General features: G+C 67.3%; 36 protein-coding genes (1 of these 36 cut by a window edge). 15 read left to right on the top strand and 21 right to left on the bottom strand.

What is annotated here, in order from left to right; translation table 11 throughout:
• The 3 genes from ASF65_RS15040 to ASF65_RS21525 all read right to left on the bottom strand — a co-directional run.
• Positions 1–661, bottom strand: the 5' portion of a protein-coding gene (locus tag ASF65_RS15040) for a CheR family methyltransferase (protein ID WP_082505673.1). 2789 nt of this gene lie to the left of the window's left edge; 661 of the gene's 3450 nt are visible here — the first part of the coding sequence; its start codon is at positions 659–661; its stop codon lies beyond the left edge, outside the window.
• A 13-nt stretch (positions 662–674) separates the two neighbouring features.
• On the bottom strand, positions 675–1223 hold the full coding sequence (locus ASF65_RS15045; RefSeq protein WP_055890683.1) for a PAS domain-containing protein: 549 nt from the start codon (positions 1221–1223) through the stop codon (positions 675–677).
• Between the two features lie 233 nt (positions 1224–1456).
• Positions 1457–1621 (bottom strand): hypothetical protein, encoded by a 165-nt coding sequence (locus ASF65_RS21525; RefSeq protein ID WP_156369330.1) that lies wholly within the window; start codon positions 1619–1621, stop codon positions 1457–1459.
• A 115-nt stretch (positions 1622–1736) separates the two neighbouring features.
• Here ASF65_RS21525 and ASF65_RS15050 point away from each other — a divergent pair, with 115 nt between their 5' ends.
• Entirely contained in the window at positions 1737–1931 is a 195-nt protein-coding gene (locus ASF65_RS15050; RefSeq protein WP_055890686.1) for a hypothetical protein, read from the top strand.
• 45 nt (positions 1932–1976) lie between these two features.
• Here the strand turns inward: ASF65_RS15050 and ASF65_RS15055 are convergent, their stop codons facing one another.
• The 6 genes from ASF65_RS15055 to ASF65_RS15080 form a co-directional block, all read right to left on the bottom strand.
• Complete coding sequence (locus tag ASF65_RS15055; RefSeq protein WP_055890688.1) at positions 1977–3020, bottom strand: acyltransferase; 1044 nt, start codon at positions 3018–3020, stop codon at positions 1977–1979.
• Positions 3017–4240, bottom strand: coding sequence for an O-antigen ligase family protein (locus ASF65_RS15060; protein ID WP_156369331.1), 1224 nt, complete (start codon positions 4238–4240; stop codon positions 3017–3019). The genes ASF65_RS15055 and ASF65_RS15060 overlap by 4 nt, the downstream gene beginning before the upstream one ends.
• A 152-nt stretch (positions 4241–4392) precedes the next feature.
• Positions 4393–5421, bottom strand: a complete 1029-nt coding sequence (locus ASF65_RS15065; RefSeq protein ID WP_055890692.1) for a calcium-binding protein — start codon at positions 5419–5421, stop codon at positions 4393–4395.
• A gap of 212 nt (positions 5422–5633) precedes the next feature.
• The gene (locus ASF65_RS15070) at positions 5634–6158 is read right to left on the bottom strand and encodes an acyltransferase (protein WP_055890693.1); all 525 of its coding nucleotides are present in this window, start codon (positions 6156–6158) and stop codon (positions 5634–5636) included.
• A 262-nt stretch (positions 6159–6420) separates the two neighbouring features.
• Entirely contained in the window at positions 6421–9705 is a 3285-nt protein-coding gene (locus ASF65_RS15075; RefSeq protein WP_055890695.1) for an Ig-like domain-containing protein, read from the bottom strand.
• Between the two features lie 437 nt (positions 9706–10142).
• Positions 10143–11309, bottom strand: a complete 1167-nt coding sequence (locus ASF65_RS15080; RefSeq protein WP_055890698.1) for an alginate lyase family protein — start codon at positions 11307–11309, stop codon at positions 10143–10145.
• Between the two features lie 407 nt (positions 11310–11716).
• Here ASF65_RS15080 and ASF65_RS15085 point away from each other — a divergent pair, with 407 nt between their 5' ends.
• From ASF65_RS15085 to ASF65_RS15095, 3 genes are read left to right on the top strand one after another with little or no spacing between them, the layout of a single operon-like run.
• Positions 11717–13141, top strand: coding sequence for an oligosaccharide flippase family protein (locus ASF65_RS15085; protein ID WP_162239498.1), 1425 nt, complete (start codon positions 11717–11719; stop codon positions 13139–13141).
• 17 nt (positions 13142–13158) lie between these two features.
• Complete coding sequence (locus tag ASF65_RS15090; RefSeq protein WP_055890701.1) at positions 13159–14445, top strand: polysaccharide pyruvyl transferase family protein; 1287 nt, start codon at positions 13159–13161, stop codon at positions 14443–14445.
• Positions 14442–15668: a glycosyltransferase family 4 protein gene (locus ASF65_RS15095; protein WP_055890703.1), complete on the top strand. Its 1227-nt coding sequence runs from the start codon at positions 14442–14444 to the stop codon at positions 15666–15668. Before ASF65_RS15090 ends, ASF65_RS15095 begins: the two co-directional genes overlap by 4 nt.
• Positions 15669–15719: 51 nt before the next feature.
• Here ASF65_RS15095 and ASF65_RS15100 read toward each other — a convergent pair whose 3' ends face one another.
• Positions 15720–16928, bottom strand: coding sequence for a glycosyltransferase family 4 protein (locus ASF65_RS15100; RefSeq protein ID WP_055890705.1), 1209 nt, complete (start codon positions 16926–16928; stop codon positions 15720–15722).
• Between the two features lie 178 nt (positions 16929–17106).
• Positions 17107–18651 carry an O-antigen ligase family protein gene (locus ASF65_RS15105; protein WP_055890707.1) on the bottom strand — a complete coding sequence of 515 codons (1545 nt, stop codon included), beginning with the start codon at positions 18649–18651 and terminating at the stop codon, positions 17107–17109.
• A gap of 341 nt (positions 18652–18992) precedes the next feature.
• Between ASF65_RS15105 and ASF65_RS15110 the strand changes: the two genes are divergently transcribed.
• From ASF65_RS15110 to ASF65_RS15145, 8 genes are all read left to right on the top strand, one after another.
• A complete protein-coding gene (locus ASF65_RS15110) occupies positions 18993–19826 on the top strand; it encodes a hypothetical protein (protein WP_055890709.1) in 834 nt (277 codons plus the stop codon).
• A gap of 291 nt (positions 19827–20117) precedes the next feature.
• Entirely contained in the window at positions 20118–22394 is a 2277-nt protein-coding gene (locus ASF65_RS15115; RefSeq protein WP_244486727.1) for a polysaccharide biosynthesis tyrosine autokinase, read from the top strand.
• A gap of 3 nt (positions 22395–22397) precedes the next feature.
• A complete protein-coding gene (locus ASF65_RS15120) occupies positions 22398–23168 on the top strand; it encodes a hypothetical protein (RefSeq protein WP_156369332.1) in 771 nt (256 codons plus the stop codon).
• A gap of 162 nt (positions 23169–23330) precedes the next feature.
• Entirely contained in the window at positions 23331–25115 is a 1785-nt protein-coding gene (locus tag ASF65_RS15125; protein ID WP_055890713.1) for a type I secretion system permease/ATPase, read from the top strand.
• Positions 25112–26422 carry an HlyD family type I secretion periplasmic adaptor subunit gene (locus ASF65_RS15130; protein ID WP_055890716.1) on the top strand — a complete coding sequence of 437 codons (1311 nt, stop codon included), beginning with the start codon at positions 25112–25114 and terminating at the stop codon, positions 26420–26422. The genes ASF65_RS15125 and ASF65_RS15130 overlap by 4 nt, the downstream gene beginning before the upstream one ends.
• 214 nt (positions 26423–26636) lie before the next feature.
• Positions 26637–27842, top strand: a complete 1206-nt coding sequence (locus ASF65_RS15135; protein WP_244486729.1) for a polysaccharide biosynthesis/export family protein — start codon at positions 26637–26639, stop codon at positions 27840–27842.
• Between the two features lie 268 nt (positions 27843–28110).
• Positions 28111–28896 (top strand): metallophosphoesterase family protein, encoded by a 786-nt coding sequence (locus ASF65_RS15140; RefSeq protein WP_082505675.1) that lies wholly within the window; start codon positions 28111–28113, stop codon positions 28894–28896.
• Positions 28897–29485: 589 nt separating this feature from the next.
• Complete coding sequence (locus tag ASF65_RS15145) at positions 29486–30019, top strand: transglutaminase-like cysteine peptidase (protein WP_162239499.1); 534 nt, start codon at positions 29486–29488, stop codon at positions 30017–30019.
• Between the two features lie 223 nt (positions 30020–30242).
• On the opposite strand, the gene ASF65_RS15150 is transcribed toward ASF65_RS15145, so the two are convergent.
• A complete protein-coding gene (locus tag ASF65_RS15150; RefSeq protein WP_156369333.1) occupies positions 30243–31337 on the bottom strand; it encodes a calcium-binding protein in 1095 nt (364 codons plus the stop codon).
• Between the two features lie 440 nt (positions 31338–31777).
• Between ASF65_RS15150 and ASF65_RS15155 the strand changes: the two genes are divergently transcribed.
• The gene (locus ASF65_RS15155; RefSeq protein ID WP_244486731.1) at positions 31778–32593 is read left to right on the top strand and encodes an N-acetylmuramic acid 6-phosphate etherase; all 816 of its coding nucleotides are present in this window, start codon (positions 31778–31780) and stop codon (positions 32591–32593) included.
• Between the two features lie 5 nt (positions 32594–32598).
• Here the strand turns inward: ASF65_RS15155 and ASF65_RS15160 are convergent, their stop codons facing one another.
• Together ASF65_RS15160 and ASF65_RS15165 are read right to left on the bottom strand one after the other, a co-directional pair.
• Positions 32599–33888 carry a GNAT family N-acetyltransferase gene (locus ASF65_RS15160; RefSeq protein ID WP_055890725.1) on the bottom strand — a complete coding sequence of 430 codons (1290 nt, stop codon included), beginning with the start codon at positions 33886–33888 and terminating at the stop codon, positions 32599–32601.
• 136 nt (positions 33889–34024) lie between these two features.
• Positions 34025–34573, bottom strand: coding sequence for a DUF924 family protein (locus ASF65_RS15165; protein WP_055890726.1), 549 nt, complete (start codon positions 34571–34573; stop codon positions 34025–34027).
• Between the two features lie 29 nt (positions 34574–34602).
• On the opposite strand from ASF65_RS15165, the gene ASF65_RS15170 reads away from it, so the two are divergent.
• On the top strand, positions 34603–34890 hold the full coding sequence (locus ASF65_RS15170) for a sulfurtransferase TusA family protein (protein ID WP_244486732.1): 288 nt from the start codon (positions 34603–34605) through the stop codon (positions 34888–34890).
• Here ASF65_RS15170 and ASF65_RS15175 read toward each other — a convergent pair.
• Together ASF65_RS15175 and ASF65_RS15180 are read right to left on the bottom strand one after the other, a co-directional pair.
• The gene (locus tag ASF65_RS15175; RefSeq protein ID WP_055890729.1) at positions 34887–36014 is read right to left on the bottom strand and encodes a GTP-binding protein; all 1128 of its coding nucleotides are present in this window, start codon (positions 36012–36014) and stop codon (positions 34887–34889) included. The two genes, ASF65_RS15170 and ASF65_RS15175, sit on opposite strands and share 4 nt — an antisense overlap.
• On the bottom strand, positions 36011–37237 hold the full coding sequence (locus ASF65_RS15180) for a D-alanyl-D-alanine carboxypeptidase family protein (RefSeq protein ID WP_055890731.1): 1227 nt from the start codon (positions 37235–37237) through the stop codon (positions 36011–36013). Before ASF65_RS15180 ends, ASF65_RS15175 begins: the two co-directional genes overlap by 4 nt.
• A gap of 135 nt (positions 37238–37372) precedes the next feature.
• On the opposite strand from ASF65_RS15180, the gene ASF65_RS15185 reads away from it, so the two are divergent.
• Complete coding sequence (locus ASF65_RS15185) at positions 37373–38539, top strand: M20 aminoacylase family protein (RefSeq protein ID WP_055890732.1); 1167 nt, start codon at positions 37373–37375, stop codon at positions 38537–38539.
• 19 nt (positions 38540–38558) lie between these two features.
• Here the strand turns inward: ASF65_RS15185 and ASF65_RS15190 are convergent, their stop codons facing one another.
• The 5 genes from ASF65_RS15190 to ASF65_RS15210 form a co-directional block, all read right to left on the bottom strand.
• Positions 38559–38930 (bottom strand): helix-turn-helix domain-containing protein, encoded by a 372-nt coding sequence (locus tag ASF65_RS15190; protein ID WP_244486739.1) that lies wholly within the window; start codon positions 38928–38930, stop codon positions 38559–38561.
• A 165-nt stretch (positions 38931–39095) separates the two neighbouring features.
• Positions 39096–40436, bottom strand: coding sequence for an O-antigen ligase (locus ASF65_RS15195; protein WP_055890737.1), 1341 nt, complete (start codon positions 40434–40436; stop codon positions 39096–39098).
• A 69-nt stretch (positions 40437–40505) separates the two neighbouring features.
• Positions 40506–40724 (bottom strand): hypothetical protein, encoded by a 219-nt coding sequence (locus tag ASF65_RS15200; RefSeq protein WP_055890739.1) that lies wholly within the window; start codon positions 40722–40724, stop codon positions 40506–40508.
• A 73-nt stretch (positions 40725–40797) separates the two neighbouring features.
• Complete coding sequence (locus ASF65_RS15205; protein ID WP_055890741.1) at positions 40798–41052, bottom strand: hypothetical protein; 255 nt, start codon at positions 41050–41052, stop codon at positions 40798–40800.
• Positions 41053–41221: 169 nt separating this feature from the next.
• Positions 41222–44704, bottom strand: a complete 3483-nt coding sequence (locus ASF65_RS15210) for an indolepyruvate ferredoxin oxidoreductase family protein (protein WP_055890745.1) — start codon at positions 44702–44704, stop codon at positions 41222–41224.
• Positions 44705–44902: the final 198 nt, after the last annotated feature.

Consider the following 44902-nt stretch of genomic DNA (forward strand, 5'->3'; position numbering starts at 1 on the left):
GATCGGCGCCGAAGCCGGCCTCGGTTTCCGTCGTCTCGCTCTCGCGCCGGCGGAAGAACGAGGAGAGGCAGGCAAGGATCTCGCCCGGCGATTTGATGAAGTCGACGAGGCCCGTGCCGACCGCCGAGACCGGCATGCCGTCGTATTTCGCGGTCGAGGGATCCTGCACGACGCAGAGGCCGCCGTGCTCCTTGACGGCGCGCAGGCCCGTCGTGCCGTCCCCCCCGGTCCCCGACAGGATCACGCAGGCCGCGCGGGTCTGCTGGTCGCCGGCCAGCGAGACGAAGAAATCGTCGATCGGACGCCGCAGTCCCCGTGGCTGGGCGAACTCGGTCAGCTCCAGCACCCCGTCGCTGACGATGAGCCCGTGGCCGGGCGGGATGATGTAGACGGTTTCCGCCTGCAGACGCTCGCCGCCCTCGCTCTGCACGACGGTCAGCGGCGTGTGGCGGTCGAGAAGCTGGGCCAGCATGCTCTCATGATAGGGGTCGAGGTGCTGCACCACGACGAAGGCCATGCCGGTCGGCACCTTGGCCGCGCCCAGCATCTCGCGCAGCGCTTCGAGACCACCCGCCGACGCGCCCACCCCGATGATCGGCAGAAAGGGAATACCCTCCTGCCCCTCGTTGTCGGTCGTTATCCCGGACGATTGGCGATCCATGTCCTGCGACGCGTCATCCATCGAGTTCGGCGAGCCTCAGCTTGGCCTGGGCGACCGTGGCGGCCGTGTTGGCGATCGTCATCAAGGTGCCTTCGATGACGATTCCCGTGTCGGCAAGCTTCGGCTTCAGTTCGAGAAGCGTACGCGCGAGCTCGCGGTCGTAGGCGGCCAGAAGCTCCGGCTGCGAGCGGCTGACGTCGAACTGCGAGGCGAAAATGAAGTCGCAGCGGCCGGACTGATTGCGCAGCTTCGACATGAAAAGAAGATTGACGAAGGGATGGCCGTCCTTGTGGAAGTTCACGATCGGCGTGCGGACGGTGTCCTGCGTGTCGGAAGCGAGGAACATGCGGATGCGCTCGCGCGCCTCGCTGTTGTCGGCGTCCCGCTGGAGCATGCGGCAATTGCGCCCGACGACATCGGCCGCCGTATAGCCGGTCAGTTCCTCGAAGGCGTCGTTCACGCGCAGGAGCGGATTGTCTTCGCCGCAGGCCGCCAGCGCGATGGCCACGCTGGCCCGCTCGAAATAGGTTTCGAGCTGCGGCGGAATGGAGTGCGACTGCAAGTCAACGACCTTTCGGAACGGCGGCGCCTTCGCGCTGCCCTAGCATGGATGCGCACGGCAACCCATGCGGCCGAAGGCATCGCGCGCCAACACTTAAGGTCTTTCCCGATCGAATGCGAGAAGCGCCTCGGTCTCGAGGTCCGCCCGAAGCGTCTGACGACCACGATCGCAGCGCTCGCCACGGCCGTGCCGGTGCCCGCACCAAGGTTCCGACGCCCACTTTTTCCTTCGCTTCAGGCTGCTCCGTGGAGGCAGAGCACGAGAGCCGACAGCCAGACGATCGTCGACAGGATCATTCCGGTCGCGAGCCCGCGGGCCGGCGCGAGAGTGCCATGACGATCCTGCTGCCGGCGCCTGACCGTTCGAACCTGCTGGATGTGTCGGATTGCTCGAGCCATGCCATATTCCCTTCGCGAAAGGGAACGCAGCAACCCGCTCGCCGGGTTCAGGCCGAAATCCGTAGGCGGGATGATTTCCCGCCCGTCTCGAGTCGCCACACTGCCGAGGTGTTACATGGACCAGCACAGGGATGTCATCTGGAGCGAGGACGAGTGCGTCGCGAGGCTCCTCCAGCTTCTGCCGGACGAGGCGGCGAGAGAGGCGGTCCGGGCCCGCCGTGCCGACGTCGCGCAACTGTTCCGCGACGCCTATGCCGACGGCGTCGAGAACGGGATACTTGCAGCGCGCGCGGCCGATCCGCTCCTGTAGCGATCCGGCGGACCGGACCGCGGGAGACCCGCGAAGCCGCGCACGTCAGCGCAAGGGCTGGTCGGCACTCGCCAGGCCTCTGCGCCGGACCAGCGCATCGTTCAACGTCGATTTCAAACGCTGGCGAAGCGGGATGTCGTAGAAGCGGGTGATGATCGGCGTGACGCAGCAGAAGGCCGCGACCAGCCCGACCATGCCGATCCAGGGTGCGAGGCCGGCCTTGCCGGCAGCCAGACTGCCGATCGACAGAAGCGAGTAATGGAGCGCGTAGACGGGATAGGAGATCTCGCCGAGCCACCTGGCGCCGATGAAGGACCGGCTGTGGGCGCCGAGGATCACGAAGAGCGGCGTCAGGACGACCACGAAGACGAGGTCGTAGAGCGGGTGCTTGATCGGTGCGACGAGTGCCGCGAAGAGGAGGGCCGCCAGGAGATAGGGGTTGATCCGCCACTGCGGCAGGCGATCCAGGACGTCGTAGAGAAGCAGTCCCATCGAGAACGAGAAGACGACCCGCACGAGGCCGACCTGGAACGTGTCGATCGTTCCGCCCGCCCCGAACAGGCCGCCGTAAGCGATCGGCACAAGCATCGGGCCGGAGACGAGCAGGATGAGCATGAGCGCGCCTCTCGTCAGATGCCTCGCCCATTTCGCGTAGGCGAAGTTGGCGAGAAGCTCGAACATCAGCGACCAAGCGGGTACGTTCAGGAACATGTAGGCGCCGACGATGGGCGTCGGCAGAAGGAGGAGGTTCAGCGTGCCGCCGGATACGATCTCCTCGAGCGACGGGGCGCCCGGATCGTGCAGGACGAAGAGCGCCACGGCCCGCAGAAGCGCCAGGAGAAACCCGAGGAGCAGCACCGGATAAAGCCGCGCCACCCGCAGGATCGCGAATTGCGCGAAGGACATCCCGTCGACCAGCCGCTGGCGATAGGCGTGCGCGATCACGAAGCCGCTCAGCGCGAAGAAGAAGTCGACCGCGAGATAGCCGACCGGGGCCCTGAGGTAGGGAACGGTCGCGATATGATAAAGAACGACGGCGAGCGCGGCGATGCCGCGCATACCATCGAGAGCGACGTAGTGGCGGGTCATCGCGGCGCGGCTCCGGCGGCAACGATCCCCTCGGTCGCCCCGAAGCGCCGTCGGGGCTCCGTGTCCGCGCGGTTGCCGGCCGGGGCCGGCCCCGCCCTTCGACCCGCCTCGGCCGGAGCGCAGGCCGCGAAGATGCCGACGATCACGAGAAGGAAATGCGTCGGCGTGGCCAGCGCATTGTCGGTGATCGAGATGGCAAGAAACCCGATCAGCGCGAAGATCGGCGCGTTGTCGCCGCGTCCCCACTTCTGCTTCGCGTACCAGACCGTCGCCACAAGAAGGATGTAGAACACCCAGACCCCGACATGGCCAAGTTCCACGAGAAGCCGCAGATAGTCGTTGTGGGCAGCCATGGACTGGAACAGGATGTAAACCTCACGCGGGGTCGACCAGTACTGGTGACCGAAGCCGATCCCGAACTCGGGATACATCGACGACAGTTCCTCCAGCCATGGCCACATGATCTCGCGCCCGCTGAGGCCGCTGCCCGTGGCCCGCGCGGCGTAGCGCATGTAGGCGAGCGGTCCGATGACGCAGGCGGCCGCAACGCCGACGGCCAGTCCTGTGATCTTCTGGCTGATCGTCCGACGCCTGGAGAACAGGAAGGTCAGCGCGCAGACGCCGAGCGCGACCGCGAAGGCGACGCGGGCGCTGGTCAGGATCATGATCCCGGCGTTCATCAGGAGGAGGACGTAATATTTCTGCCGGCCGAGTTCTGTGAGGAGTAGCGAGGCCAGCATGCCAGACATCGCAAGCCCGCCGAGGAACGCCGCGTTCAGCGAACCGCCGAAGCGCGCCTGCCCCGTATTGAACTCGACCGAAAACGCCGACCGCAACCCGACGACCTGATAGGCGAACCCGATGACCGCGCAGGCCACGGCGAACCAGGCGGCGGAGATCAGGATCGTGTCGCGATCGGTGGCCGTCGGTCGGGCCGACAGGAGCAGATAGATCAGAATGTATTGGTTCAGAGCGTTGAGGAGATACGACCACTGGAAGTCGGGGTAGTCCGTCATCGCCCCGAGAAAAAAGATCATGACGGTGATGAACACGAGGTTCGCGAGCGCGAAAAGGTTCAACTCCCGCCCGACGAGGAACAGCCCGCCAGCCAGGAGGAACAGCGACTTCACCAGCGCGTTCGCCGCCTCGATCTTGAAGAGGTCACCGATGTTCAGGACGAAGGCCGCGTAGGCGGCCAGATACATCAGTCGAAATTGCATCGCTCGCAGGCCCTGATCGAAGTCGGTCGGACACTGCCCGATCGGTGCGCGCGTCACAAGGTCGGGTCGGGTCGACCACCCGAACCCGACCTGCGAAAACGGCCGCCGATGATGACTCGCCAGCGGCCGCCGGAATGATCGATATCTCGCGCTCAGCCGACGAGGATATGAGCGTTGTCGAGGAAATCGAGGTTCTTGCCAACATAGGCGATGTCCTGCGCCGCACCGCCGCCGGTGCCGTCCGCGTCGTAGGACAGGTAGCCGGTCGCCTTGTCGTAGATGACCTGGCCATGGTCGGCGTTCGCCGCGGTGCCCACGACGAAATCCGTCCCGGCGAGATGGCCGTCGACGGCCGTCAGGTTGGTGAAGACCGACTTGTTCAGCTTGATGAAGTCGTTGCCGTCGAAATCGAAGATCTGGTCGCGGTTCGACGCCCCGAAATGGCTGAAGGCGAAGGTGTCGGAACCGCCCTTGCCCCAGAGCTGGTCGTTGCCCGCGCCGCCGTCGATGACGTTGTCGCCCTTCGAGCCGGTGATCAGGTTGTTGAGGTCGTTGCCCGTCCCGTCGATATTGCCGGTCTTGAGGCGCAGGTTCTCGACGCCCGCGCTGCGGTTGAGGTCGACCGAGGCGCTGGTCCAGATCGTGTCGATGCCGGCGTCGGGACCGGCGACATACTCGTCGCTGCTGTCGAACGTGTAGGCGTCGTTGCCGCTCGACCCCTGATAGGTGTCGACACCGCCGCGCCCGTCGAGGAAGTCGTTGCCGCTGCTGCCGACGAACGTGTCCACGTTGTCGCTGCCGTAGATCACGAAGCGCTCGACATGGCTGGCGACGATCGTGCCACCCGCGCCCACGGCGAGGTTGGCGCCGGTGTCGGTCGCGGTCATCGTGATGGTCGCGGTGTTGGAGGCGAGCTCCAAGCTGTCGGTGCCCGCGCCACCATTGTAGATCGTGGTGCCGACGACCGCGTCGTTCGCCTTGACGATCAGGCGGTCGTTGCCGTCGCCGCCCGAGAAGGCGGACGAGGCGAAGGTTCCGCCGGTCGGGACGGTGCGGAAAATGTCGTTGCCGGCCAGTCCGGCCACGAGCGCGTTCGTGTAGCCGGAGGCAGACAGGGTATCGTCGCCCGTGGTCAGGGGCAGGTAGTCGTCGACGTTGCCGACAGTCACGATGTTCGCCATGGATCCCTCTCGAGGCTCGAGCCGACGGGGTTTTCAGCCGAGAGGGTTTATGCCCTTGCTCCGATCTATCGTCAATTCTTCGTTATCTAAAGGAATGCGAAGAGTGCCGGCTTGGTGAATCCGCGCGGAGCGATCGGCAAGCCTCGATCCAGCGGTCCGGCCAGCGCTCGGGGACATCGCCGGCCGATAAGCGGTGCGACGCTCCTCCCCCCTTACGACGAGGGCGCTCCCGCCTGGGCCCGGGCTTCCCGCACGCGGGCCTCCTCGGCCTCCCACAGCGCGTTACCGGTGGCATTCGCGCTCGGGAAACGACCGTAGGGCCCCACTTCGATGTCGCTGCGGATGATGCGGGCGGGATTGCCCGCGACGATCGAGCGGGGCGGGACGTCCTTCGTCACGACGCTGCCCGAACCGACGATGCTGCCGTCGCCGATCTGGATGCCCGGCATGATGATGCTGCGCGCTCCGATGAAGCAGTGCCGCCCGATCCGGGTGTGGAGGTAGAGACCGCGCGTCATGTCGTGAGTGAGGATCGAGACGTCGAAGGCGACGTAGCTCTTCTCGCCGACATGGACACCGCGCGGGAACGTCTTGTCGAAGCGGGCGCTGAGCGAGAAGTTGGCGGTGGGATGAATGTCCATCTGCCAGACCCGGCAGTAGATCCACCATTTAGTCTTCACGATGAGCTTGCGCACGCCGAGGAAGCGGTTGAGGCTGGGCAGCGTTCGTTTGGACATTGTCGGACCGTTCTCCAGCGTCGCGCTCGGATCGAAATTCGTCGCCGCGTTCCACAGGGGAAAGCGGGTACCCGGATCGAGCGTCCAGGCACGCGCCCTTGTGCACCGCGGTGCCGACGACGTTTAGCCAGATGCAGACGGCTTGAACAGGGCGTGCTTGCCGATGGGCGGGGCCGGACGCTTGCGGGCAGGCGCCCCGTCCGACGGAAAGGCGCCCGCCCGCGGGAAGCTCGGGCCGGACCTCCCGACCTCCGCCTCCTTCTCAGGCGAAGAGGACGTTGGTTTCGGTGAGCGCCGCGAGCTTCGTGTTGAGAAGCGTCACGCTCGAATGATCGTCGATCTGGATCATCACGTCGGCTCCGACCTGGTGGGCGTCCGCCAGAAGCTCGTTCAGGCTGTGCAAGCCGGTCGCCTCGAAGCGCAGGACATCGCCGCCGGCCGACAAGGCGCCGGCCTTGAAGTCCCGCACCACGTCGTCGCCGCCGTTCTGCCGGAAGACGAAGGTGTCCGAACCGCCGTTGCCGATCATCACCTCGTGCGCCGAGGTGCCGACGATCCGATCGTTGCCGCTGGTGCCGAGAACATGACGCTCCTCGAGCGCGGTAACGTTACCCGCCGCATCCTTTGCCGAAAAATCGAACGTGTGGATCTTGGAGGGGTCGACGGCGAGCTTGGCCGTCCAGGCGCTCGACGTCGCGTTCAACGTCGTGGTCGCCACGCCATCCCGCACGACGCTGATCTGGCCCGGCGTCTCGCTGATCGTGCCCCGCAACTGGACCTCGCCGCCAGCGGTCGCCGTGATCCGCGAGACCGCGAGATCCGGGCCCGTCATGTCCACGACGACGTCCTTCGACTTGGAGAGGACGCCGGTGTTTCCGGCGGCGTCGGTGGCGGTCGCGGTCAGTCGGTGCGCGCCCTCATCGAGACCGGAGGCGAGATAGGACCACTTGCCGTCGGCCCCGGTGACCGCCCCGCCGATCCGCACACCGTTGTCGAAGACGTCGACCTTCGACAGGGCTTCGGCCGTGCCCTTCAGGAGAGCGGCATCCTCGCGGACATAGAGCTTCGTGGCGTCGCCCTCGAAGACGGGCCGCGCCGGCCCCTTGGTGTCGACGGTCATGGCGACGCCCGCCGATGTCGCGCTCTTGTTGCCGGCGACATCCGTCTCGATCACGGAGAAGACGTGCTGGCCGTCGGTGAGCGTCTTGGTCGAGAAAGTCCACTGGCCCGAGGCGTCGGCCACCACCGTGCCGAGGACACGCGAGCCGTCGAGGATCTTGACCGACGAGCCGGCGTCCGCCCGGCCCGACAGGTCGGCCGTCTGGGCATTGGTCACGCCGTCGCCGGCGACGCCGCTGTCGGCATAGCGGAGCGTCGGCTGGTCGACCACGGGGGCCTTGGTGTCGATGGCGAGCTTGTCGCCGAGATTGCCGCCCGCGGTGGTCGCATCGATTGCGACCCCCGTCTTGACGGACCGGATCGCCGCATCGCCGAGAGAGATCTTCGAGACGGACAGGTCCGAGACGTCCTGACCGTCCGCCACCTTGTAGGTGAAGACGAGCGTGTCGCGTCCGTTTCCGTAAGCGTAGTTGGCGACCGCGCCGTTGCTGAGCGTGACGGCGAGGCCACCGCCCTTGACGTTGACCAGCTCGTCGAAGCGCACGGCGACCGTCACCGTTTCGCCCGCCTTGGCCGACCCGTCCGAATTGAGAAAGCTGAAGCCGAGCGGCGTTGGACCGGCCGTCGGGGCGGCAGGGGTCGTTGGAGCTGTGACGGGAGGAGCGGCCACCCCTGCCGAGCCGCCGGGCGCAGCCGCCGCAGGGCCGGCCGAAAGGTCCGGCGCAGGAGCCTTGCCGGCGCCGAGCGCCGCCGTCGTGTCCGACATGCGCCACTGGACGTTGGCAGCGGAGAAATCGCCGGGTTTCACACCCTGCAGCGTTGCGAGCGTCGTCCAGCCGCCGTGGCCATCCGAAGCCTGCACCAGCGTACCGGCGCCGGCGGCCGAGACGCGCAGGTGACCGTCCGCCAGAGGATCGCCGCTGCCCCAGCCGAGGCGTACGGCCAGAACCGAGACGTCGAGGATGTCGCCCTTCGCTCCGGCCTGGAAGTCGGTGATCGTGTCCCCGCCTTCCGACAGTTCGTGATAGGCGAAGCGGTCGCGGCCCTCCCCGCCCGTCAGCTGGTCCACTCCGGCGCCGCCCCAGACATAGTCGTTGCCCACGCCGCCGTTGATGACGTCGCTGCCCTTGCCGCCGAGCAGCATGTCGGCCTTGGCCGTGCCCGTCAGGACGTCGTCGACCGTGTTGACCGTGTCGCGGATGGCGGAGTTCACCATCGACACGACGTCGGACTTGAAATTGTATCCCTTGCCGATGCTCTCGAAGACGCTGTCGGTGACCGTGTTGTTCTGCGTCTTCCCGGAGATCATGAAGGCGTATTGCCCGATCTCGCGCGCCACGACGTTGGACACGTTTGCGTCCCGCCCGTCGCCCTTGCCGTATTCGAAGAACTGCAGGGCGTAGCTGTTGTTGACGCCGCCGCTGTCCTTCAGGCCGTTCCCGATTCCGCGGAAATCGGCGATCATGCGGGAATCGAAGGCGAGCACGTTCTCGTAGAGACCGCCGCGGGACTCGGAGTGGAAATCGAAGGCGGCGCGGTCGGCGTCGTAGGCGACGGCATCCTTGGCATGAAGCTGGATGTCGGCGCCGTAGCTCGTGGCGCTCGTTCCGTTGGCGGCGGTGCCGACGCCATGCACGAGGACGGCATGGCTCGAGTGCTCGACGAACAGGCCCTTGATGTCGGTCGAGAAGGAGGCCGAGGACTGCACGCCGGCATAGACGTTGTGCGCGGCCACGTCGCGAACGTCGGCATTGACGCCGTTGACGATCTTCAGCCCAACGCTGCCGTTGCGCAGATCGACGTCGGTCACCGTCGGCTCGACGAGGTTGCGCAGATGGATGAGGTCGGCCGCCCCCTTGGCGGTGGCGAAATCGCCGCGTCCGCCGCCGATCGCACCGTTCTTGATCGTGAATTCGGCCGTCGAGAAGGTCGAGGCCCGCACGTTGGTATGATAGAGGCCCTGGTCGACCAGCGCCCCCTTCAGGATGACCGTGTTGCCCTGGATCGCCACGACCTCGGCCGCCTGGCCGAGCCGCGTCGGCTGGCCGCCGTCGCTCGCGTCGATGTGGTCGCCGAGCAGCGCGTCGTCGGAGACGACCTTGACCCAGCTGCCCACCTTCAGGTCGACCGGGATCTTGTCGTAGGTGATCGTCGCGTTGCCGTTCTGCGAGCCGAGCGCCACCGACGACAGGGCGGAGGCCTTGGCGTCGACGTAGAGGATGCTGTTAGCGCCTCCGCCGACCAGGGTGCTGCCGTTCAGATCGATCGTGATGTTCTGCTTCTCGAGGAACATGACGATCTGCTTCGTGACCGCGATGGTCTCGTCCTTCGGCAGCACGAGGGTGCCGCCCGTGGCGGTCAGAGCCTTCAGTCCCGTCTCGATGTCGGCCTGCGTCGCCTTGGGCCGAAGCTGGATGATCTGCGACATAATCTTCCCCGAAGTCTTCGCGTCGCTCGCATGGGTCGGCGACGAACTGTAACTTCAAGGTACGAAAGAAAATTTCCTAATAACCTCACTCGAACGACTGTCTTTAATTCAAATTATATATTGCTCCGATCTTGGCATCCACTCATAGCCTCGACGAACCGCCGGAGCGGCTCGACGACCGCGCAATCCCCGGCAGGGCGTGCTGTCGCAAGGGTCTTCGGTGGTATCCGGTTGAATCGAAGAAAGAATTTTGACGGCTTCACATCCGGGCTGGATCCGCGAAAAGCGTGCCGCCTCGCCGGACTGCAAGCCTCGCACGGGCCCGACGTTGCTGTCGGTGCCCCGGATCGTTCTTCAAGTCGTCGTGAAGCGTCCCGACAGGATCGCTCCCGTGAGGCCGGCGCGTATCGGATCAGACGCGACGGCCTTGCCCGACCTTACGGCGGGCAGGCCTTCGCCAGGGGCGGGCCGACGCGCGCGGTGATGTTCAGCGCAATGAACTGCGAGGACACCGGCCCCGATCGCGCCGAGGCGCATTCCAACCGCTTCGAGAGCGCCGGATCGTCATGGCGGAAATGATCCCGGAGGAGTTCCACGAACGGCGGCAGGGCCTTCGGCATTTCCTGCGGCCGGGTCGTGTAGGGCTTGAGGATCGACGGGTCGTCCAGGGCGTCGAGCGTGAAACGCGTGACGTTCGCAAGCCGGCGGTCCTGTTCGCGTGTGAGAGGACGCCCGTTCGCCTCGACGATGCGCACGAGGATCGCCATCGGGTTGAGCGCGAAGATCTGGTAATGGAGCGCCTTGCCGCCCCGGCGCAATTCCTGCGGCATGGCACCGTCGGGCGTTGCGGTCTTGAGGGCGCGATCGAGCTGATACGCGGCAAGATCGACGCCGTCCGCCTCGCCGCGTGCGATCGCCAGCATGGACAGGGCGGCCGCGCCCCAGTGGGCGTGGTTCGTCGTGGGCTTGTCCCATCCCAGCGCGCGCGGCGACGGCGGCAGTTCGGGATAGCCGCCTTCGATCGCCTGCGAGAGACGGGCGAACCAGTCGACGACCGCCGCCCGGTCGCCGGTCTGCCAGGGGGCCATGTCGGCGGCCTGGAAGGCGTTCACCGCCGCGATCGCGGTCCAGCTCGTCAGAAGCGCTGCCTGCCGGCGCCCGTTCCGGTCGTTGTCGTCGAGCCCGTCGAGCATCGCGCCGGCTCTAGCCCAGGCGACCAGCGTGCGCTGCAGGCATTCGGCGGCCTCCGCGCGGCGCGCCGGTTCGTTTTCGTATCGCGTCAGCCACAGGAGGATCGACGTCTTGAACCGCTCGGTCGCGCCGATGCGGCGCGAATAGGCCGCCATCTTGCCGCGATCGACGACCGACTGGGTGGCGCCCGGTGCGTAGAAGGTGAACATGCCGGACATGTCGACGAGCGGCGGGACGATGTGGCGGCAGGACGCCTTCTGCGACGCCTGCGAGGGATCACCGATCCGGTCGGTCAGTTCGAAAGGGTAGCGCAGATCGGCGTTCGCCGCGCCGGCCTGGAGGACGACGGCCAGGCCGGCGGAGAACGCCAGGGCCCGCAGGGCGTGGTCGATCCGACCCAACTTCGGCTTCATGGCACGATCCTTCCTTGATCGAGAGCTCGACCGGATGCGGCCGGGACAGGTGGCGACCGCGTGCGCGAGCCCAGGCAATGGGCGACGGCCGGCACCGACAAGTCGATCGTCCGAGCCATCGGACTTAAGATCGACGGGTGATTTGCGCGGCCCCAATACAACCATGGCGTGCAGTTGACTCGTCCTCGCGATTTCGGTCTAAGCCGCTCCGCCCGGACCGACGCGACCTGCAAATGTGCAGTTCTCCCTGCTCGATCCTTGTGTCCGGAATGCGAATTACAGAAAATTTTGCAGTGCAGCGAGGAATTGTGCAATGATTCATCGCTATGTCGTGATCGGCGTCTTCGTCGGCCGTTCCAACGGGAACGACGATGCGGCACGGTTTCGTCAGGAATTCGCGGGGACACGTGACGTCAGTCAGAACTAGCCTGATCTGGTCCGCCGCGCGCAATTGGGGGACGCGGCTCGGATCGGTGATCGTCTTCATCGTGGTCGCGCGCGTCCTGCCTCCGAGCCAGCTCGGCCTCTTCGCGACCGCCGCGACCGTGATCGCCGTGGCGGAGCTCGTCGCCGAGAACGGCCTCGGGGAGGCGGTGGTCCAGGCGCCGGAACTCGACGATCGTCTCCTGTCGGCCGCGATGATCGTCAACGTCATCCTCGCCATGGTGGTGGCGGGCGCCCTCCTCGCTATCGGTCCATGGCTCGAGACCGCGCTGGAGGCCTCGGGGCTCGAGGCGATCCTCAGCGTCGTCGTTCTCGTCATCCTGTTCAACGCCTTCAGCTACGTGCCGCAGGCCTATCTCCGGCGCCGGTTCGAGTTTCGCTGGCTGGCCTTCCGGGCGCTCGTCGCGACCGTGGTCTCGGGCGGCGTCGGCATCACCATGGCCCTGACCGGCTTCGGCGTCTGGAGCCTCGTCGCGCAGGCGCTGCTCGCGGCCTTCCTCAATCTCGTCCTGGTCTGGCGCGCCAAGCCCTGGCACCTGCACCTCGTGAACCCCATGGCCGCCGCGCCGCTGTTCAGGGTCAGCGGCCACATCTTCGGCTCCAAGCTCGTCGACTTCGTGGCCAATCGGGGGATCGAGCTGGCCATCGCAGCGGGCGCGGGTCCCGCCGCCCTGGCGCTCTGGGTGATGGCCTCGCGCCCCTGGGCGGTGCTGATGCAGCTCGTCTCGGCTGTGACGATGGACGTGGCGCTTCCGAGCTTCGCGCGGCTCGCCTCCGACCGCGAGGCGCTCCTGCGCGCCTACTACACGTCGATCCAGACGACGGTCGCCATCGGCACCCCGATCTTCGTCCTCCTCGCGATGGTCGCGCCGGAGGTCATGAACGTCCTCTTCGGCGAGAACGGGCGCGACGGCGGCTACGTGCTGATGCTTCTGTCGCTGCTCGGCGCGATGCAACTCATGCAGTACTACAACGGGACGCTGCTCAACGCCGTCGGCCTGTCGCACAAGTCGTTCATGATCTCGATCGTGAAGGCGGCCGCGATCAGCATCGCCTTGGCGGTCACATTCGGCCAAAGCCTCTGGAACGTCGCTCTCGGCTTCACGATCGCGCAGTTCCTGATCACGCCGCTGAGCTTCGCGGTGGCCAGCCACGCGCTCGACTACTCGATCCGGCACCTCCTGAAGCTGATGGCGCCGTTCCTCATCGCCGAGGCCGTCGCCTGCGCGGCGATCCTCGCACTGCGCGAGATCGCGCTGCCGTTCGAAGCCGCGTTCCTGCGCGGCGCGTGCCTCGGACTGGCGGGCGGCGTCGTCTATCTCGTCGTCGCCTTCCTGATCGACCGCCGCACGACGCGGCGCATCCTGACCAACATCGTAAAGCGATAGGACTGAGGCCTTTATCCATGGCGGACGGTAACAAGAAGGCGCTCCGGGAACTGGCGCGCGAGGTCATCGTGGCGCCGCGGATGTTTCGCGAGTGGCGCAAGCTGACGAAGGCGCCCGTGCGCAAGGTGGCGCCCGGCGCCGCGACGCGCGTCGCGATCGTCCCTTGCGTCCCGCGCAATCCGTTCGGCTCGCGCGGCGACGAGGCGATGATCCAGGCCGTGATCGACGCCCTGCGCCAGAACGGCATCGCCGGGTCGATCGGCATCGTCACCGAGACCGACGCGCTCCCACCCCATATGGCGTCGCAGGGTCTCGTGGCCGAGCCCTGCTGGGGGGCGCCGTGGCGGCTCGCCAAGGTCTTCGATCGCATCAGGGACTACGACGCCGTCGTGGTCATCGGCGCCGACCTGATGGACGGCTATTATTCCAGCATCTCCTCGCTTCGCCTCTGGATGGTGGCCGATCTCTTCAGCCGCGTCCGGACCGCCGGCATCATCACCGGCTTCTCGTTCAACGCCGCGCCGCGCTGGCCGGTCCGTGCGTTCCTGAAGCTTCGGGGCCGCTCGCCGCTGGTGGTCAACCTGCGCGATCCCGTTTCGCTGAAGCGGTTCGAGGAGGCAGCCCCCGGCGTCGGCCGGCTCGTCGCCGACTGCGCGTTCCTCCTGAAGCCCGAAGCCGGAGCCGACACCGCCTCGACGATGGAGTGGATCGCCGCCCAGCGCGCCAGCACCAACGTCGTCGGTCTCAACGTCCACCCCATGCTGTCGCCTGACCGCGATCCGGCGGCGATCGAGCGGATCGTCCAGGCGACCGCCGAAGCGACCCGCACCCTGATCGACCGTCGCGGTGTTTCGGTCCTGCTGCTTCCGCACGACTTCCGTCCGGGCAACAACGGCGACGTCGCGATGCTGGAGCGCGTCGCCGCCGCGGTCGACCGCCCGGACCGGGTGCGGCTCCAGGCCGGCGAAATCTCGGCTGCCGAAATCAAGGGTCTTGCGGCCGAAACGGAACTCGTGATCTCGGCACGCATGCACTTGGCCATCGCAGCGCTCGGCGCCGGCGTGCCTGTCGTCGGCATCACCTACCAGGACAAGTTCGAAGGCCTTTTCGAGCACTTCTCGCTGCCCAAATCCTACCTGATCGATCGTACGAAGGCTGGGGACGCCGCCCTGATGACGCGCGTCTTCGACGACGCGTTCATGGCCCGCGGCGACCTTCGCGCTTCGGTCGAGGCCCATGTCGGCGACGTGAAGGCCAAGTCCCGCTCGACCTTCGACGCGCTCGGCTCGGCCATCGCCGGATGACCGGTTCCGCCCCGCCGTCGAACGCCGCCCGCAGAGCCGTCCTCGTCTGCGAGGAGGTGCCGGTCGCCGGCACCAACGGCGCGGGGAGCTACAATCTGACGGTCCTGCGCGCGCTGCGGGCGCTGGGCTGGCGGATCGATCTTCTGGTCACCGGCCGGCGCGTGCCGGAACGGATGCCGGAGACCGACTTCGGCGGACGGGTCGACTTCCTCCATGCGCGGCAGGTCGGACCGTTTCTGGTGCCGACCTCGCCGGGCGCCGTGGCGCGATCGGTCCATCGCTTCCTGAAGCGGGTCCGGCCCTCGGGGCAGGGCCCGGCACAGGGCCGACAGATCGCCATCGGCCGTTTCCTGAGCGACGCCGAAGTCCGCGCTGCCGGACGGCGCCTTGCGGCCACGCCGCCGGACGCGGTCTTCGCGGACACGATCTTTCGCAGCGGCGTTCTCGCCGCGATCCCGCCGGAGGTGCGCCATCGCATTCTGATCGGCCACGACGTCTTCCACCACCGCGTCGCCTCGCTGCGCGCCAACGGCTTCGAGGCGACGCCCGCGGTCGACCGCGCGATGGAGGAACGTCTCTACCGGCAGTTCACCGGCGTCGTCTCGATCAACGCCAGCGACGACCGCACCGCGCGCGAGATGGCGCCGGGCGCCCGGCACGCCACGGTTCTGCCGAGCGCCGGCGGCGCGCAGCTCGCCGCGGACGGGCGTCCGCATGCGGGCCACCGTCTCTTCTATCTCGGCAGCCTCGGCGCCCATAATGTCGACGGACTGGCCTGGTTTCTGGAACACGTCTGGCCCGCGATCCGCCTCCGCCTCCCCGACGCGACGCTGGACGTGGCGGGCGCGATCGCCGAGCGCTTCCCCGATCCGGTCGTGGGCGTCACATTCCACGGGCGCGTCCGGGATCTCGAGGCGCTCGCCTCGCGGTGCGCGGCCGCCGTCAATCCGGTGCGGATGGGCAGCGGCATCAAGATCAAGATGGTCGACTATTTCGGTCTCGGCCTGACCTGCGTCGCGACGCCGAAGGCCGCGGAAGGGTTCCCGCAGGATCCCGCACCACCGTTCGAGGTGGCCGGCGAGGACGCGTTCGGCGATGCGGTGGTCACCCACCTCACCGATATCGACGCGAGGGTGGCGATGGCGAGCCGGGTACCCGCCTACCTAACCTTGTTCTCGGATGCAGCCGCCGCCGAGCGGGTCTCGAGCCTTCTCGCGGACTGATCCCAGCGGCACGGTCCGGGCCGTGCCGCTCGCCTTCGCCTCCCCGGCCGGTCAGGCGCCGGCGAGCCCCTTGGTGCGCGCCGATGCCGCCAGGCGCGCATAGGCTGCGACGTAGCGCTCGGCCTCGCGGTCCCAGTCGAACTGGGCGTCCGCCAGTGCCTTGGCGCGCAAGCCCGCCGCGCGGCGAAGCTCCAGATCCTCGATCAGCGGGCGGGCGGCGGCGGCGAGCCCCGCCGGCGTCGCGTCGGCGGCGTAGCGGCCGGCATCGCCGAGCAGGCGCCGCGTCTCGGTGAGGTCGTAGGAGACCGACGGGATGCCGAGCGCGGAATACTCGAACACCTTGTTCATGCTGATCTTGTCGTTGTACTCGTTCACCGGGTCCGGAATGATGCCGATGTCGAAGGTCGACAGCGCCGAGAGGAGATCCTCGCCGCGCAGGTAACCGGTGAAGGTGATGTGCTCGGCGACGCCGAGTTCGCCCGCCAGTTGCCGCACCGACGCCAGCGCCGGACCGTCGCCCACGACCACGGCCCGGATGTCGCGCTGCCCATGATCGGCGACGAGGTGATGGACGCAGCGCACGAGATGGTCGACGCCGTCCTGGTCCGCGATGATCCCGACATAGCCGAGGACGGTGCCGGCGCCCGCGCGCAGCGCCTCGTTGGGCGCCACGCGGCGGATGCGCGCCTTGTCCGGCACGCTGTAGACCGTGACGACGTCCTCCGGCTTCTTGCCACCGCGCGAGATGGCGAGGCTCCGATAGGTCTCGTTGGCCGAGATCACGAGGTCGGCCGTGCGGAAGGTCGCCTTCTCCGCCATGAGGAGCAGGCTGTGGAAGAAGCCCTTACGCTCGAACTTGGCGACGAAAAGCTCCGGGCAGACGTCGTGATGGTCGAAGACGAACTTCTTGCCGAAGAGCTTGAAGGGCGCGGCGACGAGGAAGATGAGGTCCGGCGGATTGCACGCCTGGATCACGTCGAAGCTGCGGCGGCGGCTCACCTTCAGGAGGAGGCGCAACTCGTGGAACAGCGCTGCCGCATACTCATAGAGGAAGGCGAACTTGCCCGAGGCTTCCAGCGGCAGGTTGTGGCGGAAGATCTCGATGTCGTCGATCGTCTCGAAGGCGGCCGGGAACTGCTCGCTCTTCGGGCAGATCACCGAGACCGTCCAGCCGGCGTCGCGCAATGCGCATGCCTCCTGCCAGACGCGCCGGTCGAGCGGCACGGGAAGATTCTCGACGACGATTACGCAGGACGGCATCGCAGGCCCTCAAACTCTTCGGGAACGATCGGCCGTGCGGCACAAACGCCAGCGTCGGCAACTATCTCATAGAGGATGAAGCTTGTATCTTGCTGCAGCGCACCAATCAAGGTTGGGGTCGGGTGTGCTCGTGTCATCATGGCGTATGGTGAAGACGACGGCGGCGCGTTCGGCCCCGTCATCCCGGCCGTTCGCCCCTCGACGTCGGGCGCGAGGGTGCATCCGCGCGGCGGCCGAGACTGACGGTCGTCGCCGCCGCGAGATAGGTTGCGAAATAGGCGGCCATGCCGGGAATCTGCAGAGAGAAGTCGACCAGTCCGTGGAGACTGACGAGGACCAGCGCACCGAGGGCCATGAGCGGAACCACCCGCATCCGGCGGCGGCTGCGCAGGCCCCGGACGAGATTGCCGACGATGTGGGCATAGCCGAGGAGGACAGCGGGGATGAAGACGACCCCCAGTCCGACCAGCCCTTCGAGGTAGATGTTGTGGGCCCGCAGGAAGACGTCCCAGGGCGCGCCACAGCCCGGCGGCCGGTAGATCGGAAACACCGAGGCGAAGGTCGCGAACCCCGTTCCGAGCCGCCAGTTCTGCCCGAACGCGTCGAGGGCCGACCAGTAGAGGCAGAGGCGCACGTCGTCGATCCCGCGCGTCGCCATGCGCTGGATCGTCAGGCCGCCGAAGAGGCCGCCGACGACCAGCACCACGAGGGCGACGATGCCGTAGGCCACGAGCACGCGGCGCAGTGTCAGAGGCCGGCCACCTGCGGATCCGCCCGTAGCCCGGCTTCCGTCCAGCCAGAGAAAGGGCAGGACGAGGACGAAGGCGATCGATGTCGAGACGAGCGCGCCGCGCGATTTCGTCAGGAACAGCGCGAGAAGAACGACGAAGGCGGCGAAGAGCCAGGCCATCACGCGCCGCGAGCGCTCGGACGGCAGGCCCGGATCGGAGATCAGCGACCACAGGGAGAACCGTCCGCGCCGGTCGCGCGGCAGGGCAAGGACCGCGAGCGTCGCCAGAATGAGGCTCGCGACCCCAAGGAAGCTGCCGGCCGTGTTGCGATTGACGAAGACGCCGGTGAGACTGTCGAGATAGGCCGTCTTGGCGGTCAGGAGCAGGCTGTCCGGAAAGAACGCCACCTGGGCGATCCCGAACACGGCGAACGCGAGACCGAGGGCTCCTAGCCACGTCAGGAGCCTGAGGGCCCCATCGTCGCCCCGGAAGAGGCTGAGTCCGGCGCCATAGAAGACGAAGGGCAGGATCAGAAGGAAGATCGCATCCCGTGTCGCGGCCGGATCGACCGACACCGCGCCGCCGATCGGCCCGACGAGGCGGGCGACGGCCGACCAGAGCGGATTGGCGACCGGATTGCCCTCGAAGTTCCATGACTGGAAGAGGACATAGGCGACGAGGCCGCCGGCCATGAGGAGCGCCCAACGCAGGGACCACCGAATCCTGGCATCCGGGGGCGATGACAGGGCGCCGACGAACAGCGCGCCGCCCACGAGGACCAAGGTCACGAGGAGCGCCGAGTAGGACACGGCCCCGCGCGAGCCGACGCAGACCGCGAGCGCCGCGACGAGGAGTGCGCGACCGAGCAGCGTGAGACGCGACGGCCTGCGCTCCGAACCATCGACGCCGGCGGCATGACCCGCGCGGCGATGGCCGGGCGACTCCTCGGTCTTGATCTCCAGATGGACGCTCTCGAACCCCGTTGCGGTCATGGCAGATCGGCCGTTACCGCGAGGATCGCGCATTCGACGGGATGATCAGGCCACCGCTGGGGACGGCGCGCCTGCAAGGTCTCCGCACCCGATCGGGAACGCGCAGCGAACGACCATTCATGCATCCCCGTCCGCCTCGACAATCCGCCAGACCGCTCGCTGAGATGACGATCCGGCGTCGGCCGAATCGTCGGCAAGGCGGGCGCCGACCCAACTTGCCGTCAACGTTAACGAAATGCAGTTGCCGGGAGCGGCATCCGCGCTTTCTTATGATCATTGTTATATGCTAGTCAGGTCACGAGTAATAGATGACTTGTCCCGCGTCGAGGTCGAGGTTTGTGATGAAGGGGTTCTGGATCGGTGTGATGGGTCTGGCGCTGCTGGCGCCGGCAGGCAGCGCTCTTGCGCAGGATGGCGCCGCCGCGCCGGCCGGCGTGCAGATGCCTGCTCCATCCGAACAAGCGCCGGGCGCATCGACGATGCCGGATGCGCCGGCGTCCGGTGAAACCACCGCAGCGGGCCCGAATGCCACCGGCTGGGAGGGTCCCATCCCGGATGCGCCGATCGGCCTTCGCACCCGGCTGTCGGCGGACGCGGTGAACGCTTGGCTGGCCCAGCCGCGCACCGTCCTCGACCAGAACCCGGACGGCGGACGCAACATGGCGCAGTACGTGCGCTCGCTCGCCGGCAGCGACAATCGGACGGTCACGGCGATGGTCTCGCTGGTCAGCCGCCCGGACGTGAACAGCGGGCAGGTCGGCTCGGCCGCGGAAGGCCTGGCCAGCGCGATGCGCGACGCGGAAAACGCAGCTCCGAGTTATGCGGCGTACATCCAGTGGGCCGTCGCCCAGTCCGGCTCCCCTCAGCTGATCGCCGCGTTCCAGCGCGCGTCCGGCGCCGATGAGGATCGCACGGCCTCGATCGGGGCAGGCGGCGGTGGCGCTGGCGGCGGATCGCCCGGCAGCGGCTCGCTCTCGGGCGCCGGGGCGCCGGGCGTCTCGGGTCCCGTCGGCGGCAGCTCGACGGTTCCGACGTCGAGCGGTGGTCTGGCGTCGCGCGGTGGCAGCGGCAGCGTCGCCCTCAGCGAAGGAGATCGTCTCCTGGGCGGCACCTCGGGCCGCCTCGTCGTCTGCATCGTGGACGCGAGCACGACGGGTTGCCAGGACGTCTTTTGACCGAGCCTTGCAAGATCGGGGCGCAAGCGCCTTGATTTTGACGCGGAATGGCTGAATGCCCAGATCAGCCGACGGAAGCGGGACCATGCTGCTCCCGCTTCTTGCATGAATGGCCTGTCGAAGACCGCCGGTCCGATTGTGTCCGACTATGGGTCCGAGATCCGAAACCAGCCTCACCGAGCGTCGACCTCGGTCGACGACGGCGGGCCCGGACACCGGGCTGTGATCCCATCGCATCCGTCGGTGCAGGCTCTTGCCGGGCCTGCGCCGACGTAACTTTATCGAGGCGTCATGCTGCATTATCCCGAGATGGCCGCGCACGACACGGCAGCGTCCAAGGCCGGCAAGGGCAGCTCGGGCGAGTTCCTCAACGTCGAGCGCATCCTGGCCATGGTGCGCCGGCAGATCGGCATCGTGATCGCAGCGGTCGTGGTGGGGATTGCGGTCGGCCTCGTGTTCCTGATCACGGCCGTCCCGACCTACACGGCCTCGACCGACATCCTGATCGATAAGGGCCAGTCGAAGCTCGTCGACGAACTCGCCAGCGCCAGCGGCGTGTTCCAGGACGAGGCGGAAATGCTGAGCCAGGTCGAGCTCCTGAAGTCCCAGCAGATCGCCAGCGCCGTGGTCGACCAGCTTAAGCTCGACCAGAACGACGCCTTCCTCGCCGGCTCGCCCTCGCTGATCCGCAGCGCGCGCGCAGCCGTCGGCAAGCTGATCGCCGTGATGCGCCCGGAGCTTCCCGTCGAGGAAGCCGACATGGCGGCGCGGCGGCGCGAGGCGGCGATCGACATCCTTCAGGGCGGTCTGGACGTCCAGCGCGTCGGCCGGACCTACGTGCTGCGCCTGACCTACGAGTCCCCCGATCCGGCGCTCGCCGCCAATATCGCGACCGCGTTCGGCAGCGCCTATCTCGACGACCAGCTGCAGGCGAAATACACCGCCACGCGCCGCGCCAGCACCTGGTTGCAGGACCGCATCGCCGAGCTTCGCCAGCAGTCCTACGACGCCGACCTCGCCGTCCAGAAGTTCCGCAACGAGAACGGCCTGCTGCAGACGGGCACCGGCCTCGTCTCCCAGCAGCAGCTCAGCGAGATCAACACCCAGCTGACCGCGGCGCGCGCGCAGACGGCCCAATCCAAGGCACAACTCGACCAGATCGAGCAGATCATCAAGGATGGGCGCACCGACGCCCTCGTCAACGACGCGCTCGTCAGCACGACGATCAACACCCTGCGGGCCAAGTATCTCGACGCCGCGCGGCGCCAGAGCGAGATCGCCAGCAAGCTCGGGCCGGATCACATCCAGGCCGTGCGCCTGCGCGCCGAGATGCAGGAATACGAGCGGCTGATCTTCGGCGAGCTGCGCCGCATCGCGGAGAGCTATCGCAGCACCTACGCCGTGTCCCAGGAGCGCGAGCGCTCGCTGGAGGCGAGCCTGTCGGAGGTGACGGCCGTCAACGCCGACGACAACACGCTGCAGGTTCGCCTGCGCGAACTGGAGCGCGAGGCGGAAGCCTATCGCGCGCTCTACGACGACTTCCTGCAGCGCTACCAGCAGACGGTGCAGCAGCAGTCGTTCCCGATCACCGACGCGCGCGTCATCAGCACGGCGCAGGTCCCCGACAAGCCGAGCGCGCCGCGCACGCCGCTGGTTCTCGCCCTGTTCGCGGTGATGGGCGCGGCCGCCGGCGCCGGCATCGCGGGCTTCCGCGAGTATCGCGAGCGCTTCTTCCGCGTCGGCAGCCAGGTGCGCAGCGAACTCGACATGGAGTTTCTCGGCTTCCTGCCGATCCTCGACCCGGCGGATGCCAAGACCGGGGAGCAGAAGGCGACGCCGTCGCAGATCTGGGGGCCCGGCGCGCTGGCGACCCACGTGCGGCGCCATCCCATGTCGTCGTTCGCCGAAACCCTGCGCAACATCAAGGTGGCCGCCGATCTCGGCATGCCGGACATCCCGTGCAAGGTTATCGGCGTCGTGTCCTGCGTGCCTGGCGAAGGCAAGTCGTCGGTGGCGGCGAGCTTCGGCAATCTCCTCGCGCTCCAGGGCATGCGCACGCTCTTGATCGACGGCGACATCCGCAATCCGGGCCTGACGCGCAGCCTGCAACGCAAGCCCGAACTCGGCCTCGTCGAGGTGATGCTCGAACAGGCCGAGGTCGACGACGTCGTCCTTCGCGACGAACCGACGCCGCTTGCTCTCCTGCCGACCGTGATGCGCAGCCGCGTGACGAACACGAGCGACCTCCTGGCCTCGGCCAGCATGGGGCGGCTTCTCCAGCGCTTCCGCGGCCAGTTCGACTATATCGTGGTCGATCTCCCCCCCGTCGGCCCGGTGGTGGACGCCAAGGCCTTCGCGCAGCGCGTCGATGCCTTCGTGTTCGTGGTGGAGTGGGGCAAGACCTCGCGTCAGCTGGTGCGCAGCGCGATCGCCAGCAATCCGGTGTTCCAGACCAAGTCTCTCGGCGTCATCCTGAACAAGGCCGATTCGAAGAAGATGCGGCTCTACCGCTCCTACGGATCGCCCGAGTACTACGCGTCCCGCTACGAGTCCTATTACCGGGACTGACCCATGCAGCGACGTCGAGCCGATCCGTTGGCATGCCTGGCGGCTTTGGCGGTCATCGTTGCCAGCGGCTACGCGCTCGTCGGCGCCGTCGCGGCGGAGCCCTGGGTGCGGTACGCGCTGCGGCTGGAAACCGCGACCGAACCCGTCGCGCTCTCCGACACCCTAAGGATGAGGCTGGCCGACGAACTCGCCCGCGGGACCGGCGCGTCCTGCGACTTCGACCTGCCGGAGGGGCACGTCACCGTGGCGATGGACCTCCTGCGCAGGAGTCTCGCCGACGGGCCGGACGCGCGCGCCGAGGCCGAGCGCGTCGCCCGCAAGACCGTCGGCAACGCGCTCGGCTGCAACGCCGCCGACGGAAACCTCTGGTATCTCCTCGCCCTGCTCGAGGATCGGGCGGGAGCGGACCGGAGCCGAATTCGCGAACTCGTCCTTCTTTCCGCCGCTCTGTCGCCCTACGAGGCCGACACGCTGGCCAAACGGGGGCTTTTCGTGGCGTGGCAGTTGTCACGCGATAGGATCGCACCGCCGCTCGACGTCCAGGCGGATCTCCGCCGAGCCGTCGCGACCGCCAAGGTCGAGCCGGCGGCCCAGATCCTGGCCTCGCTCCGGTCGTCAGGCCATGAGGCGCTCGCCGACGATCTCGTCGCGGATCTACCCGAAGAGCGCCTGGAGGCGTTGCAGTCGGGGACGAGCTGGCGGCGGTCGACCTTCGGACGGGCCGACAGCTATCGGCGCTTCGAGTACCGCCCGTTCGGCGACTCGGATCGCTGACGGCCGACGGAGGGGCCCGGTCCCGTCCGGGCAGGCGAATGGTCCCGATGTCGACGATCGGCTTGGGTTCATTCGGGAAATCGAAAGCGTGGCCGGTATAGGATCGAACGGCTCGCGGGGTTCCGATCGGGGGAACGGCGGGCTTCGAACGAGGTAGGGCGCATGACGGAAGCATTCGGAACCACGCGGCGCCTCGGTCCCGAGCGCGAGCTCTTCAAGGCGATCGCCGCCTGCCGCGGTGCGTTCGTCGGCATCGCGATCCTCAGTCTCGTCCTGAACGTCCTGTTCCTGACGGGCTCGTTCTACATGCTGGAGGTCTATGACCGCGTGCTGCCGAGCGGCAGCGTGCCGACCCTTGTCGGCCTCGCGATCATCGTCGCCGCCCTCTATCTCTTCCAGGGCGTCATCGACATCATCCGCGGCCGGCTCCTCGCCCGTGTCGGCACGGCGGTCGACGCGCAGATCAACGAGCGAACCCTTCACGCGATCACGCGGCTTCCGCTCCTCACCTCGGGCATCGACAGCACGCAGCCGGCACGCGACCTCGACACGATCCGCGGTTTCCTGGCGAGCCCCGGCCCGACGGCGGTGTTCGACCTGCCCTGGATTCCGTTCTACCTCGTGATCTGCTTCGCCTTCCATCCGGCGATCGGCTGGGCCGCGACGATCGGCGGCCTCGTTCTCGTCGCGATCGCCCTTTGCACCGAAATCTTCTCGCGCAAGCTGGTCGAGAGCACCTATGTCCTCGGACGCCAGCGCAACTCGCTGTCGGAGACGTTCCGGCGCAACGCCGAGGTGCTGCGCGCGATGGGCATGGAGGCGCGGCTCGGCCAGACGTGGACCGGCATCAACGACCAGCTCGCGACCGCGCAGCAGAAGAGCGCCGATCTCACGGCCGGGCTCGGGGCGATCTCCAAGGTCACGCGCATGATGCTCCAGTCCGCGGTCCTCACCGTTGGCGCCTATCTCGTGATCAACGGCCAGGCGACGGGCGGCATCATCATCGCGAGCTCAATCCTCAGCGCGCGGGCGCTCGCGCCGATCGAACTGGCGATCGGCCAGTGGCGCTCCTTCATCTCGGCCCGCACCAGCTGGCAGCGCCTCTCCAACATCCTCTCGCACATCCCGGTGCCGGCCGAGCCCCTCGACCTGCCCGCCCCGACCCGCCAGCTGTCGGTGGAAAACCTCACCGTCGCCCCGCCGGCGAGCCGCATGCCCATCGTGCGCGACGCCAGCTTCCGGGCGCGGGCCGGCGACGGCATCGGCATCATCGGGCAGAGCGCCTCCGGCAAGTCGAGCCTGGTGCGGGCGATCGTCGGCGCCTGGACGCCGCTCAACGGCGCCATCCGCCTCGACGGCGCCTCGATCGACCAGTGGTCGCCCGACCGGCTCGGCGTCCATATCGGCTACTTACCCCAGGAGCTGCAGCTCTTCCCGGGCACCGTCGCGCAGAACATCGCCCGCTTCGACGCGAGCGCGACATCCGACGAGATCATCGAGGCGGCGACAGCTGCCGGCGTCCACGAGATGATCGTGCGCCTGCCCGACGGCTACGAGACGACCACGGGCGAGAACGGCCTCGGCCTCTCGGTCGGTCAGCGCCAGCGCATCGGGCTCGCCCGCGCCCTGTTCCGCAAACCTTTCCTCGTCATTCTCGACGAGCCGAACTCGAATCTCGACGCCGAGGGCGAGGCCGCCCTCACCAACGCTTTGGCCGGCGTTCGGCTGCGCGGGGGCATCGTGATCGTCGTGGCGCACCGCCCGAGCGCGCTGGTCGCGATGAACCTCGTCCTGATGATGGCGAACGGACGCATTCAGGCATTCGGCGACAAGGACGACATTCTGGGCCGCGTCCTCTCGCCCGTGCCGGCCGCGCCCGCGGTCGCCGATGAACGACCCGGCGCCCAGCAGCAGATCCGGCAGAACCCGCAGGCGGAGTCCGCATGAGCAAGCTCCTTACCCAAACCACCCAGCGTTCGATCCGGCGCCACCTGACGGTCGGCATCGCCCTCGTGGCGCTGCTCAGCGGCGTCGTGGGCGGCTGGGCCGCCAATGTCTCCCTGTCGGGGGCGGTGATCGCGCACGGGACGCTCGTCGTCGACACGGCGATCAAGCAGGCCCAGCATCCGCTCGGTGGCGTCGTCGAGACGCTGGCGGTGCGCGAGGGCGATCAGGTCTCGGCCGGCCAGCTCCTCGTGCGCCTCGACGCGACGCAGGCCCGGACGACCCTCCAGATCGTCGTCAAGCGCCTCGACGAGGCGCTCGCCCGCAAGGCTCGCGCGGAGGCCGAGCAGGCGTCGCGCCCGACGATCACGGTGCCGCCGGAACTGGCCGACCGTCGCGACACGCCCGACGTCCGGGAAGCGCTGGCGGGCGAGGAGACGATGTTCGAGCTGCGCCGGGCCGCGCGCGAAGGCCAGCAGACCCAGTTGCGCGGGCGGATCGACGAGCTGGAAGGGACCATCGCCGGGCTCACCGAACAGGTCGCCTCCAAGGACGATCAGCTGAACCTCATCGACGAGGAACTCGGCAACGTCGTCTCCCTCGTCCAGAAGAAGCTCGTCACCGCGACACGTGCGACGACGCTGAAGCGCGAGCGGGCCGAGACGCTCGGCGAACGCGGCCAGCTGACGACGACGATCGCCGAGGCGAAGGGCAAGATCGCCGCCGCCAAGCTTCAGATCACGCAGGTCGACCACGATGCGCGCGAGACCGCCTCGCGCGAGATCCAGGAGGCCCGCGCGCAGATCGCCGAATACGTCGAGCGCAAGACCGCGGCCGAGGACGAGTTGCGCCGCATCGAGATCCGCGCGCCCCAGAGTGGTGTCGTGCACAAGCTGATGGTCCACACGGTCGGCGGCGTCATCCGCCCCGGCGAGACGATCATGGACATCGTGCCGCTCGAGGAGAAGCTCAGCGTCGAAATCCAGGTCCTGCCGAAGGACATCAACGACGTCCATGTCGGTCAGGGTGCCAAGCTGCGATTCTCCGGGATCAACCAGCGCACGACGCCGGAGATCAGCGGTACCGTGACGCGTGTGGCCGCCGACGTCGCCGAGGACAAGCGGACGGGCCTTCCCTACTACTCCGCGCGGATCGAGGTCACGCCGGAGGAGATGGCCAAGCTGACCGGCCTGCGCCCCGTGCCGGGCATGCCGGTCGAGGCCTTCATCCAGACCGGCGAGCGCACGGCGCTGTCCTATTTCGTCCAGCCGCTGTCCGATCAGGTGTCGCGCGCCTTTCGCGAACGCTGAAGCAGAGCGCCCATCTCCCCCCCGCGCTCGTCAGCGAGCGCGGGGAAAGCGACTCAACGGAAGCCTGGTTCTACCTGCGGGCGCTTCAAGTGTCGCGCAAATGCAACCGTTAGAGATTCTACGGTCATTAACCTTCCTTCTCTATAGGATGTCGCGCCGCTCCGACTTATGGTTTGCAGCCCGAGGCTTGGTGTCCGCTGGATAGGTGTTCGATTTGTATAGATCCAAGACGATCGGTCTGACATTCAGCCTGCTGGGCGCCTTCGCATCCGCCGGCTGCACGACCCTCCCCCGCTCCGGACCGGACGACCAGCGCATCCGCGACGAGGCGACGATCTACTTCGCCGCCGACAAGAAGAAGCCGTTGACCGACTACGTCCTGGTGGACCTGACGGAAACGGTCCTCGGCTACTTCCCGATGCACGCGCAGAGTCTCTCCAAGGGCTTCGGCCCCAGCCGTCGCGGCGCACCGGAGCTGCCGCTCGGCAAGGGCGACACCATCCAGATCACCCTGTTCGAATCGTCGGCGGGCGGTCTCTTCATTCCCGCCGAGGCCGGCAGCCGTCCCGGCAACTTCATCACGCTGCCGCCGCAGACCATCGACACGACCGGGCGCATTTCGGTGCCCTATGCCGGCACCATCACCGTCTCCGGCCGCACACCGGGACAGGTGCAGGCCGAGATCGAGGATCGCCTGTCCAACCGGGCGATCGAGCCGCAGGCGATCATCAATCTCATTGAGAAGCGCTCAAGCCAGGTGTCCGTGCTTGGCGACGTGAACGCGGCCGCGCGCGTCAGCCTCAGCGACGCTGGCGAGCGCGTGCTCGACGTCATCTCGCGCGCGGGCGGCATCAGCGCGCCGGCCGAGGAAACCAGCGTCACGCTGCAGCGCGGCGGAACCTCGGCGACCGTGCCGTTCAACCAGCTCGTCACCGCGCCCGGCGACAACATCTTCGTCTACCCGAACGACACGATCTACGTGAACCGCGAGAGGCGGACCTATCTTGCCTTCGGCGCGTCCGGTCTCAACGGCTCGATCGACTTCGAGGACGCCAACCTCAGCTGGGCGGAGGGCGTCGGCAAGGCGGGCGGACTCCTCGATTCGCGCGCCGACCCCGGCCAAGTCTTCCTCTACCGCATGGTCGATGCCGAGACGCTCACCCGCATGGGCTTCCCGGTCGCCGGCAAGACCGGCGTGACCTTCCCGGTCATCTTCCGGGCGAACCTGCGCGATCCGTCGATGCTGTTCCTCGCCCAGCAGTTCCCGATGAAGGACAAGGACATCATCTACGTGTCGAACTCCGACTCGGTCGAGGTGGTGAAGTTCCTGGACATCATCAACTCCGCGACCAGCGGCGTCAGCGGACCGCTCGTGGACGCCGCCTCCGTGCGGACCTCGACCCGCCTGATCACACGCTGATCCGGGTCGCCGGGCGTTCGTCGCCCGGCCCCGCTTCCCGCCGGCCGATCGGCGGTCACGTTGTCCGTCCGCGGATCTCCGGGCCCGGTGGCTCGGCCGGCACGCGTCATCGCTTGCGGGGAACCCAAGGCGTCAGCCGGCCTTTTCCTCATGGACGCCGGCGCTTGGCTCCGGAATGGTGCAGGCAACTGGGAGCGGCCGCAGGACGCCGTCCATCGGGCGCTGGAACGGGATCGTTTGCGGAATGGGTTTCGGCTCGATCACACGGATGCTGAAGGATCGCCTGCCGGGCCGAGTGCCACAGCGTTCCGGCGCAGGGCGCACGTCGCGACGCCGGCTCAACATTTCGCTCGATCCCGTCGTGACCTATGCGATCGGCGATATTCACGGCTGCATCGACAAGCTGCGGCGGCTCGAACGGCGGATCGTCGACGACGCCGCCTCGATCGAACGCTCCAAGCTTCTTGTCTTTCTCGGCGACTATATCGATCGCGGCACCGGGTCGGCGGCGGTGATCGAGCACCTGATGGCGCCGCCGCCGGAAGGCTTCAGCCGGATTTGCCTGTGCGGCAACCACGAGGAGGCCCTGATCGACGTCCTCGACGGTCGACGGACCCTCGACGACTGGATGCGTCTCGGCGGTGAACGCACGCTGATGTCCTACGGGTACGACGTCGGCTACTTGGCCAAGCTTCGACGCACTGCGGGCGACGCGGCCGCCATCGTGGAGGCGCTTCCGGCAGGGCATATCGAGTTTCTCCGTGAGCTTCCGGTGACCCTGTCGACCCCCTCCTACCTTTTCGTCCATGCCGGCGTGCGCCCCGGGATCGATCTGTCCGAGCAGCGCGACGAGGACCTCCTGTGGATCCGCGAGCCCTTCCTCTCCGAGGGACCCGGAATATCCGGTCGCCTGGTCGTGCACGGGCATACGCCGGGAGAGACGCCCGTGGTGCGGGACCATCGCGTCGGGGTGGATACGGGGGCTTATGCGGGCGGCCCGCTGACGGCGGCACGGCTGGACGACGCGGCGATCTCCTTCCTCGACGATCGGTAAGACGTTACGGTGGGGCGTCCAGCCAGCATCGACGCCCGGACAATGCCGGAACGGCTCGTGAGCCCAAGGGGCTCTTACGGACGCACCGCAAGGAAAGAATCGAGCATGAGATACGGCCTTCTGGCGCTGAGCCTTCTTCTTTCAGGCGGAGCCGCCCTGGCGCAGGACCCGGCCAACGGCTCGCGCCGCTCCTGGGACCAAATGCGTCAGGACCGAAGCCGGAGCCTCCCGGTTCCAAGCGGCCAGTCGCGCGATGCGCGCGAACTCGATCAGTTGCTGCGACTGCGCGAGCGAAGCCAGGAACGCTCACAGCGCCTTCGTCAGCCCAGCCAGCCCTCTCGCCCGGCCAATACCAACAATTCTCGTAAAAATACAGTCGTTACGCAGTAACCGAGGGCGCTTCCGGTTCTCCCGCCCACGTTCCATCGATTTTTTGAAGCAAGTCTGCCTTCCTTAAAAATCGAACAGGTCTCGCAACGAGATATCCGAAAACTTCCTGTCTTCTGGCGTCAATCAGGACGTGGAGACAGACATGCCCGTTGCGAAGACTTTATCGACAATTCTATCGACCGCTGTGTTCGGCTGCCTGTTGCTTTCGACCGCGGATGCCGGCAGCCTCGCCCCGCTACGCCAGGAAGGCGCCTGGCCGCAGGCCCGGTTGCAGGAAGGCAGCAATACGCGCGCGCCGTTCGCCTTCATCCGGTACTGCGTCGCGAGCCCCTATGCCTGCCGCGTCGGCGAAACCCGGACGGTGGAGTGGACGCCCGAGGTGCGCGCCCTCGTCACGAAGGTCAACACGAGCGTCAACCGCTCCATCCGCCCCGTCAACGATCGGGGAACCGACACTTGGCAAGCGAACGTCTCGGCCGGTGACTGCGAGGAATTCGCGCTGACGAAGCGCGAGCGGCTCCTGAAGATGGGCCTGCCCGCCTCGGCGCTTCGCATGGCCGTGGCTTCGACGGCCGAGGGCGAGGGTCACGCGGTGCTGATCGTCAGCACGCCATCGGGCGATTTCGTCCTCGACAACCGTCTGGACCGCATCGCGCTGTGGCACGACACCGACCTCACCTTCCACAAGATCGCCTCGTCGCAGGATCCGCGGCTGTGGCACCGGCTGGTCTGATCCGCAGGGCTGCGGAGCGAGCCATGCCCCTCGTCTGTCGAAGGTCGCATTCCCCAGCGGCTGGATAACGCAACATCGGGAGGGCGGGCCAACGCCTCTCGGACCTATCTGCGCACTGCCGTCACCGAACCATGTCCGGTCGCGCCTTCTCCCCTCGTGAGAAACAAAAAAAACCGCCGCCCCCAACGGGGACGGCGGTCTGATCGTCGATCGTCCTGGCGGATTAGGCGAGGAGGATGTGGTCGGCGCGCAGGTCGAGGTTGGCGCCGATGAAGGCGATGTCCTGCGAGCCACCGGCAGCTGCACCGTTCGAGTCGTAGGACAGGACGCCGGTCGCCTTGTTGTAGACCAGCTGGGCGTCGAAGCCGACGGCCTTGTTGATCGACAGGTCTGCGGGGTCCAGCGTGCCGCCATTCGAGGTCAGGCCGGCGAACGCACCCTGCGACTGGTCCAGCTTGATGAAGTCGTCTGAACCGAAGTCGTAGACGAAGTCCTTGTTGGCCGAACCGGCTTCCGCGAAGACGAACGTGTCCACGCCGCCCTTACCCCAGAGCGTGTCATTGCCCGCACCGCCGGTGATGACGTTGTCGCCCTCGTTGCCGGTGATCAGGTTCTTGCCGTCGCTGCCCGTGCCGGCAATGTTGTCGGAGCCGGTCATGCGCAGGTTTTCGACGTTGGCGTTCTGGCGCAGGTCGACCGAGACGGAGGTCCAGATCGAGTCGTTGCCGCCGTTGGCCTGCTCGCCGACGACGCGCTCGTTGATGTTGTCGAAGACGTAGCCGTCGTTGCCGGCCGAGCCGTTGAATGTGTCGGTGCCACCGCGACCGTCGAGGAAGTCGTTGCCGGCGCTGCCGCTCAGCACGTCGTCGAAGGCGCTCGCCTTGATGATGTAGCGCTCGACCTGCGTCACACCAAGGTTACCAACGGTGGTGCCGTTGCTGTCGAACGCGATGTTCGTACCACCAGTGGTGGCCGAGATATCAGCCGAGTTCGTCATGACGATGCGCGTGTTGGTCGTCAGCTCAAGCGTGTCGACGCCCGCGCCGCCGTTGTACAGGTTGCCGAAGCCAACGGTATCGACGTCCTTGATGATCAGACGGTCGTCACCGGCAAAGGCATTGAACGACGAAAATTCGAACGTTCCACCGTTGGCGGAGGTCTGGAACGTGTCGGCTTGGGGCGTGCCGATCACAACGGCGCTGCTGTAACCGTTCGTCGTGAGGAGGGTGTCACCCTCATTCAGGTAATAAACGCCGGAAAGGGTTTTATCGAGAGTGGGCATCGAAATCTCCACGGGTGACGCATCGGCAGCACCCATCGCATAGGAATGTGTTACAGACAATATAGGTTAGCGGATTATTATCAACGTGTTGGGCAATTGACAGGCCATGGTTACCGCCTAGGAAGGTCTCGGCCCGATCGCTCCTGAATTGTGTCCTTCCTGAAAGGAATGTGATCGCGGCGAAGTCACGGTTTCGGGGACCGGTTTCCGGGTCGTGCGGTCCGATCGTCCATGAAGCAGAGCTCAACTCGCGGGCGTCCGGTGCGGCGACGCAGGTGGGCTGCCCATCGTGGAGCCAGATTCCCGTCGGCCAATCGGACTGCGCATTGCTGACCGCACGGACCACGGCACGGGGTCCATCGTCCCATCTTGATCGCGACGCTGGAGCGTGAACCCATCGCAGCGATGCGACGTTGGAATGCATGGGCGAGACATCTGGCGTTTTGGGGTCAAGAGGCATGCAGGAAACGGAGCGCATGCAGGAAACGGAGCGCGCAGATGGCGCCTTCCGTGATCTGGAACGGCGCGAGCCGGAGGTCATTCTCGAGGCTTTGCTGGCCGGTCAGCGCCGGGCCCTCGACGCCGTTTCCGAGGCGCGGATCGCAATCGCACAGGCGGTCGAGGAGGCCGCGCGGCGCCTCGGCACCGACGGCCGTCTGATCTATTGCGGCGCGGGAACGTCGGGGCGGATCGGACTTCTGGACGCGGTCGAGCTTGGGCCGACATTCGACTGGCCGGACGAACGACGGGTCGTTCTCCTCGCCGGTGGCGAGACCAGTCTCTGGCGCGCCCGCGAGGGTGCGGAGGATGATGGTGCTGCCGGGCGAGAGGCGATCGAGGCGATCGGGCCCCGACCCTCGGACGTGGTTCTAGGGCTTGCCGCCAGCGGGCGTACGCCCTTTACCATCGCAGCCATCGAGACCGCTCGTGAGGCGGGGGCTTTGACGCTGGGCTTTGCCAACAATCCGGGCGCGCCGCTGCTGTCGGCCAGCGAGCACCCGATCCTGCTGCGCACCGGACCGGAAGTGCTCGCCGGCTCGACGCGGCTTGCGGCTGGCACCGCGCAGAAGGCAGCCCTCAACCTCTTCTCGACGCTCCTGATGATCCGCTTCGGCAAGGTGTTTCGAGGCCGGATGGTCGAGATGCGGCCAACCAACGCCAAGCTGAAGCAGCGGGCGCATCGGATCGTGCAGGACGTCGTCGGATGCTCGCCCGACGAGGCGGCCCGCGCGCTGGAGGCCGCCGGGGGATCGATCCGGGAGGCGATCCTCTCGCTTGAGGCCGCTCGTTGACGCGTTTAGTCTTTGAAAGGAAGGAGGCGCGCGAGGCGTTCGCGCCAGATTCGGCGGCGGTTCAGGCGTCGGCGCGCCGCCTCGACCGCGGCCACCGCGTCCGCGACTGCATCGCTCCGGACGCTGCCGACGCCGATCACCAGCGTTCCGAGCGCGAGCCGATCATGCCAGAGGCGGTTCATGATCCGATGGTCGGGCACCGTGCAGGAATCAATGAGCGTCACATCAGGATCGGCGACCAGCGTCTCGGTTGCGAGAGCAGCAACGATCGCGCCGGGTCCGAACCGCTTCAGCTCCTCATTGTAGGCGGTCTTCCAGGCAACGGCGCGCTCCCTCGATTTCAGGACGACGAGGCTTGCGGCGGCGTCCGCTCCAACACGCAACGTGAAGACGCGCGCCTCGCCGCGTTCGGCCAGACCGTTGACAGCCTCGCGCGCGAAGGCCGCGCGGTGGCGGTCCATCAGGAGAGCGCTGCGACGCTGCCCCTTCCATCCCGACGCCTCGAGTTGCAGGAAATCCTCCAGCGCCGTGCGCACCGCCTCCGGCGTGCTCGCGCATTCGAAGGTGACCGGGCCGATCCCGGAAAGCTGCCGAAGGCGGCGGCGATGGTCGCGATGGCCCGACGATCCAAGCGCCCGACGAAGATAGGTCGATGGATCGCCGGCGGTGGCAGGCCGCAGGCACGCGCGCTGGGTTCGATCCGCCCAAGCGAAAGGAAGCTCGGCCTGACGGGCCGCCGCCATGAAAGCTGTGGCGAGTTCCCCGTCCACTGGGAGATCCGGCAGGACGAGGATGGGCGGAAGCCCATGTTCGGCCGCCTCCAAGGCATCGAAGAGGCTACGAGCCGTGCCGGCCGGATCGTCGCGATCGAGCGGCAGGGCGCCGAGCGGACCGAACGGATGCGTCCAGGCGCGCACCACGGAGCGACGCGACGGCCGCTGGAGGCGCTCCACCGAAAACGGCATCAGGAAGCGCAGGCGGCTTCGCCGCTCACCCTCGTCGCGCGCCACCATCAGGCGGACATGGCGCTCGTCGAGACGCGGCATGGCGGGCGCGAGGAAGCGCGGCGTGAAGAAGACGTTGGGCTCGATCACGCGGTCTGCGAGATGCTCGAGTTCCTCGACGAGACCGAAGACGGCATGGGGATCGTAGATCGCGATCCGCCGGACATCCTCGCTGGCTTGGGTGGCCGCCGATCCATCCAGCGGCGGAGCCTCGAGGTGCTGGTGTATGGGAGCGCCCGGTCCGGCATCGCCGGCCCGATCGGCCGGTTTCGTCAGGGTCAGGTTCGCCACGGTGCTTGCCTCAGTCTGGGGGTGGCGGATACGTGTCGCCCGCCGGTGTCCTGCCCACAGATCTAGAGTTTGCAGCTTAAACGTTGGTGTTCGTCACACAGGGTTTCGCGCGGAAGCGGTGGAAAACAGGGCCGGCTCAACCGGCAAAGCCGCCCTCGTCGAGAAACGCCGTCTCCTCGGGCGAGGTGTCCCGGCCAAGCACCGCGTTGCGATGGGGAAACCGGCCGAACCGTGCGACGATGTCGCGATGCTCCACCGCGAAGGGGACGTTCTCCTCGCCGATCTCGTTCATCCAGCGCACGCATTCGTCCTGGTCGGCGAGATTTTCCGAATGCATCAGCGGCATGGCGAAGAACTGGTTGATGTCCTCGCCGACGTGCCACTGATCGCCGCGGGCGAGCGCGGCCTTGGCGATGGCGAGCGCCTTCTCGTCGGTCGCGAAGGCTTCCGGACGACCGCGGAACATATTGCGCGGGAACTGGTCGAGCAGGATCACGAGGGCCAGCGCCCCGTTCGGCTCCTCCGCCCAGTCGTCGAGTTCGCCGAGGGCCGCGCGTTCGTAGACGTCGCCGAACCGATGCGTGATCGTCTCGTCGAGCTCATCGTCCTTGACGAACCACCGCTCCGGGCCGAGATCGCGCCAGAAGTCGACGATGGTCTGGGGATCGATCGAGTAGTCGCTCATGAAACCGTTCGGCAGTTGGAGGAGGTCAGTTGGCGGAGCCGGAAGATAGGACGGCGGGGCTGTCTGCAAAAGGGCGAAACCCGACCGACAGTCTCGACCTTCGCGGATTGAAATGCCCGCTGCCGGCCCTGCGGACCGAGAAGGCGCTCGCCGTGGCTTCAGCGACCGTCGACCTCGTCGTGCTCGCCGACGATCCTCTCGCCCCGCTCGACATCGCGAATGTGTGCCGCAAGGGCGGCCATGCCCTCATCGCCGTGGAGCCGATCGAGACCGGCGGATGGGCGCTTCGGATCCGGACCGGGTCGACGGATCGCTAAAAACCGCGCGACGACAGACTGAGCGGATTGTCGACGAGGGCGGCGCGATCCGGTGCGTCGATGCGCGGCGCGCGGGCGAAGGCGGCGAAGAGGTCGCGGATCACGCGCTCATCGAGCCCCTCGCCGATCAGCACGAAGGCGGTGCGCGGCGCCTCGCCATCCGGCCAGGTCGCCAGGCGGACGGGCGGATGGAGATAGGTCCGCACGCCGTGCAGAACCAACGGGCGGCCCGGCGTCTCGACGGTCCAGACCACGGCCTTGAGGCGCAGGAGCCCCGCGCCGAACCGCGCCAACACGAGGTCGAGAAATCCTTCGGCATCGGCCTCCGTCATTGGCACGTCGTGCGTCAGCGACAGGGAGCGGATCGCGCCGTGCGCGGATCCGTGATCGCCGTGCGAGTGGTCGTGGCCGCAATGGGGATCGTGGCAGGCGTCCGTCTTGTGGGTCCCCGTCTCCTCTCCCAACCAGCGCGCCACGTCGGCGCGCCGCGTCGCGGGGTCGACGAGGCCGCACCCGAAGAGTTCACCCGGGCCCGCGTCACCGACGGCGACAAGCGGCGCGCGCGCGTTGAGATGGCGGAGGGAATGCCGGAGCGCTGCGGTCTCGGGCGCGAGATCGCTCTTCGTCAGGACGAGGCGATCGGCGCAGGCAACCTGCCGCCGCGCTTCCAGCCGCTCGGCGAGCGACGCCGCCCCGCTCTGCGCGTCGACCAGCGTCACGACACCGTCGAGCGCGAAGTGCTGTACGAGGACAGGGTGGCCCATCAGGGAGGCGAGGATCGGCGTCGGGTCGGCTAGCCCGGTGGTCTCGATCACGACGCGGCGGATCGCCCCGAGGCGACCGGTCTGCACGCGGTCCACGAGATCGGCGAGCGTGTCGACGAGATCGCCGCGCACCGTGCAGCAGATGCAGCCGTCGGACAGTTCGACGATCCCCTCGCCTGAGGATTCAACGAGAAGGTGGTCGAGGCCGACCGCCCCGAATTCGTTGACGATCACGACGGTATCGCGAAGCGCCGGATCGCGCAGGAGGCGGTTAAGAAGGGTCGTCTTGCCGCTGCCGAGAAACCCCGTCAGCACCGTGACGGGGACGGGACTTGGCAGGACGCCGGGCTGCGCGGTCATTCTGCGCCCGTAGCGGGCGTCTCGGCTCCTTCGGCGGCAGCCGCGGCCGGCGAGGCGGGATGCTCCGCACCGGCGTCCGAGCCGACGGGCAGTTCGCCCTCGAAGCCCGGCTCGCCGGGGCGCGCCGGGCGCCAGGTCGGAACCGGGATGCCATAGGCCGCGATCACGCGCGTGCCGGCCTCGACACCGGGCGCCGCAGCGGCGCTGCCGAGGTCGACAGGAAAGGCGACGGCCGGCCGCTGGAGGTCGGTCATGTAGGGCGAGCCGAACGTGTCCTCGCGCTTGTCCTCTTCCTGCCGCTCGTTCGCGCGGGCCGTTCGTCCCTTGGGCGAGCAGATCTCCTCGCTGATGTCGGCGGGCGGACCGCTCGACGCGGGCAGATCCGTCACCGTGTCGCGGATCGAGCGCGGATTGGTGTTGAAGCCGTTTTCGAGGATTTCGGCGGCGGTGCGCTCGCGCACGATCGGGCCTTCAGCACCAAGCACAACGGCAATCAGCGTGCGATTGTCGCGCGTGGCGGAGGCGACGAGATTGAAGCCCGCGGCGCAGATATACCCGGTCTTCATGCCGTCGGCACCGTTGTAGCGACCGAGAAGCCCGTTGTGGTTCTTCATTGTCCCCTTGCCGACAGCGATCGCCTCGGTGGCGAAGTAGTTGCTGAACTCGGGGAACTCCTTGCGTAGCGCGACGCCGAGGATCGCCAGATCCTTGGCGCTGGAATACTGGCCGGGCGCCGGCAGGCCGTTCGGATTGACGAAATGCGTGTCCTTCATGCCGAGCGCGGCCGCCTCGGCGTTCATCCGCTCGACGAAGGTCTCCATCGATCCTTTGCCGAGCGTCTGGCCGATCGCGTAGGTCACGTCGTTGGCCGACTTCACCAGCATCATGCGCAGCGCCATATCGAGACGCATCACGGAACCGGCAGGATAGGCCATCTTGGAGGGCGGCTCGGCGGCGGCCGCGCGCGACATGACGACCGGCGTGTCGAGCGAGACCTCCTGCGACTTCAGAGCCTTCAGCGCGACGTAAGTCGTCATCAGCTTGGTGGTCGAGGCCGGATACCAGCGCTGCGTGGCGTTGTTCTCCGACAGCACCTTGCCGGTCGCGACGTCCACCACGATCGTGTTCATGGCCTCGGCCGGCCCCGCCATGATAGCCGCAGTGCTCAAGCCCAGAAGAACGGCAAGCGCGCGGATCGACGGCAGCGGACGGATGATTGTCATGGGACCCTTCTCGCGGAAGCGCGAAGACGCTTTGCGTTCTCTTCGCACCTGCGTTCATATCATGGCAAGGTGATTCCAGACCTCCTTCTGGCGGGCGAATTCCGCCTTTTGATGGCGCGAGACCGAAAGATATCGATGCTCCTCGTTCCCGAGATCGCGGCAGGCGCCGCCGACATCGCCGATTGGCGCCGGACGCTCCATGCGATGCCGGAAATCCTCTACGACCTGCCCGAGACGGCCGCGTTCGTCGCCGAGAAGCTTCGGGAGTTCGGCTGCGACGAGGTGGTAACGGGCATCGGACGGACGGGAGTCGTCGGGATCGTCACAGGCCGTCTCGGCGAGGGGGGCCGCACGGTCGGTCTCCGGGCCGACATGGACGCCCTGCCGATCGCGGAAGCGACGCCCCACCCCTATGCCTCGCGCCGACCGGGCGCAATGCATGCCTGCGGTCACGACGGACACATGGCGATGCTGCTCGGCGCCGCCCGCCACCTCTGCCGCACCCGCGCCTTCCGGGGTCATGTCGCCTTCGTGTTCCAGCCCGCCGAGGAAGGGGGCGCAGGGGCGCTGGCGATGATCGAGGACGGGCTGATGGAGCGCTTCGGCATCGAGGCGGTCTACGGGATGCACAATCTGCCGGGCTTGCCGGTCGGGCAGATCGCGCTGCGCCCCGGCCCGATCATGGCGGCGACCGACGAGTTCGAGATCGCCATCCGCGGCAAGGCCAGCCATGCCGCTCTTCCCCACGAAGGCGCCGATCCGATCCTGGCGGGCGCGGCCCTTGTCCAGGCGCTGCAGCAGATTTCGGCGCGCAACGTCGACCCCCTGGACTCGCTCGTCCTTTCGGTCACGCGCTTCCATTCCGGTTTCGCCCGCAACATCATCCCGGACGAAGCGCAGGTCTCCGGCACCGTGCGCTCGCTGACGGCAGCGTCGCAGGATCTCGCCGAGCGCCGGATCGAGGCGATCGCAAAAGGGGTCGCCGCCGCGCACGGCGCGAGCGCCAGCGTCGTCTACAAGCGGAACTATCCGGTAACGGTGAACGATATCAGAGAAGCCGCCTTCTGCGCCGCGGTCGCGGCGGACGTTTGCGGTGCGGGTGCGGTCGATGCCGCGGCACCGCCACTGATGGCGGCCGAGGACTTTTCCTACATGCTGGAAGCGCGGCCCGGCGCCTTCGTCTTTCTCGGCAACGGGGCGAGTGCCGGGCTCCACAATCCCGGCTACGACTTCGACGATACCGCGATCCCGTTCGGCTCGTCCTACTGGGTCCGGCTCGTGGAGCGCGCGCTCGCCAACTGAGGCGAGCGCCCGACCGTCCTCAATTGTCGCGGCCGGGCGCCAGGGCGTCGATCAGAAGACGCAGGCGGTGGCGGATCTCGCCATCCGGAATCCGGCCGAGAGCCAGCGACGACTGGACGACTTCGGGGCTCGGCGTCGCCGCCTCGTCCGTTTCGCCCTGCGAGGTCAGCCCCTCGAAAAAGAAGGTCGGGCTGATCTCGAACAGCTGCGAGATCCGATAGAGCGTCGCGGCGCTGATCCGGTTGCTGCCGGTCTCGTATTTCTGAATCTGCTGGTAGGTCACGCCGATCTGGCGGCCGAGTTCTTCCAGCGACAGGCGCCGGGATGTGCGCACCAGGCGCAACCGGGCACCGACGTGGACGTCGATCGGATCTCGCTCATTCTTCGTCATCGTCACGAAAATGCACCTGCTACAGGATGGACCGGGAAACGGTCCATCAGGAACTCAACCCAACCACTTGAGCACTAGATTGTAGCCCACCAACAATCAACACTCTTGCGTACCATTAATACGCAAATCTGCGTTGCGCGAATCCGATACTCGGTCCCGGATCCTTCAGGCGACCGTCCGGCCCTTGGGCAGGAGGTGCAACCCGGCGACGGCGAGCCACGTCGTCATCCAGACAGGATTTCCCCGAGCAAACAAGAAGGATTCGAGAAATGCGTTGAGGAGGGTGAACGCGAGAACCATCAGGAAGAAGTCCGCAACCCTCGTGGCGGCAGGGCCTTGCGACCCGATGCGTACGAAATCGACCAAGGGCAGGATGACGAGGACGACGATCCCGAATCCGAGCCCCGGCCAGCCCAGCGCGATCGCAAGATCGAGATAACCATTGTGCGCGTTGACGATGCCGCGCGGATCCCAGCTCGAGCCGAACGGCGGTTCGGCATGGCGCACCACCGGCGTCGACCAGAACGCCTCGAACCCCGTGCCCGTCCAGGCCTGGGGTCCCAGCGCGTGGATGGCGAAACGCCAGAGGTCGAGACGCCCCGTGAAGGTCGTCCCCGGCACGGCCCATTGCAGAAGGTCGTAAAGAACTGGCGACAGGACGGTGCCAAGCGTCATCAGCGCAAAGCCCGCGAGGACGAGACCGAGCACGATCACCGGCAGCCGACGCCCGCCGAAGACGCGTCCCGCAAAAATTAGGCCGGCCACCAGCGGCAGGAGGCCGAGCGTCGTCTTCGATCCGGTCTTGAGAACGAAGAACGCCGAAAGCAGCGCGATCGCGACACCGGTCACCCATTGCCCGCTGCGCACGAGATAGAGCCCTGCGAAGCACAGGGCGGCCATGACCGGTCCTGCGACGTTCTTATGGGAGTAGATGCCGCGCCAGAGACCAATATTGGCGGCTTCCAGCGCCTCGTTGTGGATCGCCGCCGAGGGCATCAGCACGATGCCGGCATAGGACAGGCCCAGCACCACGAGGGCCGTCACCGTCAGCGCGAAGCGGAAGGCCCGCTCGTCCGGCACGAGACAGAGTGCGCCGGTCATCGCGAGCATCGCAGCCAGCGAGAACACCACCGCGCGGAACGACGCGTCGGGCCAGATCGACTGGGTCGACGAGAGGAGAAGGATCAGCGCCATCACGACCCAGGCGGGACGCAGAAGCCGCATCGCGACCGGGCGGGGCGTGATGCAGAGATGGATCAGAAGGGCTGCGAGACCGAGGCCGCCATATCCCAACTGGTTGGTGATGTTCCCCGACCCCGCCGGCCCCACAAACACCGCCTGATAGGGCTCGAAGGTCACGAGGAGCAGCGTCAGGATCAGGGCCGCGAGGGCTGTGCAAAGCGCTCGTCCCTCGGCGGCATTCCACCACGGCGCGGCATCCGACGCTGCACCGAGGGCGGCGGCCGGGCGCGTGGGTCCGAGGCGAAGGGTCGAGAGGTGACGCATCACCCGCAATCATCGCCTCGGACGCTGAAAGTCGCGTTAAGGCCCTGTCATCCGAGCGATCATCTCGGATCAGTCTGTGCGCCCGGCCGCATCGGCGCGTTCGATGTCGCCGGGGAGGTGGCCCGGCCCCTCCTCGGGATCGGGCTCCACCGGAACGGGCGTATCAGCGGGCTCGCGGATCTCGTCCGGCTCCACCATGGGCTCGGGCGGCTCGCCCATCGGCAGGGGGCCGTCGGGCGGGCCGGGATCGCGGCCCGGCCCGGTCGGAACGTCTTCGATGTTGGACATGGCGTTTCTCCTTGTCGAATTCGACGGAGAACCGCCGGTCCGTTCCGGCGTTCCAAGGCTCGCGAAAACGCGATCAGTTCTGGGGCTTGGCGTCCGCCTCGTCCTCGTCCTCTTCCTCCTCGCCGAAGGGGAAGGACTCGACCATCTGCTCGACGTCCTCGTAGATCTCGTCGAGGAACTCCATGGCGCCGTCGGCGTCCTCGCTACCCTGCGTGACCAGCATGGCAAGCTGGATCTTCAGGACGTTGGCGACGTCGTCGAGCTCCATGCCCTGGAAGAGGGTCGAGATCTTCTCGGAGATTTCGTCGGTCTGGGCGTCGGTCAGCATGCTGTGCTCTCCTGTTTGCGGGAAGGAGACGAGTGCGGATGCCTCGTGGTTCCCCCGGAATGCGCCCAAGCGGGGCATGCCACCGCAAAGGCGCGTTCCGCGCTTCGTCGCGCCCTCCGCTCCTAGCACGGAACGATGACGGGTGAAGCGTACCCCATCGCCCCGATCCTCATTCCGCCGGCGTTGGCACCTCCGCCTTTGCAACGCCGCGAGCGCCCTCACCCATGAGGGCAAGAAGCTCCTCGCGGCGGCGCGCCGCCTTTTCCATCGCTTGAGTCTTGACGGGGCCGAAGCCCCGGATGCCGGCGGGCAGGGACAGGAGCTCCACCGCGACATCCCGGTCGGCCGGGCGTGCGCGCGAGAAGAGGACACGGCAATCCGCCTCGTAATCGGCGATGAGGCGGCGCTCGGCGATCCGCTCGGCATTGCGCGCGAAGGGATCGAACAGGGTGCCGCGCAGGCGCTTCAGGCGCGCCAGCCCACGCAGGAACGGCAGGATCCACGGTCCGAACGCACGCTTCTTCGGCCGCCCGTTGGCGTCGAGCCCGCCAAGGAACGGTGGCGCGAAATGGTAGACGCGGCGACGCACCCCATCGAACTCCTCCGCGAGCTGACGCTCGAAGCGGTCATCGGTATGGAGACGGGCGACCTCGTACTCGTCCTTGACGGCCAGAAGCCTGGCGTAGTTTTCGGCGACCGCCCGCTCGATGCGGCCATGCGCCTCAGCCTTGGCGTCGGCCTGCCGAGCTCGCTCTACGAGCGCGCGGTACCGCGCGGCAAGGGCGGTGTCCTGATAATCGGTGAGGAAGGCCGAGCGGTGCTCGACCAGTTCGTCCGTGGTCATCTCACCGAGCGTTCTCGTCGCATCACGCCGGCCGACGATTTCCACCATGTCGTCCGGTCTTGCGGCGGCGAAGCGCCCCCAGGCGAAGGCGTCGAGATTTGCCTTCACCGCCACGCCGTTGAGTTCGATCGCCTGCTGGAGACTGGCGAAGGTGACTGGCACCAGTCCCTTCTGCCAGGCGTAGCCGAGCATCATGATGTTGGTGGCAATGGCGTCCCCGCTGACCGTTTCAGCCAATTCCGTGAAGTTGACGAAGTCGGCGCCCTCCCCGACCGACTTTCGGATCGCGCCCGCGACGAGCGTGCGCCGGAAGTCGAAGTCGGGATCGCGCACGAACTGGGCGACCGGCGTCAGATGGGTGTTGACGACGGCGCGGGTGCGCTCGGGCGACAGGAGACCGGCCGCATCCTTCGAGGTCGCGACCACGTCGTCGGCCGCGATCAGGACATCGGCCGAGCCCGAGACGATCCGGGGGCAGGTGACGTCTTCGGCGCGGCGTCCGATGCGGACGTGGCTGAGAACCGCGCCGCCCTTCTGCGCCAGTCCTGCCATGTCGAGAAGCATCGGCGCGTTGCCGTCGAGATGAGCCGCCATGCCGAGCACCGCGCCGATCGTCAGGACGCCCGTGCCGCCGACGCCCGTGATCGCGATGTTGCTGGGCTCGGCAAGATCGGGAAGAACGGGATCCGGAATGCCGGCGAGATCCGGTGCCGCTCGCGCAGCCCGCGTCTTCGGCTTCGCGCCCTCCAGCGTGACGAAGGATGGGCAGAATCCCTTCAGGCAGGACGTGTCCTTGTTGCAGGTCGACTGGTTGATCTGCCGCTTGCGGCCCCACTCCGTTTCCAGCGGTTCGACCGAGAGGCAGTTCGACTGGACCGAACAGTCACCGCAGCCCTCGCAGACCGCGGGATTGATGGCGATGCGCAGATCCGGATCGGGCAGAAGCCCCCGCTTGCGCCGGCGGCGCTTCTCCGACGCACAGGTCTGATCGTAGACGATTGCAGAAACACCCGGCACGTCGCGCAGCACCAGCATCGCCGCCTCGACATCGTCGCGGTGATGGATCTCGGTGCCGGGCGCCAGCTGTGAGGCGTGGTAGCGCTCGGGAAATTCCGAGACCAGCCAGATCGGCGCGACGCCCTCGCGGTGCAGCTGATGCGTGATCTTGGCGGGATCGAGCGGCCCGTCGACCGTCTGGCCGCCGGTCATCGCGACGGCGTCGTTGTAGAGGATCTTGTAAGTGGCGTTGACGCCGGCGGCGACCGCCTGCCGGATCGCCAGCTGGCCGGAATGGAAGTAGGTCCCGTCGCCGAGGTTGACGAAGACGTGGCGCTCGTCGGTGAAGGGCGCCGTGCCCACCCAGGCGACACCCTCGCCGCCCATCTGGCTGAACGTCTCGGTGCGGCGTCCCATCCAGGTGACCATGAAATGGCAGCCGATGCCCGCAAGCCCGCGCGAGCCTTCCGGCACCTTGGTGGACGAGTTGTGCGGGCAACCCGAACAGTAGAACGGCGTGCGCGCGAGCGGCGGCTCCAGCTGACCGGCAGCCTCTCCGCGCTGCCGAAAATAGCGTACGCGCGCCTCGATGAAGCTGCGATGCGCCTCGTCGAGATCGCTCAAGGCGAGGATGCGTTCGCCGATCACCACCGCGGCCGTCGCGACCGTCAGCTCGCGCGCCAGTGACAGGACGGGCCGATCGTTATGGTCGAACTTGCCGATGATGCGCGGGCGAACGTCCGCGCGCCAGTTGAAGAGCTGCTGCTTGATCTGGTTCTCGATGATCTCACGCCGCTCCTCGACGACGAGAATCTCCTCCAGCCCGACCGAGAACTCGCGCACCCCTTCGGGCTCCAGCGGCCAAGGCATGCCCACCTTGTAGAGGCGAAGGCCTGCGAGATGCGCCGTGTCCTCGTCGACGCCGAGTTCGCGCAGCGCCTGGCGCACGTCCTCGTAGGCCTTGCCGGACGCGATGATGCCGAGGCGCGCATTCGGGGAATCGAGCGTCACGCGGTCGACCCGGTTGGCGCGGGCAAAGGCGATCGCGGCATAGGCTTTGTACGTCTGAAGTCGGTTGTCCTGGCTCCAGCGATCGTCGGGCACGCGAAGGTTGAGGCCGTCTGGCGGCAGGACGAAGTCCGTCGGCGTCACGAACTCCCGCCGCTCGCCCGAAAGGTCGACCGAGGCGGTCGTCTCGACGGTATCGGCGATGACCTTCATGCCGACCCAGCAGCCGGAATAGCGCGACATGGCGATCCCGAGCAGCCCGAACTCGACGAACTCGTGGATCGACGAAGGGTAGAGCATCGGGATGACCGCCGCCATAAAGGCGTGGTCGGACTGGTGCGGCACGGTGGAGGATTTTGCGCCATGATCGTCACCGGCGATGGCGAGGACGCCGCCATGACGCGATGAACCGGCGGCATTGGCATGCTTGAAGACATCGCCCGAGCGATCGACCCCAGGCCCCTTGCCATACCAGATCCCGACGACACCCTGCTTGCGGGCCCCCGGCGACAATCCAACCTGCTGCGTACCCCAAACGGCGGTCGCCGCGAGATCCTCGTTGATGCCCGGCTGGAAGTGGACATCCTCGGCGAGCAGCAGGTCGCGATTGGCCTGGAGCTGCTGGTCGTAGGCGCCGAGCGGAGACCCTCGATAGCCCGATACGAAGGCGCCGGTCTCGAGCCCAGCTTCCCGGTCGCGCCGCATCTGGACGAGCGGCAGGCGGACCAGCGCCTGCGTCCCGTTCATGAAGACGCGCCCACTGGTGGCTGTGTATTTTTGGTCGAGTTCGCCGCGGCGGCTCATGAGGATCCTCCCGATCCAACTGCTGTCTGGCGGTTTGCCCGCTCTTGTCAGACAGACTTAAGGCATGTGCACCGCACCGGCACGCTGCAGCGCAGGAGGAGGACGCGGGCTTGGTGACGCGGAGCGTCCGGGATCTTTCGAGCCAGGCGGAGATGCTGGACCTGATGGGACTGGGGCCGGAGGCGGTTCTGGTGATCC

Origin of the sequence: Aureimonas sp. Leaf324 (assembly GCF_001423245.1) — a bacterium.
Taxonomy (GTDB): Bacteria; Pseudomonadota; Alphaproteobacteria; order Rhizobiales; family Rhizobiaceae; genus Aureimonas.

Bases quoted from the DNA above. Each gene is read 5' to 3' on its own strand.
- ASF65_RS21525 (WP_156369330.1), bottom strand. From the start codon at position 1,621: ATGGCTCGAGCAATCCGACACATCCAGCAGGTTCGAACGGTCAGGCGC.
- ASF65_RS15050 (WP_055890686.1), top strand. From the start codon at position 1,737: ATGGACCAGCACAGGGATGTCATCTGGAGCGAGGACGAGTGCGTCGCG.
- ASF65_RS15055 (WP_055890688.1), bottom strand. From the start codon at position 3,020: ATGACCCGCCACTACGTCGCTCTCGATGGTATGCGCGGCATCGCCGCG.
- ASF65_RS15060 (WP_156369331.1), bottom strand. From the start codon at position 4,240: ATGCAATTTCGACTGATGTATCTGGCCGCCTACGCGGCCTTCGTCCTG.
- ASF65_RS15065 (WP_055890692.1), bottom strand. From the start codon at position 5,421: ATGGCGAACATCGTGACTGTCGGCAACGTCGACGACTACCTGCCCCTG.
- ASF65_RS15070 (WP_055890693.1), bottom strand. From the start codon at position 6,158: ATGTCCAAACGAACGCTGCCCAGCCTCAACCGCTTCCTCGGCGTGCGC.
- ASF65_RS15075 (WP_055890695.1), bottom strand. From the start codon at position 9,705: ATGTCGCAGATCATCCAGCTTCGGCCCAAGGCGACGCAGGCCGACATC.
- ASF65_RS15080 (WP_055890698.1), bottom strand. From the start codon at position 11,309: ATGAAGCCGAAGTTGGGTCGGATCGACCACGCCCTGCGGGCCCTGGCG.
- ASF65_RS15090 (WP_055890701.1), top strand. From the start codon at position 13,159: ATGGCGGACGGTAACAAGAAGGCGCTCCGGGAACTGGCGCGCGAGGTC.
- ASF65_RS15095 (WP_055890703.1), top strand. From the start codon at position 14,442: ATGACCGGTTCCGCCCCGCCGTCGAACGCCGCCCGCAGAGCCGTCCTC.
- ASF65_RS15100 (WP_055890705.1), bottom strand. From the start codon at position 16,928: ATGCCGTCCTGCGTAATCGTCGTCGAGAATCTTCCCGTGCCGCTCGAC.
- ASF65_RS15105 (WP_055890707.1), bottom strand. From the start codon at position 18,651: ATGACCGCAACGGGGTTCGAGAGCGTCCATCTGGAGATCAAGACCGAG.
- ASF65_RS15110 (WP_055890709.1), top strand. From the start codon at position 18,993: ATGAAGGGGTTCTGGATCGGTGTGATGGGTCTGGCGCTGCTGGCGCCG.
- ASF65_RS15115 (WP_244486727.1), top strand. From the start codon at position 20,118: ATGCTGCATTATCCCGAGATGGCCGCGCACGACACGGCAGCGTCCAAG.
- ASF65_RS15120 (WP_156369332.1), top strand. From the start codon at position 22,398: ATGCAGCGACGTCGAGCCGATCCGTTGGCATGCCTGGCGGCTTTGGCG.
- ASF65_RS15125 (WP_055890713.1), top strand. From the start codon at position 23,331: ATGACGGAAGCATTCGGAACCACGCGGCGCCTCGGTCCCGAGCGCGAG.
- ASF65_RS15130 (WP_055890716.1), top strand. From the start codon at position 25,112: ATGAGCAAGCTCCTTACCCAAACCACCCAGCGTTCGATCCGGCGCCAC.
- ASF65_RS15140 (WP_082505675.1), top strand. From the start codon at position 28,111: ATGCTGAAGGATCGCCTGCCGGGCCGAGTGCCACAGCGTTCCGGCGCA.
- ASF65_RS15150 (WP_156369333.1), bottom strand. From the start codon at position 31,337: ATGGGTGCTGCCGATGCGTCACCCGTGGAGATTTCGATGCCCACTCTC.
- ASF65_RS15155 (WP_244486731.1), top strand. From the start codon at position 31,778: ATGCAGGAAACGGAGCGCGCAGATGGCGCCTTCCGTGATCTGGAACGG.
- ASF65_RS15165 (WP_055890726.1), bottom strand. From the start codon at position 34,573: ATGAGCGACTACTCGATCGATCCCCAGACCATCGTCGACTTCTGGCGC.
- ASF65_RS15175 (WP_055890729.1), bottom strand. From the start codon at position 36,014: ATGACCGCGCAGCCCGGCGTCCTGCCAAGTCCCGTCCCCGTCACGGTG.
- ASF65_RS15180 (WP_055890731.1), bottom strand. From the start codon at position 37,237: ATGACAATCATCCGTCCGCTGCCGTCGATCCGCGCGCTTGCCGTTCTT.
- ASF65_RS15185 (WP_055890732.1), top strand. From the start codon at position 37,373: ATGCTCCTCGTTCCCGAGATCGCGGCAGGCGCCGCCGACATCGCCGAT.
- ASF65_RS15190 (WP_244486739.1), bottom strand. From the start codon at position 38,930: ATGACGAAGAATGAGCGAGATCCGATCGACGTCCACGTCGGTGCCCGG.
- ASF65_RS15195 (WP_055890737.1), bottom strand. From the start codon at position 40,436: ATGCGTCACCTCTCGACCCTTCGCCTCGGACCCACGCGCCCGGCCGCC.
- ASF65_RS15200 (WP_055890739.1), bottom strand. From the start codon at position 40,724: ATGTCCAACATCGAAGACGTTCCGACCGGGCCGGGCCGCGATCCCGGC.
- ASF65_RS15205 (WP_055890741.1), bottom strand. From the start codon at position 41,052: ATGCTGACCGACGCCCAGACCGACGAAATCTCCGAGAAGATCTCGACC.
- ASF65_RS15210 (WP_055890745.1), bottom strand. From the start codon at position 44,704: ATGAGCCGCCGCGGCGAACTCGACCAAAAATACACAGCCACCAGTGGG.